General features: G+C 75.9%; 49 protein-coding genes and 1 riboswitch (1 of these 50 only partly in view). Of the genes, 15 read left to right on the forward strand and 34 right to left on the reverse strand.

Annotated features, from left to right (window positions below):
• The first annotated feature begins 171 nt into the window (after positions 1–171).
• On the forward strand, positions 172–1,101 hold the full coding sequence (locus AAHH18_RS03675) for a LysR family transcriptional regulator (protein ID WP_343300617.1): 930 nt from the start codon (positions 172–174) through the stop codon (positions 1,099–1,101).
• 96 nt (positions 1,102–1,197) lie between these two features.
• On the opposite strand, the gene AAHH18_RS03680 is transcribed toward AAHH18_RS03675, so the two are convergent.
• The 7 genes from AAHH18_RS03680 to AAHH18_RS03710 form a co-directional block, all read right to left on the reverse strand.
• Positions 1,198–1,437, reverse strand: coding sequence for a helix-turn-helix domain-containing protein (locus AAHH18_RS03680; RefSeq protein ID WP_283318670.1), 240 nt, complete (start codon positions 1,435–1,437; stop codon positions 1,198–1,200).
• 246 nt (positions 1,438–1,683) lie between these two features.
• Entirely contained in the window at positions 1,684–2,055 is a 372-nt protein-coding gene (gcvH, locus tag AAHH18_RS03685; protein WP_283318671.1) for a glycine cleavage system protein GcvH, read from the reverse strand.
• Between the two features lie 79 nt (positions 2,056–2,134).
• On the reverse strand, positions 2,135–3,265 hold the full coding sequence (gcvT, locus tag AAHH18_RS03690; protein ID WP_343300682.1) for a glycine cleavage system aminomethyltransferase GcvT: 1,131 nt from the start codon (positions 3,263–3,265) through the stop codon (positions 2,135–2,137).
• Between the two features lie 59 nt (positions 3,266–3,324).
• Positions 3,325–6,318 carry an aminomethyl-transferring glycine dehydrogenase gene (gene gcvP, locus AAHH18_RS03695; RefSeq protein ID WP_343300618.1) on the reverse strand — a complete coding sequence of 998 codons (2,994 nt, stop codon included), beginning with the start codon at positions 6,316–6,318 and terminating at the stop codon, positions 3,325–3,327.
• A 211-nt stretch (positions 6,319–6,529) separates the two neighbouring features.
• Positions 6,530–6,645, reverse strand: a riboswitch (glycine riboswitch).
• A gap of 76 nt (positions 6,646–6,721) precedes the next feature.
• Positions 6,722–8,218, reverse strand: coding sequence for a lactate/malate family dehydrogenase (locus AAHH18_RS03700; RefSeq protein ID WP_343300619.1), 1,497 nt, complete (start codon positions 8,216–8,218; stop codon positions 6,722–6,724).
• Positions 8,219–8,274: 56 nt separating this feature from the next.
• Positions 8,275–8,676 carry a TFIIB-type zinc ribbon-containing protein gene (locus AAHH18_RS03705; RefSeq protein ID WP_283318674.1) on the reverse strand — a complete coding sequence of 134 codons (402 nt, stop codon included), beginning with the start codon at positions 8,674–8,676 and terminating at the stop codon, positions 8,275–8,277.
• 84 nt (positions 8,677–8,760) lie between these two features.
• Positions 8,761–9,945 (reverse strand): aminotransferase class I/II-fold pyridoxal phosphate-dependent enzyme, encoded by a 1,185-nt coding sequence (locus AAHH18_RS03710; protein WP_343300620.1) that lies wholly within the window; start codon positions 9,943–9,945, stop codon positions 8,761–8,763.
• Between the two features lie 51 nt (positions 9,946–9,996).
• Between AAHH18_RS03710 and AAHH18_RS03715 the strand changes: the two genes are divergently transcribed.
• Positions 9,997–10,809 carry an alpha/beta fold hydrolase gene (locus tag AAHH18_RS03715; RefSeq protein WP_343300621.1) on the forward strand — a complete coding sequence of 271 codons (813 nt, stop codon included), beginning with the start codon at positions 9,997–9,999 and terminating at the stop codon, positions 10,807–10,809.
• An 83-nt stretch (positions 10,810–10,892) separates the two neighbouring features.
• On the opposite strand, the gene AAHH18_RS03720 is transcribed toward AAHH18_RS03715, so the two are convergent.
• Positions 10,893–11,405: a low molecular weight protein-tyrosine-phosphatase gene (locus AAHH18_RS03720; RefSeq protein ID WP_343300683.1), complete on the reverse strand. Its 513-nt coding sequence runs from the start codon at positions 11,403–11,405 to the stop codon at positions 10,893–10,895.
• Between the two features lie 23 nt (positions 11,406–11,428).
• The gene (locus AAHH18_RS03725; protein ID WP_343300622.1) at positions 11,429–11,947 is read right to left on the reverse strand and encodes a GNAT family N-acetyltransferase; all 519 of its coding nucleotides are present in this window, start codon (positions 11,945–11,947) and stop codon (positions 11,429–11,431) included.
• 58 nt (positions 11,948–12,005) lie between these two features.
• On the opposite strand from AAHH18_RS03725, the gene AAHH18_RS03730 reads away from it, so the two are divergent.
• The 3 genes from AAHH18_RS03730 (at position 12,006) to AAHH18_RS03740 (ending at position 14,078) form a co-directional block, all read left to right on the forward strand.
• Entirely contained in the window at positions 12,006–12,335 is a 330-nt protein-coding gene (locus AAHH18_RS03730) for an ArsR/SmtB family transcription factor (protein WP_343300623.1), read from the forward strand.
• Positions 12,332–13,069, forward strand: a complete 738-nt coding sequence (locus AAHH18_RS03735) for a cation transporter (protein ID WP_343300624.1) — start codon at positions 12,332–12,334, stop codon at positions 13,067–13,069. Before AAHH18_RS03730 ends, AAHH18_RS03735 begins: the two co-directional genes overlap by 4 nt.
• Positions 13,070–13,193: 124 nt before the next feature.
• On the forward strand, positions 13,194–14,078 hold the full coding sequence (locus tag AAHH18_RS03740) for an SDR family oxidoreductase (RefSeq protein WP_343300625.1): 885 nt from the start codon (positions 13,194–13,196) through the stop codon (positions 14,076–14,078).
• A 371-nt stretch (positions 14,079–14,449) separates the two neighbouring features.
• Here AAHH18_RS03740 and map read toward each other — a convergent pair whose 3' ends face one another.
• From map to AAHH18_RS03755, 3 genes are read right to left on the reverse strand one after another with little or no spacing between them, the layout of a single operon-like run.
• Positions 14,450–15,223: a type I methionyl aminopeptidase gene (map, locus tag AAHH18_RS03745; RefSeq protein WP_343300626.1), complete on the reverse strand. Its 774-nt coding sequence runs from the start codon at positions 15,221–15,223 to the stop codon at positions 14,450–14,452.
• Positions 15,224–15,232: 9 nt separating this feature from the next.
• Positions 15,233–15,820 (reverse strand): WHG domain-containing protein, encoded by a 588-nt coding sequence (locus AAHH18_RS03750; protein WP_283318681.1) that lies wholly within the window; start codon positions 15,818–15,820, stop codon positions 15,233–15,235.
• Complete coding sequence (locus tag AAHH18_RS03755; protein ID WP_343300627.1) at positions 15,813–16,682, reverse strand: alpha/beta fold hydrolase; 870 nt, start codon at positions 16,680–16,682, stop codon at positions 15,813–15,815. Before AAHH18_RS03755 ends, AAHH18_RS03750 begins: the two co-directional genes overlap by 8 nt.
• Positions 16,683–16,743: 61 nt before the next feature.
• Here AAHH18_RS03755 and AAHH18_RS03760 point away from each other — a divergent pair, with 61 nt between their 5' ends.
• Together AAHH18_RS03760 and AAHH18_RS03765 are read left to right on the forward strand one after the other, a co-directional pair.
• Positions 16,744–17,325: a GNAT family N-acetyltransferase gene (locus AAHH18_RS03760; protein ID WP_343300628.1), complete on the forward strand. Its 582-nt coding sequence runs from the start codon at positions 16,744–16,746 to the stop codon at positions 17,323–17,325.
• A gap of 410 nt (positions 17,326–17,735) precedes the next feature.
• A complete protein-coding gene (locus AAHH18_RS03765) occupies positions 17,736–18,371 on the forward strand; it encodes an NADPH-dependent F420 reductase (protein ID WP_343300629.1) in 636 nt (211 codons plus the stop codon).
• A 40-nt stretch (positions 18,372–18,411) separates the two neighbouring features.
• Here the strand turns inward: AAHH18_RS03765 and AAHH18_RS03770 are convergent, their stop codons facing one another.
• The gene (locus AAHH18_RS03770; RefSeq protein WP_283318685.1) at positions 18,412–18,807 is read right to left on the reverse strand and encodes a winged helix-turn-helix domain-containing protein; all 396 of its coding nucleotides are present in this window, start codon (positions 18,805–18,807) and stop codon (positions 18,412–18,414) included.
• A gap of 176 nt (positions 18,808–18,983) precedes the next feature.
• Here AAHH18_RS03770 and AAHH18_RS03775 point away from each other — a divergent pair, with 176 nt between their 5' ends.
• Positions 18,984–21,245, forward strand: coding sequence for an Ig-like domain repeat protein (locus tag AAHH18_RS03775; protein ID WP_343300630.1), 2,262 nt, complete (start codon positions 18,984–18,986; stop codon positions 21,243–21,245).
• Between the two features lie 69 nt (positions 21,246–21,314).
• Here AAHH18_RS03775 and AAHH18_RS03780 read toward each other — a convergent pair whose 3' ends face one another.
• Entirely contained in the window at positions 21,315–22,298 is a 984-nt protein-coding gene (locus tag AAHH18_RS03780) for an endo alpha-1,4 polygalactosaminidase (protein WP_343300631.1), read from the reverse strand.
• Positions 22,299–22,759: 461 nt separating this feature from the next.
• Here AAHH18_RS03780 and AAHH18_RS03785 point away from each other — a divergent pair, with 461 nt between their 5' ends.
• Complete coding sequence (locus AAHH18_RS03785; protein WP_343300632.1) at positions 22,760–23,248, forward strand: FBP domain-containing protein; 489 nt, start codon at positions 22,760–22,762, stop codon at positions 23,246–23,248.
• Between the two features lie 19 nt (positions 23,249–23,267).
• Here the strand turns inward: AAHH18_RS03785 and AAHH18_RS03790 are convergent, their stop codons facing one another.
• Positions 23,268–24,215, reverse strand: a complete 948-nt coding sequence (locus AAHH18_RS03790; protein ID WP_343300633.1) for an LLM class flavin-dependent oxidoreductase — start codon at positions 24,213–24,215, stop codon at positions 23,268–23,270.
• A 93-nt stretch (positions 24,216–24,308) separates the two neighbouring features.
• Between AAHH18_RS03790 and AAHH18_RS03795 the strand changes: the two genes are divergently transcribed.
• The gene (locus AAHH18_RS03795; protein ID WP_343300634.1) at positions 24,309–24,917 is read left to right on the forward strand and encodes a dihydrofolate reductase family protein; all 609 of its coding nucleotides are present in this window, start codon (positions 24,309–24,311) and stop codon (positions 24,915–24,917) included.
• Between the two features lie 117 nt (positions 24,918–25,034).
• Here AAHH18_RS03795 and AAHH18_RS03800 read toward each other — a convergent pair whose 3' ends face one another.
• The 4 genes from AAHH18_RS03800 to AAHH18_RS03815 all read right to left on the reverse strand — a co-directional run bounded on the left by AAHH18_RS03800 (position 25,035) and on the right by AAHH18_RS03815 (position 29,878).
• Entirely contained in the window at positions 25,035–25,808 is a 774-nt protein-coding gene (locus AAHH18_RS03800) for a DUF1206 domain-containing protein (RefSeq protein ID WP_283318691.1), read from the reverse strand.
• A 547-nt stretch (positions 25,809–26,355) separates the two neighbouring features.
• On the reverse strand, positions 26,356–26,973 hold the full coding sequence (nrdG, locus tag AAHH18_RS03805) for an anaerobic ribonucleoside-triphosphate reductase activating protein (RefSeq protein ID WP_343300635.1): 618 nt from the start codon (positions 26,971–26,973) through the stop codon (positions 26,356–26,358).
• On the reverse strand, positions 26,973–29,207 hold the full coding sequence (gene nrdD / locus AAHH18_RS03810; protein ID WP_283318693.1) for an anaerobic ribonucleoside-triphosphate reductase: 2,235 nt from the start codon (positions 29,205–29,207) through the stop codon (positions 26,973–26,975). Before nrdD ends, nrdG begins: the two co-directional genes overlap by 1 nt.
• 182 nt (positions 29,208–29,389) lie before the next feature.
• Complete coding sequence (locus tag AAHH18_RS03815; RefSeq protein WP_283318694.1) at positions 29,390–29,878, reverse strand: hypothetical protein; 489 nt, start codon at positions 29,876–29,878, stop codon at positions 29,390–29,392.
• A 342-nt stretch (positions 29,879–30,220) separates the two neighbouring features.
• Between AAHH18_RS03815 and AAHH18_RS03820 the strand changes: the two genes are divergently transcribed.
• Both AAHH18_RS03820 and AAHH18_RS03825 read left to right on the forward strand, forming a co-directional pair.
• Positions 30,221–31,189: a glycosyltransferase family 2 protein gene (locus AAHH18_RS03820; protein WP_343300636.1), complete on the forward strand. Its 969-nt coding sequence runs from the start codon at positions 30,221–30,223 to the stop codon at positions 31,187–31,189.
• A 41-nt stretch (positions 31,190–31,230) separates the two neighbouring features.
• Positions 31,231–32,220, forward strand: coding sequence for an SDR family oxidoreductase (locus AAHH18_RS03825; protein ID WP_343300637.1), 990 nt, complete (start codon positions 31,231–31,233; stop codon positions 32,218–32,220).
• Between the two features lie 28 nt (positions 32,221–32,248).
• Here the strand turns inward: AAHH18_RS03825 and mgtE are convergent, their stop codons facing one another.
• The 11 genes from mgtE to AAHH18_RS03880 form a co-directional block, all read right to left on the reverse strand.
• Positions 32,249–33,616, reverse strand: coding sequence for a magnesium transporter (gene mgtE / locus AAHH18_RS03830; protein ID WP_283318697.1), 1,368 nt, complete (start codon positions 33,614–33,616; stop codon positions 32,249–32,251).
• A gap of 399 nt (positions 33,617–34,015) precedes the next feature.
• Complete coding sequence (locus AAHH18_RS03835) at positions 34,016–37,033, reverse strand: LamG-like jellyroll fold domain-containing protein (protein ID WP_343300638.1); 3,018 nt, start codon at positions 37,031–37,033, stop codon at positions 34,016–34,018.
• A 301-nt stretch (positions 37,034–37,334) separates the two neighbouring features.
• On the reverse strand, positions 37,335–39,278 hold the full coding sequence (locus AAHH18_RS03840; RefSeq protein WP_343300639.1) for a glycoside hydrolase family 127 protein: 1,944 nt from the start codon (positions 39,276–39,278) through the stop codon (positions 37,335–37,337).
• Position 39,279: 1 nt separating this feature from the next.
• The gene (locus AAHH18_RS03845) at positions 39,280–40,101 is read right to left on the reverse strand and encodes a carbohydrate ABC transporter permease (RefSeq protein ID WP_343300640.1); all 822 of its coding nucleotides are present in this window, start codon (positions 40,099–40,101) and stop codon (positions 39,280–39,282) included.
• The gene (locus AAHH18_RS03850) at positions 40,101–41,087 is read right to left on the reverse strand and encodes a carbohydrate ABC transporter permease (RefSeq protein ID WP_343300641.1); all 987 of its coding nucleotides are present in this window, start codon (positions 41,085–41,087) and stop codon (positions 40,101–40,103) included. Before AAHH18_RS03850 ends, AAHH18_RS03845 begins: the two co-directional genes overlap by 1 nt.
• A 55-nt stretch (positions 41,088–41,142) precedes the next feature.
• The gene (locus tag AAHH18_RS03855; RefSeq protein ID WP_343300642.1) at positions 41,143–42,402 is read right to left on the reverse strand and encodes a sugar ABC transporter substrate-binding protein; all 1,260 of its coding nucleotides are present in this window, start codon (positions 42,400–42,402) and stop codon (positions 41,143–41,145) included.
• A gap of 160 nt (positions 42,403–42,562) precedes the next feature.
• Entirely contained in the window at positions 42,563–43,585 is a 1,023-nt protein-coding gene (locus AAHH18_RS03860; RefSeq protein ID WP_343300643.1) for a LacI family DNA-binding transcriptional regulator, read from the reverse strand.
• A gap of 243 nt (positions 43,586–43,828) precedes the next feature.
• Positions 43,829–45,526: a glycoside hydrolase family 13 protein gene (locus AAHH18_RS03865; RefSeq protein ID WP_343300644.1), complete on the reverse strand. Its 1,698-nt coding sequence runs from the start codon at positions 45,524–45,526 to the stop codon at positions 43,829–43,831.
• 46 nt (positions 45,527–45,572) lie between these two features.
• The gene (locus tag AAHH18_RS03870) at positions 45,573–46,478 is read right to left on the reverse strand and encodes a carbohydrate ABC transporter permease (RefSeq protein WP_283318699.1); all 906 of its coding nucleotides are present in this window, start codon (positions 46,476–46,478) and stop codon (positions 45,573–45,575) included.
• Positions 46,478–47,368: a carbohydrate ABC transporter permease gene (locus AAHH18_RS03875; protein ID WP_343300645.1), complete on the reverse strand. Its 891-nt coding sequence runs from the start codon at positions 47,366–47,368 to the stop codon at positions 46,478–46,480. The genes AAHH18_RS03870 and AAHH18_RS03875 overlap by 1 nt, the downstream gene beginning before the upstream one ends.
• Complete coding sequence (locus tag AAHH18_RS03880; RefSeq protein WP_343300646.1) at positions 47,365–48,639, reverse strand: ABC transporter substrate-binding protein; 1,275 nt, start codon at positions 48,637–48,639, stop codon at positions 47,365–47,367. The genes AAHH18_RS03875 and AAHH18_RS03880 overlap by 4 nt, the downstream gene beginning before the upstream one ends.
• Before the next feature lie 168 nt (positions 48,640–48,807).
• Between AAHH18_RS03880 and AAHH18_RS03885 the strand changes: the two genes are divergently transcribed.
• A complete protein-coding gene (locus AAHH18_RS03885; protein ID WP_343300647.1) occupies positions 48,808–50,031 on the forward strand; it encodes an ROK family protein in 1,224 nt (407 codons plus the stop codon).
• Between the two features lie 4 nt (positions 50,032–50,035).
• Here the strand turns inward: AAHH18_RS03885 and AAHH18_RS03890 are convergent, their stop codons facing one another.
• The 4 genes from AAHH18_RS03890 to AAHH18_RS03905 all read right to left on the reverse strand — a co-directional run bounded on the left by AAHH18_RS03890 (position 50,036) and on the right by AAHH18_RS03905 (position 53,769).
• A complete protein-coding gene (locus AAHH18_RS03890) occupies positions 50,036–50,665 on the reverse strand; it encodes a response regulator transcription factor (RefSeq protein WP_343300648.1) in 630 nt (209 codons plus the stop codon).
• Entirely contained in the window at positions 50,662–52,077 is a 1,416-nt protein-coding gene (locus tag AAHH18_RS03895; RefSeq protein ID WP_283318704.1) for a sensor histidine kinase, read from the reverse strand. The genes AAHH18_RS03890 and AAHH18_RS03895 overlap by 4 nt, the downstream gene beginning before the upstream one ends.
• An 85-nt stretch (positions 52,078–52,162) precedes the next feature.
• Entirely contained in the window at positions 52,163–52,834 is a 672-nt protein-coding gene (locus AAHH18_RS03900; protein WP_343300649.1) for a hypothetical protein, read from the reverse strand.
• Positions 52,835–52,914: 80 nt separating this feature from the next.
• Positions 52,915–53,769, reverse strand: coding sequence for a helix-turn-helix transcriptional regulator (locus tag AAHH18_RS03905; RefSeq protein WP_283318706.1), 855 nt, complete (start codon positions 53,767–53,769; stop codon positions 52,915–52,917).
• 123 nt (positions 53,770–53,892) lie between these two features.
• Here AAHH18_RS03905 and AAHH18_RS03910 point away from each other — a divergent pair, with 123 nt between their 5' ends.
• Both AAHH18_RS03910 and AAHH18_RS03915 read left to right on the forward strand, forming a co-directional pair.
• Complete coding sequence (locus tag AAHH18_RS03910; RefSeq protein WP_343300650.1) at positions 53,893–54,849, forward strand: SDR family oxidoreductase; 957 nt, start codon at positions 53,893–53,895, stop codon at positions 54,847–54,849.
• Between the two features lie 140 nt (positions 54,850–54,989).
• Positions 54,990–56,670, forward strand: partial view of a LuxR C-terminal-related transcriptional regulator gene (locus tag AAHH18_RS03915; RefSeq protein ID WP_343300651.1) — the 5' portion only. It continues 905 nt past the right edge of the window; only the first 1,681 of its 2,586 coding nucleotides appear in the window; its start codon is at positions 54,990–54,992; its stop codon lies off the right edge, out of view.

A 56,670-nucleotide genomic window follows, 5' to 3' on the forward strand; every position in this document is an offset into this window, starting at 1 on the left:
CGCGGGCGGCGCGGGCGGCGCGGGCACGGCAGCCCCCGCGGGCGTGGCGGCGTCCGGGCCGCCGGCGGGGGCGGGGTGGTCGTGGGGCTGCGTCGTGGTCACGTCTCCACGGTGCGCCGTGCGGTCGGCCGCCGGAACGCCGGGTTCGCTCGCGCCCTCTAGCCTGAGGCTATGGACGAGACCTCCCCGGCCGGTCGCCGCGTGCCGCTGGGCGCGCTCGAGCTGCTCGACGCGGTCGACGCGCACGGCTCGCTGTCCGCCGCCGCCCGCGCCCTGGGCCTCGCCCAGCCGTCCGTCAGCACGGGACTGCGCCGGCTCGAGCGGCAGACGGGCCTGACGCTGCTCACCCGCTCCGCGTCCGGCACCCGGCTGACGCCCGCGGGGGTGGCGCTGCTCGCGCGCGCCCGCGACGTGCTCGCCGCCTCGGACGCCCTCGAGCGCGAGGTGGTGGCCCTGCGGACCGCGCAGCAGGGTCGCGTGCGGGTGGCGGCGAGCCTGAGCGTCGCGGAGTACCTGGTGCCCGGCTGGCTCGCGTCGCGGCCCGCGGGCTCACCCGTCGTCGACCTCGTGGTGGCGAACTCGCGGGACGTCATGGACGCGGTGCTGCACGGCCGCGCGGACCTCGGGTTCGTGGAGGGGCCGGACGTCGAGGACGGCCTCGAGGCGCGGTCGCTGGGCGAGGACGAGCTGGTCGTCGTCGTCGCGCCGGGGCACTCGTGGGCCCGCCGTCGCCGGCCGCTGACCGCGGCGGAGCTCGCGACCGCCCCGCTGGCCGTGCGGGAGGCCGGATCCGGCACGCGCGCGGTGCTGGAGCGGGCGCTGACCGCCGCGGGTCACCCGCTCGCCGGGGCGCCCGCGCAGCTCGGGTCGACGTCGGCGGTGAAGAACGTCGTCCGCGGCGGCGGACCCGCGGCGGTGCTGTCCCGGCTGACCGTCGCCGACGAGATCGCGCGCGGCGACCTGCGGGCCGTCCCGGTCGAGGGGGTCGACCTGCGGCGGACGCTGCGCGTCGTGTGGGCGCGCAGCCGTCGGCCGTCGACCGCGGCCCGGGACCTCGCCGAGCACGTGCTCCGGGAGGCCCGCCGCGCCTCCGGCGCCTGAGCCGCCCGCGCGACGCCGCAGGGCCCCGGCCGCCGGCTCAGGCGGACGCGGCCCTGCGTCGCGAGGGTGCCGGCCCCGCGGGGCCCGGCCCGGAGGTCAGCGGATCCCGGCGGCGTGCGCCCAGGCGACCGCCTCGGCGCGCGTGGAGACGCCGATCTTGCGGTAGACCGACCGCACCTGGGACTTCACGGTGTTCCGGGTGACGAAGAGCCGGCGCGCGATGTCCTCGAGGGTCACGTCCTCGCTGAGCTCCGCGAGGACGACGCGCTCACGGGTGGTGAGCGGCTCGCCGAGGATGCTGGTCGCCGTGGTGGGGGCGAGCTCGAGAGTGGCCATGATGACCTCCGGGTGAGGGACGAGTACCGGCTGCTGGGGGTTCCCGGCTGCCGACTCCCGGTTGATCGGCAAGTGTGGCGGTCGCGATCGCAGTTCGGTTCTCACCCGACGGCCCGGCGCGTCGGCGAGGTACGTACGAACGGGTCATGTGATAGGACCGAAGTCCCAGGTCACTCGGCCGGGAAACGATTCCCACCCGGTCGGACCAGAACCACCCGAACGGCCTAGCGCCCCTCCGGGCCCGTCTCAGTCCGTGATCGAGGCGGCGTACTCCTCGGCCGACAGCAGCGCCCCGGTGCCCGTGACGTCCACCCGGAACAGCCACCCCTCACCGTACGGGTCGGCGTTGACGACCGAGGGCTCGTCCACCGCCGACTGGTTCACCTCCACCACGGTCCCGGACACGGGGGAGAACAGCTCCGACACCGACTTGGTGGACTCGACCTCGCCCACGACGGCGCCGGCCGCGATCTCGCTGCCGACCGTCGGCAGCTCCAGGTACACGATGTCGCCGAGGGCGTCCGCGGCGTTCTTCGTGATGCCGACGGTGGCCGGCGCCTCACCGTCGATCCACTCGTGCTCGGCGGTGTACTGCAGGTGGGCGGGGACGTCGCTCATGGGTGATCTCCGGGGGTCGTGGGGGTCGGGCGTCGGGGACGGGTCGGGACGTGCGGGCGGGCCGGGCGTGCTCCGCCGGTCAGGACCGACGGTAGAACGGCAGCTCCACCACGCGGACGGGCTCGCGGCGGCCGCGGACGTCGACCGCGAGCTCGGTGCCGGGCGCCGAGACCTCCGGGGTCACGTACGCCATCGCGATCGGCGTGCCGAGGGTCGGCGACGGCGCGCCGGACGTCACCCGGCCGACGGTCGCCGCGTCGGCGCCGGTCCCGGTGAGGACCTCGTGGCCGTGACGGGCGGCGCGGCGGCCGAGGCCGACCAGCCCGACGAGCACCCGGGACGGCGTCGCGTGCGCGCGGGCGGCGAGCGCCTCGCGCCCGACGAACGGCAGCGGCTCGCCGTCGGGCGTGGTCTTGTCGAGCCGCACCACGCGCCCCAGCCCGGCGTCGTGCGGGGCGGTCGTGCGGTCCAGCTCGTTGCCGTACAGGGGCATGCCGGCCTCGAGCCGCAGGCTGTCGCGGGCCGAGAGGCCGGCCGGCACCAGGCCGACGGGGCGCCCCGCCTCGAGCAGGTCCCGCCACAGACCGGGCGCGGCGTCCGCGGGGACGAACAGCTCGAACCCGTCCTCGCCGGTGTAGCCCGTGCGGGCGACCAGCGCAGGCACGCCGGCGACGGTGGCCCGGACCGCCGCGTAGTACCGCACGTCGCGCACCGCCGCGGCCTCGTCCGGGTCGGCCACCAGGCCGGTGACGACCTCCACCGCGCGCGGGCCCTGCACCGCGACCAGCGCGGTCTCGAGGGTGCGGTCCGTCAGCGAGGCGTCCGCCCCGGCGAGCCGCTCGGCCAGCGCGTCGCGCACGACGGCGACGTTGGCGGCGTTGGCGACGACGAGGAACGACGCGTCCGCGAGCCGGTAGACGATGAGGTCGTCGAGGATGCCGCCGTCCTCCGCCACGATCATCGTGTAGCGCGCCCGACCGACCGCGAGCCCGGAGATGTTCCCGACGAGCGCGCGGTCCAGCCCGGCGCCCGCCCCCGGGCCGTCGACGTGGAGCTCGCCCATGTGCGACAGGTCGAACAGCCCGGCCGCGGTGCGCACCGCCTGGTGCTCGGCCAGGTCGCCCGCGTAGCGCAGCGGCATCAGCCAGCCGGCGAACGGCGTCATGGTCGCGCCGAGGGCCTCGTGCTCCGCGTGCAGCGGCGACAGCACGACGTCGCCGGCGGCGTCCGTGGCCGGGGCGGCCGCGACGGGCGGGGTGGTCGGGTCGGTCACAGGGTCTCTCCCTCGGCGTAGGCCTCGACGGGCGGGCAGGAGCACACGAGGTTGCGGTCCCCGTGGGCGCCGTCGATCCGCCGGACCGGCGGCCAGTACTTGCCGCCGCGCAGGCTCGCGACCGGGTAGGCGGCGAGCTCGCGGCCGTACGGGTGCTCCCACTCGTCGGCGGTGACGGCCGCGGCGGTGTGCGGCGCGTTCCGCAGCGGGGAGTCCGCCACCGGCCAGCGCCCCGCGGCGACCGCGTCGATCTCGCCGCGGATCGCGACCAGGGCGTCGACGAACCGGTCGAGCTCGGCCAGGTCCTCGCTCTCGGTGGGCTCGACCATGAGGGTCCCCGCGACCGGGAACGACAGGGTCGGGGCGTGGAACCCGTAGTCCATGAGCCGCTTCGCGACGTCCTCGGCGGTCACGCCGGTCTGCTTCGTGATGCCGCGCAGGTCGAGGATGCACTCGTGCGCGACCAGGCCCGCGGGACCGGTGTAGAGCACGGGGAAGTGCGGGTCGAGGCGGGAGGCGAGGTAGTTCGCGGACAGCACCGCGGTCTCGGTCGCCCGGCGGAGGCCGTCGCCGCCCATCAGCGCGACGTACGCCCACGAGATCGGCAGGATGCCCGCCGACCCGAACGGGGCGGCCGACACCGCGGGCGCCGACCCGCCCGCGAGCGCCGCGCCCTCCCCCAGCACCACGTCGGTGGCCGGGAGGTACGGCACCAGGTGCGCCGCGACGCCGATCGGGCCGACGCCCGGGCCGCCGCCGCCGTGCGGGATGCAGAACGTCTTGTGCAGGTTGAGGTGCGACACGTCGCCGCCGAACTCGCCCGGCCGGGCCAGCCCGACGAGCGCGTTGAGGTTCGCCCCGTCGATGTAGACCTGGCCGCCGGCCTCGTGCACCAGGTCGCAGACCTCGCGCACGTCCTCCTCGTACACGCCGTGCGTCGAGGGGTACGTGATCATGATCGCGGCGACGCGCGGGCCGTGCTGCTCGAGCTTCGCCCGCAGGTCGTCGAGCTGCACCGAGCCGTCCTCGGCGGTCGCCACCACGACCACGCGCATGCCGGCCAGCGCGGCGGAGGCGGCGTTCGTGCCGTGCGCGGACGCCGGGATGAGGCAGACGTCGCGGACCGGGACGTCCTCGGGCGCGGCGCCGGCGGCCAGCGCCTCGCCGCGCCGGCCCTCGTGGTACCCGCGGATGGCCAGCAGCCCGGCGAACTCCCCCTGCGACCCGGCGTTCGGCTGCACGGACACCGCCGCGTACCCGGTGATCTCCGCGAGCCAGCCGGCCAGGTCCCCGATGAGCTCCGCGTAGCCGGCGGCCTGCTCGGCCGGGACGAACGGGTGCAGGCCCGCGAACCCGGGCCAGGAGATGGCCTCCATCTCGACCGTCGCGTTGAGCTTCATCGTGCAGGAGCCCAGCGGGATCATCGTCCGGTCCAGGGCCAGGTCCTTGTCGGACAGCGCGCGCAGGTACCGGAGCATCGCCGTCTCGGAGCGGTACCGGTGGAAGACCGGGTGCGTGAGGTAGGCGGAGGTGCGGCGCAGCGCCGCCGGGATCGCGGGGGCGGTGTCCGGGGCCGCGGGGGCGCCGGGCGCGAGCAGGCCCGCGTCGGCGAACGCCGCGAGCACCTCGGCGACGTGCCGCTCGGTCGTCACCTCGTCGCAGGCCACCTGCACGTGGTCGTCGTCCGCTGCCCACACGTTGATGCCGCGCGCGGCGGCGGCCGCGACGACGGCGCGGGCGCGGCCCGGGACGACGGCGCGCACCGTGTCGAAGAACGCGGCGTGCGTCACCTCGACGCCGCCCGCGCGCAGGCCCGCGGCCAGCGACGAGGCGCGGGCGTGCACCCGCTCCGCGATCTCCCGCAGCCCGTCCGGGCCGTGGTGGACGGCGTACATCGACGCGACGATCGCCAGCAGCGCCTGCGCGGTGCAGATGTTGCTCGTCGCCTTCTCGCGGCGGATGTGCTGCTCGCGGGTCTGGAGCGCGAGCCGGTAGGCGGGCGCACCGTCGGCGTCGACCGACACCCCCACCAGGCGGCCCGGCAGCGACCGCTCCAGGCCGGTGCGCACCGCCATGTACGCCGCGTGCGGCCCGCCGTAGAACAGCGGGACGCCGAACCGCTGCGCCGACCCGACCGCGATGTCCGCGCCGAGCTCCCCGGGCGGCGTCAGCAGGGTCAGGGACAGCAGGTCCGCGGCGACGGTCACGAGCGCGCCCGCGTCCTTGGCGGCGGCGACCAGCGGGGCGAGGTCGCGCACGGCGCCCGACGCGCCCGGGGCCTGCAGCACCAGGCCGACCAGCGCCTCGTCGCCCAGGTCCGGCAGGCCCGCGGTCAGGTCGGCGACCCGCACCGCCAGCCCGGCGGCCTGCGCCCGGCCCAGCGTCACGGCGAGCGTCTGCGGCAGGCAGTCGGCGTCCAGGAGGACGACGCCCGCGCGGCCCCTCGCCGCGCGGTGCATGAGCGCGACGGCCTCGGCCACCGCCGTCGCCTCGTCCAGCAGCGACGCGTTCGCGACCGGCAGCGCGGTGAGGTCCGAGACGACCGTCTGGAAGTTCAGCAGCGCCTCCAGCCGGCCCTGGGAGATCTCCGGCTGGTACGGCGTGTACGCGGTGTACCAGGCGGGGGACTCCAGCACGTTCCGGCGGATCACGGGCGGCGTCACCGTGTCGTGGTAGCCGAGCCCGATCATCTGCGTCAGCACGGTGTTCTTGTCCGCGATCGTCCGCAGGGCGGCCAGCACCTCGGACTCGCCGCGGGCCTCCGGCAGCGCGAGCGGCCGCCCGGTGCGGATGCTCGCCGGGACCGCGGCGTCGACCAGCGCGTCGAGGCTCGGCCACCCGTCGCCGACGTGCCGGAGCATGGCGTCGGTGTCGGTGGGGCGCGGGCCGACGTGCCGGTCCGCGAAGCCGCGGGCGGCGTCGGTGACGGCGGGCGCCGCGTCCCGGGGGGCGGTGCGGACGTCGGTCGGGAGGGACTCGAGAGGGGTCACGCGGCTGCTCCGGGTCGGCGGGCGGGGACGGACGTGCGGGTGGCGCGGCCTCCCCGCTCTGTCATCCGCCGTCCCGCGCGCGGCGGGGTCGGGCGACCTGAGAGTTTTGCCGGTCCGCCGTGCCCGTGAGGGCCGGGGCGCGCCGACTTGCACCGTCGGTGGACCGGTCGCGCGTCGGGGACGGGCGGGGGCGGTCGCTTTCCAGAGTTGCCTCGCCACGGCGGTACGGGGGCCTGAGAGATTCCCGGGGAGGGTTGCTCCTTCGGCGCCTCGCGCGGCACCCGGGCGGACCCGGTGCCTGCGGGAGGGCTCTCCCGCCGCGGTTCGAGCAGCGTGTTGAGTTGTGGGGTCAGCCTAACCGCGTGGCGCGCCGGCGTCGCCCCCCCTGGTCCGACGACCGGGGTCAGCGCGGCTCGTCACCGGCCGGGGCCACGCCGACCGACCGCACCACCGCGAGGCGGGCGATCGCACGCTCCAGGGCCCGGCACCGGCGCGCGTCCGCCCGGAACCGGATCACGACGGTGCCGGCGTCCCCGGCCGAGTACGTCGTGCTGAGCGCGTCGAAGTTCACCCCCCGCGTCGCGAACACCGCCGACAGGGCGGCGATCGTCCCGGTGCGGTGGTCGGCGACGACGTGGGCGGTCCACGGCGTCTCGTCCGGGTCGGAGGCGTCGGCTGCCACACCGGCGGGCGTGGTGCCGGGGACGACGTCCGCGGCACCGGGCTCGGGGACGGTCCCGGCGGGAGCGGCCGGGGCGGTCGCGCCGGGAGCGGCCCCGGTCTCCGCCGGCCCGGCGCCGTCCGGTCCCGCTGACGTCGCGGCGCGCGCCGCCTCCGCCTGCCAGCCCGCCACCGCCGCACCGATCCGCCCGGCGACGGCCGCGAGCCGCCGCTCCTCGTCGGGCGGGAGCTCGTCCAGCAGCACCCGCGTCCAGCCCTCCGGACCGAGCACCACCGGCACGCCCAGCACGCCGTGCACCGGCCTGCCGGCCACGCTCACCTCGCCCGCCAGGTCCACCTGCCCGGCCACCACCGTCTCGCGGCCGTCGAGGATCGTGTCGACCAGGTCGACGGTCGCCGCCGCGGTGGCCGAGGCCGTCTTCGCCCCGCTCTGGTGCGTCAGCCACGGCCGGGCGACGACGCGCAGGTCGGCCGGCCAGGTGTCCACCAGGGCGAACGCGCGCCCCGCGTCGTGCGCGCCGACCTCCGCGAGCTCCTGCTTCGCCGCCTCGATCTCGGCGCCGAACCCGTCGAGCGTGCGCCCGCCTCGCAACCGCGCCACCGCCCGGCGGCGCTCCTCGACGTCGAGGCCGCTGATCCGCACGGTCGACCACAGCGGCACCAGGTCGTCCCCGTGCTGCCCGGCCACGAACCCGCCGACGCGGTGCCGCCGCACGCCCAGCGACACGGCCGTCTCCCGCCGGAACCGCAGGGTGTCCAGCCACGCACCCATGCCGATGACGCGGTGGCGCCCGAGCTCGCGCGCGACGACGGCGACCGCGAGCTCGACCGGGTTCGACACCACCACGACGACCTCGTGACCGGACCCGTACCGCGCGATGGCGCGCGCGTACGACTCGAAGACCGCGAGGTTCCCGGCCGCGAGCGCCGCCCGGTCGGTGCTCGCCCCCGCGCGCGCCGGCGCGGTGCGGCCCGCCGTGAGCACGACGACGTCCGCGACCACGTCCTGCGGGTCGAGCGCCACGTCGATCAGCGGGGCGTGCTCGTCGTACGCGTCCACGAGGTCGGCGCGCAGCCCGTACGTCGCGCGCCCGGAGGCTCCGCCGTGACGGCCCACGAGCTGCAGCCGCGAGGTCGTCGGCAGCACCCGCCGCTCGATGAGCTGGGCGCAGACCTGCCGCCCCACGTCCCCCGTCGCCCCCAGCACCGCCACGTCCACGCGGCCGAGGGTAGGTCAGCCACGTGTCCGGCGCGTTGCGCGGCCCGGGCGGCCGGTCAGTCGAAGTCGAGCAGGTCGCCCAGCCACGACTCGCGGCGCTTCTTGCGGCCGTACGGGTAGCGGGGGTCGCGGGGGTCGCGCCGGTCGTCGTCGCGCGCGCCGCGCCGGTCGTCGCCGTACCGGTCGCCGTACCGCCGGTCCCCGCGGTCGTCGTACCGCCGGTCGTCGCCGTGGCCCGGCGCCGCGGGGGCGGGCGGGTACCCGCCGTAGCCCGGCTCGGGCGGCAGCGGGACGGCAGGGGCCGGCGGGGCACCGGCGGGGACGCCGGCGGCGCGGTCGAGGATCTTGTCGAGCTCGCCGCGGTCCAGCCAGATGCCGCGGCACGACGGGCAGTAGTCGATCTCGACCCCCTGCCGCTCCGCCATCACCAGCTCGGCCCCGTCGGTGGGACACCTCATGCCGACCTCCTCGTCCGCGCCCGTGGGCGCACGTCCTGCCGGGGCAACGAGCGGCGCCCGCGGCCGGTTCCGGCGGTGGCCCCCCTACAGCCGGGCCTGCCAGGCGACGACCCGGTCCACCGCCTCCGCGACGACCTCGGGCGCGGACGCGAACGACAGCCGCACCCAGTCGTGGCCGTCGACGCGGTCGAAGTCGGTGCCGGGCGTGAGCGCCACGCCCGCCTCGTCGAGCAGCCGCCGGCACCACTCGCGGGAGTCGAGCCCCGACGGGGAGATGTCGGCGTACACGTAGAACGCGCCGTCCGCCGGGGCGACGCGGGCCCAGCCGAGCTCGGGCAGGCGGTCCAGGACGGTGCGGCGGGACGCGGCGTACTGCGCGACGTTCGCGGTCGCCGCGGCGTACCCCTCGGGCGTGAACGCGGCGACGCCCGCGTGCTGCGCCAGCGCCGGCGGGCACAGCGCGACGTTGCCCGCGAGCGCGTCGACCGGCTGCACCAGGTCGTCCGGGAGCAGCAGCCACCCGAGCCGCCAGCCCGTCATCGCCCAGAACTTCGAGAACGAGTTGACCACCACCGCGCCGGACCCCAGGGCGGTGGCCGCCGTCGGGGCGCCCGCGGGCCCGGGCTCGGCGGCCGCCGCGTCCGGGTAGGTGATGCCGTGGTAGATCTCGTCGGACACCAGCCGGACGCCGTGGTCCGCGCACCAGCCGGCCAGCGCGTCGAGCGCCGCCCGGTCGACCAGGGTGCCGGTGGGGTTCGCGGGCCCGGCGACCACGAGGCCGTCGACCGGCTGCGGCAGCGCCTCGAGCTGCTCGACCGTCGGCTGGTACCGGGTCTCCGGCCCGCACGGCAGCTCGACCACCTCGCAGCCCAGCGAGGCGAGGATGTTGCTGTACGCCGGGTAGCCCGGGCGCGCGAGGGCCACGCGGTCGCCGACGTCGAACGCGGCGAGGAAGGCCAGCAGGAACCCGCCGGACGAGCCGGTCGTGACGGCCACGCGCGCCGGGTCGACCTCGACGTCGTACCAGGAGCGGTAGTGGCCGGCGATCGCCGCGCGCAGAGCGGGCGAGCCCAGGGCCTCCGTGTAGCCGAGGTCCCCGCCGGCGAGCAGCTGCACGGCCCGCTCCCGCACCACGTCCGAGGCGCCCGCCGACGGCTCGCCCACGCAGAGGTTCAGCACGGACTGGCCGGCGGCTCGGCGGGCGTTCGCGGCCGCGACGATGTCCATCACGGCGAACGGGGGCACGTGGGAGCGGGACGAGACCTTCACCCCGCCATCCTGCCCCGGGCGCGTGTCGGTGCGCCCGTCTAGCGTGAGGGCGTGACGGACCAGCACCCCGACCTGCACCTGGACCTGCCCGGCGCCCGGCTGGCGTACGACGTGACCGGCAGGGAGGGGCGCGCCGTCGTCGTCGCCCACGGGCTCACCGCCAGCCGTGCCGCCGACGCCGCGCACGGCGCGCTCGACCGGTCGGCGCTCGCCGCCGCGCTGCCCGGCCGCCGCCTCGTGCGGTACGACGCCCGCGGGCACGGAGCCTCGACCGGCGAGGCGGACCCGGCGTCGTACACCTGGCCGGCGCTCGCCGGGGACCTGCTGGCGCTGCTCGACGCGGTGTCGCCCGGCGAGCCCGTCGACGCCGTGGGCGCCTCGATGGGCACCGCGGCCGTCCTGTGGGCCGCGACCCGGCGCCCGGAGCGGTTCCGGCGGCTCGTCCTGACGATCCCGCCGACGGCCTGGGAGACCCGGGCCCCGCACACCGCCGGGTACGAGGCCGCGGCGCAGGCGATCGAGCGGCACGGCCTGGCGCCCTGGCTGCGGGCCGTCGCCGCGGAGCCGCCCGTGCCCGTGCTGGCGGCGGGCGGCTGGCCCTCCGACGGCGAGCCGGCCGTCCCCGAGCACCTGCTGCCGTCCGCGATGCGGGGCGCGGTGCTGTCCGACCTGCCCGGCCCGGACGCGCTGGCCGCCCTGCCGCACCCCACGCTGCTGCTCCCCTGGGCGACCGACCCCGGGCACCCGGTCAGCACGGCCGAGCGGCTCGCGGAGCTGCTGCCCGCCGCGACCCTGGAGGTCGCGGAGACGCCCGAGGCGATCCGGGGGTGGGACGCCCGGATCGCGCGGTTCCTGGCGGGCTGACGCCGCGGGGCGGGCGCGGGGCGGGCCGGCGCCCCGGGGGGCCGCCCGGACGGCACCGGGACGCCGGCCGGGTCGGCCGCACGTCAGGCCCGGGTCGCGTCCCGCTCGTCCAGCGCCGCCCGGACCGCCTCCACCACGCCGTCGGCCGCCGCCTCGATCTCGTCGAGGCAGACCTCGAACTCCTGCGGCCCGCCGTACCAGGGGTCGTCGACGTCCAGGACGTGCTCGTCGCGCACGTCCCGGACCGCCGGGGCCGCCGGGTCGAACGTCCGGAACATCACCACGCGCGACGCGGCCTCGTCGTCCGGGGCGAGCCGCCGCAGCGCCCGCGCGTGCGACGCCGTCATGGCGAGCACCAGGTCGCGCTCGGCCAGGTCGGAGCCGCGCACCTGCCGCGCCTGCCGCGCCGGGACCGGGTACCCCCGGGCCGCGAGCGCGGCGCGTGCTCGGCGGTCGATCGGGTTGCCGTGCTCCTCGTCGCTCACGCCCGTGGAGTCGACCACCACCCGGTCGCCCAGCCCGGCGGACCCGAGCCGGTCGCGCAGCACCACCTCGGCCATCGGCGACCGGCAGATGTTGCCGGTGCACACGGTCATCACGCGGTAGCGCCCGCCGTCCGTCACGTCACGTCCTCCTGTCGTCGCCGGTGCAGCAGCACGCCCGTGCCGCCCTCGAACTCGATGCCCGCGTACGTCGCGGCCCGGCCCGCCTCGGTGAACCCGTGCCGGGCGTGCAGTGCCAGCGACGGGGTGTTGCGCGCGTTCACCACGCTGCGGACGTCGCCGTCGGCGCGCTCGAGCAGCGCCGCGAGCAGCCGGGTGCCCGCGCCGGTGCGCCGGCGGTCCGGGTGCACGGTGAGCGCCGAGACGTAGAGGCCGTCCGGGACGTCGTCGTGCCCGTCCCAGCGTGCCAGCATCGCCCAGCCCACGACCGCTCCCTCCCGCTCGGCGACGAGCAGGTGCCGCGCCGGGTCGACGGACCAGCCGGCGACCCGCGCCGCGAAGCCGTCGGGCAGCGGCCCGCGGGTGGCGGCCACGAGGGCGATCCCCCGGGCGTCGGCGGCCCGGGCGCCGCGCACGGCGACGGCCGGGTCCGGGCGGCCGTGGGCGTCGGGCGCGGCGACGGCGAACAGGGGCACGCCGTCATCGTCGCACCCCCGGCGTCGACGGTACAGCGATCCTTGTACTGTCGGCCCCGTGGAGACGGTCACCCTCACGCACACCGCGGCGCTCGCCCGGCTGGGGCACGCCCTGTCGGACGAGACCCGGACGCGCGTCCTGCTCGCCCTGCGGGAGGCGCCCGCCTGCCCGTCGGACCTCGCGGAGGCCCTCGGCGTCTCCCGGCAGGTCATGTCCAACCAGCTCGCCTGCCTGCGGGGGTGCGGCCTCGTCGACGCCGTCCGCGACGGCCGCCGCACCTGGTACCGGCTCGCGGACGCCGGCCTGGGGCCCGCGCTCGGCGACCTGCTCACGCTGGTGCTCGCCGTGGACCCGACCTGCTGCGGCCCCGACTGCGCGTGCGCATGAGCACCGCACCCCTCCCCGACGACGCCGCCCGGCCGGCCGCACCCGGCGCGCCCGACGCACCCGCCGCGCACGGCCGCGCCCCCGGGCCCGCCCGCGCGGCCGTGCTGCGCCGCCGGATCCGCCTCGTCGTCGCCGTGACCATCGCCTACAACGTCGTCGAGGCGGTCGTCGCGCTGACCGCGGGCAGCGTCGCGTCGTCGTCCGCCCTCGTGGCTTTCGGGCTCGACTCCGTCGTCGAGGTGCTGTCGGCCGCCGCGGTGGCCTGGCAGTTCGCCGCACCCGACCCGGAGGTGCGCGAACGGACCGCGATGCGGCTCATCGCCCTGTCGTTCCTCGGGCTGGCCGCGTTCGTGACGGTCGACGCCCTGCGGACGCTGCTCGGCGGCGCGGAGCCGGAGCGCTCCGCCGTCGGCCTGGCGCTCGCCGCGGTCAGCCTCGCCGTGATGCCGGGCCTGTCCTGGTTCGAGCGCCGCACGGGCCGGGAGCTCGGCTCGGCGTCCGCGGTCGCCGACTCCCACCAGACGCTCATCTGCTCGTACCTCTCGGCCGCCCTGCTCGCCGGGCTGCTGCTGCACACCGCGCTCGGCTGGTGGTGGGCCGACCCGGTCGCGGCGCTGGTCATCGCGGCGTTCGCGGTCCGGGAGGGGGTCGAGGCCTGGCACGGCGACGCGTGCGGGACGCCGCTCGCGGAGCTCGTCGGCGGGGAACGGGCACCCGGCGCCCCCGGTCGCTGACGACCCCGCGGACGGCCGTGGCTCCCCGGTGCCGCCGGGTCGCCCTGCCGACGTCGGTGGCGACGGCTACCGTCGCTGCCAGCCGGCGGACGCCGGCGCACCGGCCGGCACCAGGGAGCGGGGCATGGACGACGGGCTGATCGTGGTGACGGGCGCCTCCGGGAGGATCGGCCGGCGGCTCGCCGTCCGGCTGGCGGCGGAGGGCGCGCAGCAGCGCCTGGTGGTCCGGTCGCCCGACCGCGCGCCGCACCTGCCGGGGACCGAGACGGAGATCGCGCTGAGCCCCGGCTACCTGGACGTCGGGTCCATGCGGGCCGCGTTCGCCGGCGCCCGCACCGTGTTCCTCGTCTCGGGCCGCGAGTCCGCCGACCGGGTCACCGAGCACCGCGCGGCCGTGGACGCCGCGGTCGACGCCGGCGTCGAGCGGGTGGTCTACCTGTCGTTCATGGGCGCCGCGCCGGACGCGACGTTCACGTTCGCCCGCGACCACTGGGCGACCGAGGAGCACATCCGGGCGTCCGGCCTGCGGTACACGTTCCTGCGCGACTGCCTGTACCACGACGCGATCGTCCGGTTCGTCGGCGAGGACGGCGTGATCCGCGGGCCGGCCGGGCAGGGGCGGGTGACCGCCGTGGCGCACGACGACGTGGCGGACGTCGCGACGGCCGTGCTGCTCGACGAGCGCGACCACGCGCACGACGGCCAGGCGTACGACGTCACCGGCCCCACGGCGTACCCGCTGGCGGAGGCGGCCCAGTCGCTGAGCTCCGCGACCGGCCGCGCGATCCGGTACGAGCCCGAGACCGTGGAGCAGGCGTACGCCTCGCGCGCCGGGTACGGGGCGGAGCCGTGGGAGGTCGAGGGCTGGGTGACGTCCTACGAGGCGATCGCGACCGGCGAGCTGGAGCCGACGTCCCCCACCGTGAGGCGCCTGGCGGGCCGGCCGGCTCAGTCGTTCTCCGAGTGGCTGACCCTCAACCCGGCCGCCTGGGAGCACCTGCGCGCCTGACCGCCGCGACCCGAGGGGTGGGGGCGGCGCGCGACCTCCCCCGAGCGCCCGCCGCCCCCACCGGTCCGGCCGGGGCCGGGTCCCAGCATCGGGGCCGCGGGTGTCGTCCGCGCGACCGGCGCGTGAACGGCGCCCGTCCGCCGCGCGTCGGCGCCGCGCCCCATCGCGACGCGCCGGCCGCGAGCGGCCACTCGCCGGGGCTCCGGACGCACCACGACCCCCACGTGCTGGCCTCTCGACGCGAGGCGCGGGCGGGTAGGCGCGCGGCGCGGGCGGCTCGGCGCGGGCGGGGCGGCGCGAGGCGCGGGCGAGTCGACGCGGGCGGGTCGCAGCGAGGCGCGGGCGCCCCGGCGCGGGGCGGGCGGCGGGCGTCAGCCGGGGCGGCGCGCCGTCAGCACGAGCGGCCCGTCCGGCGTGATCGCGACCGTGTGCTCGGCGTGCGCGGCCCGTGAGCCGTCGGCCGTGCGGATCGTCCAGCCGTCGTCGTCGATGACGTACCCGTCCCCGCCGGCCATGAACCAGGGCTCGATCGCGATGACGAGCCCGGCGCGCAGCTTGAGCCCGGACCGGCGCCGGCCGAGGTTCGGCACGTGCGGGTCCTCGTGCATCGTCCGCCCGACCCCGTGCCCGCCGAAGTCGGCGTTGATGCCGAACCCCGCGGCGCGCCCGATCTCCCCGATGGCGGCGGAGATGTCCCCCATCCGGTTGCCGGGCCGCGCCTGCGCGATGCCGGCCGCGAGCGCCTGCTCGGTGACTTCGATGAGCCGCTGCGCGTCCGGGTCGGGCGTGCCGAGCTGGAACGTCACCGCGGAGTCGGCCACCCAGCCCTGGACCTGCGCGGCGAAGTCGATGCTCAGCACGTCGCCGTCGGCGAGCACCTGGTCGGACGGCAGCCCGTGCAGGGCCGCGTCGTTGACGCTCGTGCACAGCACGCCCGGGTAGGGCATGGCGCCGAACGACGGGTGGTACCCGAGGTAGACGGAGTGCGCGCCCGCCTCGTCGATCAGGCGGTGCGCGTGCGCGTCGAGCTCCCGGAGGGTCATGCCGACGCGGGCCACGTCCTGCAGGCTGCTCAGCACGCGCGCGACGAACGCGCCCGCGGGCCGCATGGCCTCGATCTCCCGGGGTGTCTTCAGCTGGACCACTCCCCCACCCTAGGCGGCGGCGAGGGCCTCGATCCCCGCGACCACGAGGTCGACCAGCACGGCGAAGCTGCGGTCCAGGTCCTGCGGCAGCCGGAACCCGCCGCCGAGCTCGAGCGTGACGTAGCCGTGCACCGCGGCGCGGACGGCGCGCACCGCGTCGACCGCACGCTCCTCGGGCAGCTCGAACCCGCGCAGCACGGCGGTGATCACGCCGACGACCTCGGCCCCGGCGGCGGCGAGCCCGGCGTCGTCGGGGTCCGCGGGGTCGGCCGCCACCTGCACGGCGGCGTACCGCCCGGGGTGCGCGTGGGCGTAGTCCCGCATGGCGTGGCAGAGCGCGCGCACGGCGTCCGGCCCGGAGCGGCCGAGCGTGGCCCGGACGAGCTGCTCGGTCAGGTCGCGCACCGCGAGCACGGCCACCTCCCGGCGCAGCGCGGCCAGCGAGCCGACGTGCTTGTAGAGGCTGGGGGTCGCGACGCCGGCCTCGGCGGCCACCCGGGCGAGCGTGAGGTCGGCGAAACCGCCCGGCCCGCCCGCGTCGACGACCCCGAGGGCGACCCTGCTGACCGCGGCCGCGGAGAGCCCGGCCCTAGGCACCCGGCACCTCCGGCACAGGTGCGGCGTCGCGCAGCAGGTCGAGCACGGCGGCCGCGACGACGTCGGGCGCCTGGTGCTGGGGGTAGTGGCCGGCGTCGGGGACGAGGAGCGTGCGGGCGCCGGGCACCGCGGTGCCGATCCACGCGAGCTCGGCGGCCGGGTCCCGCCAGTCCGGGTCGAGCGCGCCGACGACCGCGAGCGCCGGCGCCTGCACACGCGGCAGCCGGGGCTCGACGACGGCGTGCGTGAGCACGAGCGTGAGGCGCCGGAACGCCGCGAGGTACCCGGGCCGGCGCAGGCTCGCGCGGATGGCGGCGGTGTGCGCGGCGAGCCGGTCCGACCGCCGCCCGCGGTTCAGCGTGCGGTAGTACCGGGCCCACGCGGCCGCGCCCCAGGGACGGGCGAGCAGGACCCGGTAGACGACGCCGAGCATCGCCCGGGCCGCGCGGCCGGACGCCGGGTCCCGGAGGAACGGGCCGAGCAGGACGAGCGCCCGCACGAGCTCCGGCCGGTCCGCGGCGAGCACCGCGGCGGCGGACGCACCCATCGAGCTGCCGACGACGACGGCGGGGCCGGCGCCCAGGTGCTCGACGAGGGCGGCGACGTCGGCGGCCGTGGCCTCGTCGCCGAGCTCGGTGACGTCGGGCGAGGAGTCGCCGTGGCCGCGCAGGTCGGTGGTGACCACGCGGTAGCCGGCGGCGAGCAGGGCGGTGCGCAGCTCGTCGTACGTCCGGCGCAGGTCGCCCATCCCGGGCACGGCCACGACGAGCGGGCCGGCGCCGGTGTCGTCGTACGCGACGGTGCACGTCCGGCTCGCGCCGTCGGGGCGGTCGAGGAACCGGGTCTCGCGGGTGCTGTCCATAGCGTGGAGGCTAATGCCATTAGCCTGGCGGTGGCAAGCACGTCCCTGGGATGCTCCTCCCGTGCAGCACGACCTCACGCTCGCCGGCCACGGCGTCCACCTCGTCCCGCTGGCCCCGGAGCACGCACCCGGGCTGGCCGCGTTCGTCGACGACCGGGTGTGGGCCGGGATGTCCTCACCGCTGCCGGTCGGCGTCGCGGGCTGGGAGGCGGAGGTCGAGCAGGCCCGCCGCGCGCCCGGCCGGATCGCCCTCGCCGTGCTCGACGCGGGCACCGGCGAGGTCCGCGGCAGCACGTCGTTCTACGACCTCGACCTGCGCGTCGGGCGGGTCGAGGTCGGGCACACGTTCTACGCGCCGCGCTGGTGGGGCGGCGCGACCAACCCCGCGTGCAAGCACCTCATGCTGCGGCACGCGTTCGAGGAGTGGGGGTGCGTCCGCGTCGCGCTGCGCGCCGACACCCGCAACACCCGGTCGGTCGGCGCGATCACGCGCCTCGGCGCCGTGCCGGAGGGCGTGCTCCGCGCGCACCGGCTCGCCCCGGACGGCAGCCGCGGCGACACCGCGTACTTCTCGGTGCTGGCCGACGAGTGGCCCGGGGTGCGCGACGGGCTGCTGGCGCGCCTGGCGGGGCCCGCGGGCTGACCCCGCCCGGGCCGCCCCGCCCGTCCGGGCCCCTCGAAGGGCCCCCGCGCCGGCCCGTCGGCCGGTGCCGTCCGGTCCCGGGCAGGGAACAGCCCGTGGGCCGGGCCTCGGTGCGAGGCCCTGCCGCGAAGGACGAGGTCGCGGCTCCCACGGGCTGCGGTGACTGCCGGAGATTCGCTCGTCGCCCTGCCGGCTCGGGCCGGCGGAGCAGCGAACGGATCGAGCAATCCGTCCGATGTGCTCGGGCGACTAGCGGACAGCCACCTCACGCGTCCTGGAAGACTTCATGTCTCGGACCACCTCCTTCCCGTGTGCCTCGACCGTACGTCCGCCCTCCGACGACTGCCAGGGTTTTTCGCCCACGGCGTGCGGCGCGGAACATCGCCGGGGCCTGCCGGGTTGCGGCGGTCATGACCACGATCGGATTCATCGGCTCCGGCAACATCGGCGGCACGCTCGCACGCCTCGCCGTCGAGCACGGCCACGCGGCCGTCGTCAGCAACTCCCGCGGACCGCACACGCTCGTCGACCTGGTGGCGGACCTCGGGGACGGGGCGCGCGCCGGCACCGCCGAGGAGGCCGCCACGGACGGCGAGGTCGTCGTCGTGTCGGTCCCGTTCCACGCCTACCGCTCCGTGCCGGCCGCCGCGCTCGCCGGCAAGGTCGTCATCGACACGAACAACTACTACTGGGAGCGGGACGGCCACGTCGCCGAGCTCGACGACGGCACCACCACGAGCTCCGAGCTGCTCGCCGGGCACCTGGGGGGCGCCCGCGTCGTCAAGGCGTTCAACCACATCACCTCGGCCGACCTCGGGTCGCGCGGCACGCCCTCCGGGACGCCCGGACGGCGCGCGCTGGCGATCGCGGGCGACGACGCGGACGCCAAGGCGCTCGTCACGTCGCTCGTCGACCGGTGGGGCTTCGACGTCGTGGACGCGGGCCCGCTCGCGGAGGGCTGGCGGTACCAGCGCGACACGCCCGCCTACGGTCCGGACCTGGACGCGGACGGCCTGCGCGCCGCGCTGGCGGCCGCGCAGCGCTGACCGCCGGGTCGCGCCGCCGGGAGGGGACGGCGCCGCCGGGTCAGCCGGTGGTGCCGTCCCGCTGCTCCGGCACCCGCACCTCGGGCGCGAGCCGGTAGCCGAGCCCGCGGACCGTCCCGATCACCGACCGGTCGCCGGTCCGCTCCGCCAGCTTGCGGCGCAGGTTCGCCATGTGGACCTCGATGCTGCGGCGGTCCGCGTCCGTCGGCACGGGCACCGCGTGCGGGCCGTGGACGGCGACCGCGTGCACCAGCTCGTCCTTCGACACCGGGGTGCCCGCGCGCTCGGCGAGGGCCACGAGGATCTCGAACTCGCTCCGGGTCAGCGGGACCGTGCGGTCCCCGACGCGCACGCACCGGGAGGGCACCTCGACCACGAGGTCCCCACGGCGCAGGACCCGGTCGTCGACCGGCCGGGTCGGGTCAGGGCTCGACACCTTCACCACGGTACGTCCGGCGTCCGGAGGCTGCCAGGGATGCGCCCACGGGGGTGGTAGGACCTACGTCCTGGATCTCGTGGCTCAGTTTCCCTGACACATCCGGCGTCCGCGTCGATCAGGCCCCCGTTCACACATCGGACCGGGGACTCCCCGGCGACACCCGGGGGAGACCCGTGCACACAGCTCGAGAGAGGCGGGGCCGCGTCCGGCGCTCCGCAGCGGCCGCAGCAGTCCTCGCCATCCTGGGGACGCTCGTCCCCGTCGGCCAGGCCCTGGCGGCGACGTCCGGCGTGACGCCCACGACCGGCCCGGAGAAGGCCGGCGAGACCACCAGCTACGACTACGAGTGCACGTACGACTCGTGGGAGCACGCGGAGTGGGCGCTGCGCGAGAACATCGGCTACACGACCGTCGCCAACGGTCCCATCACCGACGTGCAGGCGGCCGACGGGCTGCTCACCGGCTCGTTCGACGTCTCCTACCCCGCCGGGTGGTCCGGCCCGTACTCCCTGTACCTCTACTGCGGCGAGAACCAGCCGGTCCTGCACGACTTCACCCTCGCGTCCGCCCAGGTCGAGACCTCCACGTCGCTCGGCGTGTCCGCCACCACCGTCGTCACCGGCGACACGGTCACGCTGACCGCCACGGTCGACGGCGCCGAGTCCGGTGACGTCACGTTCCTGTCCGGCGGCTCGCCCATCGGCACGCGGGCGCTGCAGGGCGGCACCGCGTCGCTGACGTACCAGGTCGACGAGGAGCAGACGTTCACCGCCCGGTTCGAGGGCACCGAGACCGCCGCGACGTCGACCTCCGCCCCGACGTCGGTCGAGGTGGTCTCCGCGATCACGCCCGGCACCGTCGCCATCGCCACGAACCCCGCCGTGGGCGTCCCGCAGTCGGCCAGCGTCGGCACCTGGGCCCCCGAGGGCGTCACGCTGTCGTACTCGTGGACCGTCGACGGCCACCAGGTCGGCACCCAGCCCACGTACACGCCGACCGCCGCCGACCAGGGCAAGGCGCTGCGCGTCGTCGTCACCGGCACCCGCGCCCCGCTGACCGCCGTGCCGCAGACCAGCGCGCCGAAGACCGTCGAGCTCGGCACGATCGAGAACGGCTACCTCGAGCTCGACGGCCGGGACGGCAACAACGCGGTGCTCGGGCGGACGCTCACGCCGCGCCCGGTCGGCTACGGCCCCGACGCGCAGTTCTCCTACGAGTGGGTCATCGGGGACCACGAGCGCACCGTCACCGCCCCGACGTACACGCCGACCGCCGCCGACCTGGGCAAGCTGATCCAGGTGCAGATGACCGTCACCGCCCCCGGCAAGCAGCCGACCGGCGACTGGGCGTACGCCTGGCCCGCCGTCACCACGCCGACCGTCGCCGTCGGCTCGCAGACCGTCACCGTCGGCCGCGACGTGGTCGTCCCCGTGACCGTCGCCGGTCCGCAGGGCGGGCCGACGCCGAAGGGCTCGGTCGAGGTCACGCTGACGCCGAAGGGCTCGGCCACGGGCCAGCCGCTCGACGCGGTCGCCCTGGACGGCAAGGGCCGCGCGTCCGTCCCGCTGACCGGCCTCGCCGTCGGCAGCTACACGGTCTCCGTGACGTACGTGCCGACCCCGGGCTCCATGCCGGTGTTCGCCGTCGCCTCGATCGCGGTCGAGACCAACCCGTACACCGGCGCGACCGGCTCCGGCACGGTCACCGTCACGAAGGTCACCCCGACCGTCACGGTGCCGGCGACGGTCGCCGTCCCGGTCGCCACCGAGGTGACGCTCGAGGCGCGCGTCGGCGGGGCGGTGCTGCCGAGCACCTTCGTGTTCCGCGAGGGCGCGACCGTGATCGGCCAGGGCCAGCTCGCGACGGACGGGGTCATCCCGGCGTCGCTGGGCGTGCTCGCGCCGGGCACGCACACCGTGGTGCTCGAGCTCCCGGAGACCGCGAGCACCCGCGCCGCCAGCGCCACGTTCACCGTGACCGTCGGCGGCGAGCCGGCCCGCGTCGGGGCGCTCCCGACGGCCGTGCTGGACACGCCGGAGGCCGCCACCGCTCCCGGGCAGCAGATGGAGCTGGTCGCCGAGGGCTTCGAGCCCGGTGAGACCGTCGCGTTCTACCTGCACTCCGACCCGGTGTTCCTCGGCACCGCCGTCGCGGACGAGAACGGCGTCGCCCGCCTGCTGGCCGACATCCCCGCGGACGTCCCGGCCGGCGCGCACACCGTGATCGCCACCGGCGGCACCTCGGGCCGCTGGGCCACCCTCGCGGTGGAGCTGGCCGTCCCGGCGGCCGCCACCCCGGCGGCCGCTGCCGCCCCGAGCGGGGACCTGGCCGCCACCGGCGCCCAGGCCGGCCTGCTCATGGCGGGCGCCTGGACGCTGCTGCTGGCCGGCGGCGCCCTGGTGGTCGTCGCCCGTCGGGTGCGCACCGCGCGCTGACACCGCACCACGACGGCCCCCCGACCCGCACCGGGTCGGGGGGCCGTCCCGCGTCCGCAGGAGCGGGCGTCAGCAGGTCGCGAACACGTAGCCCTCGTCGTCCGGGGTGCGCAGGTCGACGTCGCGCAGCACCGTGCTCACCGGGCGCTGCGGGTCGGCGCACGCCCCGTCCCAGTCCGCCGCGGGGTCGGACCCCGCGTACTCGACGTCGACCACCGCGTCGCCGTAGACGTCCGTGTACGCGGCGCACTCGTCGTACTGCAGGCACTGCTCCGCGACCGCGAAGTCGAACCCGGCCTCGTCACGCCCGCGCGTCCCGAGGTCCGGGGTGTTCTTCTGCCCCGCCGCGAGGCCCGCCTCGTGCGCCACCGCGACCAGCCGCGCCGCCAGGTCCACGGCCGCGTCCTCGGTCAGCAGCCCGCCCGATCGCGTCCACGAGTCGAGGTTGTCGAGCTCGACGGCGACGAAGCCGCGCTCCGCGCACCGGCGCACCTGCTCCCCGACCACCTCCGTGATCGCCGCGCGCTGCTGCGCGGTGCGGGTGTCGAGCAGCAGCTCGTCCGGCCACCCCGGGTCGACGACCGGGTCCCCGGCGGCGTCGCGCAGCACGAGGTCCGGGTGGTCGGCGAGCCAGGCGTCCCGCTCGGCGGGCTGCGTCTGGAACCCGTTGACGTAGCAGCCGGACCACAGCCCCGGCTCAGGCACGTCCGTGACGTCCCGCACCACACCGCCGACGCCGGCCGCGGGCGGGTAGCCGCCGCCCAGCTGGTAGTCGACGACGACGCCCGCGGGAGGCAGGCCCGCCGGGGAGCCGGTGGCGCTCGCGCCCGGGACGCCGGACGCGGGCGGGCCGTCGTCCCCGGCGGGACCGCAGCCGGCCAGCGCGAGCCCGACCGCGACGGCCCCGGCCGCCCGGCGGGGTCCCCGCGCGCCGCGCGGTCCCTGCGTCCCGCGCGGTCCCTGCGTCCGGTGCAGTCCCTGCGTCCGGCGCGGTCCCTGCGTCCGGCGCGCCGCCCACGCCCCCGGACCGTCCGGCACCCGCCCGTGCTCCACACCCGCTCCTGTCGCCCTGTCCCCGCCGTGCGACCGGCGCCGCACCCGACGTCGATGGTCGCACCCGACGCGACGTCGCCGCGCCGCCGGGGCCGCGCCGCCGGACCGCGGCCCGGGTCCGCACCCGGGGTGCGCCCGCGTGACGCGGCGCACGGCGGAATCGACGTGACGCCGGCCCGTCCGGAGGTGCAAGATGGCGGGCGACCGGTGCCGCCCGGAGATCCGGCGGCCGTCACCACCACGGGAGAGCAGCGGATGTCCGCAGGGAGCGGGGTCGGCCGACACGGCCACCTTGCGTGACCGGGCACAGCCCGTCACGCCGCACCACCGTCCCTGAGCCCGGCCCACGCGCCGCGGCCGGGACGGGTCGTCGTCGCCCCGTGACGGGAGTCCGTCCCCTGCGCCCGCGCGCCGCCGATGTGCGCGCCGGCGCGCCCCACTCCCGTGAGAGCGAGCCCGTCATGCGTCCCGTCACCGACTCCCAGATCCACGCGTCCTTCGTCAACTGCTCCCGCCGCGAGGCCGCCCAGGCCACGATGCCGCCGGGCCTCGCCGGCCTCGACTGGGAGCGCCTCGACTACCTCGGGTGGAACGACCCGAAGAACCCCCGGCGCGCCTACGTCGTGACCTGGCTGGACGACCGGCCCGTCGGCATCGTCCTGCGCGCGTCCGACGGAGCGGCCACCCGCAGCGCCGTGTGCGCGTGGTGCGAGGACGTCATCGCCACCAACGACGTCAGCCTGTTCGTCGCTAAGCGTGCGGGCGCCGCCGGGCGCAACGGCAACACGCTCGGCACGCTGATCTGCGCGGACTTCGCGTGCTCGCAGAACGCCCGCCGCCGCCCGACGATCGTCGAGGCCGGGGACGACGCGGCCGCCGTGGTGGCGCGCCGGATCGCCGGGCTGCAGGAGCGCAGCGCGCGGTTCGTCGCGTCCGTCGCGCAGGGCTGACCGCGCCCGGCGGGCGCCGTCAGAGCACCGTCGCCAGCGCGTCGAGCGCCGCGAGCGGGTCGGCGCCGGCCGGGGCCAGGACCACCGCGTCCGCCCCGGCCGCGCCGATCTCGTCGATGCGGGCCCGCGCCTGCTCGGGCGTCCCGCACACGGCCAGCCGGTCGACCCAGGCGTCCGGCAGGGCGGCGGCGAACGCGGCGCGGTCGTGCGTGCGGGCGCGCAGGACCCGGAGCTCGTCGGCGAAGGGCAGCGGCGCGACGTGCACGTCCCAGTCGGGGTCCCCGATCCACGCGAGCGCCGGGCGCACGGACGCCCGCGCCACCGCGGGGTCGGGGTCCACCGCAGCGACGTCGTAGACCGCCACGCGGTGGCCAGGTCCTGCGCCGATCTGCTCCCGCGCCGCGCGCACGTACTCGGGGCCGGCCGGCTCGGCGAGCACCGTGCCGTCCGCGCAGCGGCCCGCGGCGGCGAGCGACCGCGGGCCGCGGACGCCCGCGAGGACCGGCGGGACCACCGACGGCGGGGACTCCAGGCGCACGCCGTCCAGGCGCACGAACCTGCCCTCCGTCGTGACCGTCTCCCCGCGCAGCAGCGCCCGCAGCGCCGTCACGTGCTCCTCGAACGCGGTCAGCGGGCTCGCCGGCCACGCGCCCGCCTGCCGCATCCACCCCGGCATGCCGTGCCCGACGCCCAGGTGCAGCCGGCCGGGGAACAGCTCCGCGACGGTCGCGGCCTCCATCGCGGCGAACGCCACGTTGCGCGCTCCGACCGGCAGGATGCCGACGCACACCCGGATCCGCTCCGTCGACGCGAGCACCGCCGCGGCCTGGGCGATGCCGCCGCGGAAGCCCAGGTCCTCCACCACCCAGAGCTCCGAGAACCCCAGCTCGTCCGCCCGCCTCGCGTACGGCAGCAGCCGGTCGGCGGGCAGGTCACGGGGCAGCAGGACACCGGTGTCGGGACGCATGACCCGACTCTAGGGGCGACGCAGGACACCTGGATGTGCTGTGCTGGCCCCCTGACCCGCGACGACGCGGGACCCACCCCGGGGGAGGTCGGCATGGCCACGCTCGTGCACGCCGCGATCACGTCGCTCGACGGCTACGTCGCCGACCGGGACGGCCGGTTCGACTGGAGCGCCCCCGACGAGGAGGTGCACCTGGCGGTGAACGCCCTGCACCGCGGCGTCGGCACGCTGCTGTACGGGAGGCGCGTCTACGACGTGATGACCGCCTGGGAGGACATGGAGACCGCGGACGAGCCCCCGGCCGTGCAGGAGTTCGCGGACCTGTGGCGCGCGGCGCACAAGGTCGTGTACTCCCGGACGCTCACCGAGCCGCGCAGCGCCCGCACGCAGATCGAGCGGGACTTCGACGCGGAGGCCGTCCGGCGGTTGCTGCGGTCGTCCCCGCACGACGTGCTGATCGGCGGGGCCGACCTCACCGGGCAGGCGCTGCGCGCGGGCCTCGTGGGCGAGCTGCACCTGTTCGTGACGCCGGTGCTCGTCGGGGGCGGGACGCGGGCGCTGCCGCACGACGTCCGGCTGGACCTGGAGCTCGTGGACGTGCGGCGGTTCGCCGGCGGGGTCGTCCACCTGCACCACCGGGTGCGGGACGGCGGCCCCGCGACGGGCTCGGGCGGCGGGGCGGGAGCGACGTCCGCCCGCTGACGCGGGGTCGCTGCGGAGACCACTGGGGCGCGGGCACCTCGACGTCGGGCCGGCGCGGGCCGTGCTCCGCCGGCGGGGCGGGCGCGGGGGCGGGCGCGGGCCCGCGCGGGCGCCGGGTCAGACGCGCGCGTACCGGGCGCGTCCGAACGCGTACACCCCGTAGGCGGCGAACCCGATCGCGACCAGCGTCAGCAGCACCGCACCGAACGGCAGGCTCGCGAGCGCGTGCAGCGCGGCGTCGAGGCCCTGCGCCTTCTCCGGGTCGGCCTGCACCGCGGCGACCACCAGCAGCACCCCGACGGCCGCGAGCGCGGCACCCTTGCCGACGTAGCCGGCGCGACCGGCCCGCACGACCCACGGCGGCGGGCTGCCGGCCAGGTCCTCGAGGAACCTCTCGCGCCAGCCCTTGACCACGTGGTAGCCGGCGACACCGACCACCCCGAGGCCCACGGCCCCGACGAGAGCGCGGCCCGCACCGCTGCCCAGCAGCCCGGCCGTCGCGCCCTGCGACCCGCCGCCCGACCCCCCGCCGGCCAGCACCGACACGGTCGAGGCGGCGAGCACCCCGTAGGTCACGGCCTTCGCGGCGGCCTTCGCCCGGTCGGAGGGCTCACCCCACGCGATCGCCTCGGTGGCCTGCCACAGCGCCAGCAGCACGAACCCCACGAGCAGCACCCAGAGCAGCGCCGTACCGGCACCGTTCCCCGCGAGCTGCGCGAGGGCGCCCTGCTGGTCGGCCTGCTCACCGCCGGACGTCCACGCGAGCTGCACCGTCACCCACGCGAGCAGCAGGTGGAGCACGCCGCTGGCCGCGTACCCGAGGCGGGCCCCCGTCTCGAGGGCGGGGTGGTCGCCGGCGCGCGAGGCGGCGGACTGCACGTTCCCGGTCATGGAGCGAGGGTGGCACCCGACGCCACCCGCCGCACCCGCACCACCCCCGCACCCGCACCCGCCCGCACCCGCACCGCCCCCCGCGCCTCGCCCACTCCTGCACCCGGCCCCCTCCCTCCGTTCGGAGGCTCCGACGGGCGTCGGAGGTACGCGCGCGGCATCGGAGGTGTCCGCGGACCACCACGAGAGCACGCGCCGCCCTCCGAGCACCGTGGGAGCCTCCGACGGGACCGTCATCGGCGGTGGGGACGACGCGCGTCCAGCACGCTCCTCGCCCGGGCGGGCACCCGGCGCCGGCGCGTTCGGAGGCTCCGACAGGTGTCGGAGGTACACGCGCGGCATCGGAGGTGTCCGCGGACCACCACGAGTGCGCGCCGACACCTCCGGTTCCCGTGGGAGCCTCCGACGGGGCCAAGGGACGGTGAGGCGGGGACGGTCGGACCGGGGGACGGTCGGACCGGGGGGCGGTCGGGGCGGGGGGACAGTGAGGCCGGGCGGACCGTGAGGCAGGCGGCGGTCGGGCGGGTTGATGTGTGGGGCGGGCGGGTCAGATCAGGGGGCGGCGGTCGAGCTGCTCCGCCTCGTCCGACGTCCGCAGGGTGCCGTGCCACAGGACCGCGCGGCCGGCGGCGAGGGACGCCGGCACGTCGAGCACGCGCTGGTTCGCCGAGCCCCGGAACGCCAGGGTGAGGTCCCGCTGGGCGAGCTCGAACCGGCCGTCCACCAGGACGTCCAGCGCGCCCAGCAGCTCCGCCTTGTCGTCCTGGCCCGCGGCCGTCTCCGCCAGCAGCTCCTCGAAGGTGTAGCCCGTCCAGCACCACACGTCCTTGGCACGCCCGTGCTCGGCGCGCAGCCGGCGCACGACGCGCAGGCACACGCCGGTGTTGAGGAACGGCTCCCCGCCGAGCAGCGACAGCCCCTGGACGGCCTCGTGCGCGAGGTCGGCGGCGATGCGGTCGGCGAGCGCGGAGTCGAACGGCGTGCCGTACCGGAACGACCAGGCGGCCTCGTTGAAGCAGCCGGCGCAGGCGAACGGGCAGCCCGAGACGTACAGGCTGCACCGCACGCCCTCGCCGTCGACCATGACGAACGGCTTGTAGTCCGCGACGTGGTCCTGGCTGAGCGCCCCCGCACGCCACTGCCCGGGGCGCGGGTCCCGCGCCATCAGCCCGCGTCGGCGGCGGGCGGCATCGACCCCGTGCTGCCCGCCAGGTGCTTGACCCGCGAGGAGATCTCCACGTGCCGCCCGTGCACCATCGGCCGCTGCTGCGGGTTGCCGAGGTAGCCGCAGGTCCGCTTCACGACGTCGCACGTGCGGGGGTCGGCGTTGCCGCAGCCGGGGCAGGCGAACCCGCGCTCGGTGGGCGTGAAGTCGCCGGAGAACCCGCACTCCAGGCACCGGTCGATCGGGGTGTTGGTGCCGAGGTAGCCGACCCGGTCGTACGCGTAGTCCCACACGGCCTCGAGCGCCTTCGGGTTCTGCTGCAGCACGGGGTACTCGCAGTAGTGGATGAACCCGCCGGACGCGTACTGCGGGTAGTCCTGCTCGAAGTCGAGCTTCTCGAACGGCGTGGGCGCCTTGCGGACGTCGTAGTGGAACGAGTTCGTGTAGTAGTCCTTGTCGGTGATGTCCGGCACGGACCCGAACTTCTTCTTGTCGAGCCGGCAGAACCGGTCGGTGAGCGACTCGGACGGCGTGGAGTACACCGAGAACTGGTAGCCGTGCCGGGCGGTCCACTGCTTCGCGCGGGTGCTGAGGGTCCGCAGCACGCGGAGCGTGAACTCCTTGGCCTCCGGGTCGGACTCCCAGGCGCCGCCGTAGAACGCGGCGGCCGCCTCGTACAGGCCGATGTACCCGAGCGAGACGGTGGCCCGCCCGCCGCGGAACAGGGCGTCGACGTCGTCGTCCGGCGCGAGCCGCTGCCCGAACGCGCCGTGCACGTAGAGGATCGGCGCGTTGGCCGGCACGGCCTCCTTGCAGCGCTCGACGCGGTACAGCATCGCGTCGTGGACGATCTCGAGCCGCTCCTCGAGCAGCGCCCAGAACGCGTCCTGGTCGCCGCGGGTCTCGAGCGCGATGCGGGGGATGTTGAGCGTGACGACGCCGAGGTTCATCCGGCCCTCGACGACGTCGTTCCCGTCCTCGTCGCTCCAGCCCTGCAGGAACGACCGGCAGCCCATCGGGACCTTGAACGAGCCGGTGATCTCGACGATCTTGTCGTAGCTGAGGATGTCGGGGTACATGCGCTTGGTGGCGCACTCCACGGCGAGCTGCTTGATGTCGTAGTTCGGGTCCTCGGCGCCCAGGTTCACACCGCGGCGCAGCGTGAAGATGAGCTTCGGGAAGATCGCGGTGCGCCGCTCCTTGCCCAGCCCGAGGATGCGGATCTGCAGGATGGCGCGCTGGATCTCCCGCTCGAACCAGCCGGTGCCGAGCCCGAAGCCGACGGACGTGAACGGCGTCTGCCCGTTGGACGTGAAGAGGGTGTTGATCTCGTACTCGAGGCTCTGCATCGCGTCGTAGATGTCCTTGCGGGTCTTCTCCTCCGCGTAGGCGCGGCGCCGCTCGGGCTCGGAGACCCACTGCTCGGCGTCGGCCAGGTGCTTGGCGAAGTTCCGCTCGGCGTACGGGGCCAGCAGCTCGTCGATGCGGTTGACCGAGCAGCCGCCGTACTGGCTGGACGACACGTTGGCGATGATCTGGGAGATCTGCGCGGTCGCGGTCTGGATGGAGCGCGGCGGGTCGACCTGCGCGTTCCCGATCCGGAAGCCCTGGGACAGCATCGTCCGGAAGTCGATGAGGCAGCAGTTCGTCATCGGGGCGTACGGGTGGTAGTCGAGGTCGTGGTAGTGGATGTCGCCCTTGGCGTGCGCGTTCGCGACGTGCGGCGGGAGCATCCGCAGGCCGATGGCCTTGCCCACGGCGCCGGCGGTGAGGTCGCGCTGCGTGTTGAAGACGTCGGCGTCCTTGTTGGCGTTCTCGTGGACGACCGTGGAGTCCTTGCCGACGAGCTGGCCGATGGAGTGGTTGACGTCGAGCGCCCGGGAGCGCGCCAGGTCCCGCTGCACGCGGTAGTCGATGTAGACCCGGGCCACGTCGTACTGGTGCGACTCCAGCAGGGTGTGCTCGACGACGTTCTGGATCTCGTAGATCTTCACCTCGCCGTCGAACCGGGCGGTGAGCTCGCCGACGACCTGCTCGGTGATGTCGTCGAGCACCAGCTCGTGGAGCGCCCCGAGCTCGCCGTGCACCTCGACGAACGCCTTCGCGACGGCGGCGCGGATGCGCGACGGGTCGAACGGGAGGGCCCGGCCGTCGCGCTTGCGGACGGTGAGCGCGGCTTCCTGGAGGGTGAGCTCCACCGGTCGTCCGGCCCCGTCCAGCTCGATCGTCGTCATCGTCGCCGCTCCCCTCCACACCCCTCTGCCGCACTACATCTAGTGCGAACTACAGCGGTGTCACACTAGATCTGGTGGTGCCGGCCGCCTGGGCCGAAGGTCCCGGCGAGCCCCGACGGCCCTGGTCGCGAGCGGGCAGATCCACCCGCGACCGCGGGGCGCACCGGCGTGTCGCGGTGCGCTCAGCGCAGCGGCGTCCCCGGGCGCCGGATGCCGGGGCGGAGCCGCGTCGCGGGTACGGCGCGCGCCTGCGCCGCGAGCCGGTCCCGCAGCCGGGCGTTCTCCTCCTCGAGCCGGGTGACCGAGGCCTGGAGCGCCGCGGCCCGCCGCTCGGCCCGCACGAGCCGGGCCCGCAGCGCACGGCACCGGTCGTCCTCGGGGTCCTGCGGCACGGTGGCCTGCAGCGCGCGGATCCTGGTCGCGAACTCCCGGTGCTGGCGCAGGTACGCGACCGAGCAGTGCGCGGCGGTCGCGAGCGACAGGAAGTCGAAGGGGCCGCCCTGCTGCTCGGCGAGCGTCAGGGCGTGCTCGACGTGGTCGCGCACCAGCTCCGCACGCCGGCGCGCCTGCTCGATCACGTCGTCCTGCTCGTCGCCGGTCCGCGGGGACCCGTCGTGCGCGGGTGCGTCCCGCGGGACCCCGGCGCGCGGGGTCGGCTCGTCCAGAAGCACGACCCCCACCATGCTCCGGCGGGCGGGTCCCGGTCGAACCCCCGTCCCGCCCGCGGGGGCCCGGTCACCCGGGCGGGGGCGTCGCTGGCACGCCCCGCGCCCGCCCGCGCGGGACGTACGGCCCGACCTCGGCGTCGCGCTCGCCACTGCCCGGCGCCGCCCGTCCCGCCGGTGCCGCGCCGCGCGGGGCGTCCGGATCACGGACCGCGGGGTCTCGGCGGGCGGAACCCGGCCCGACCACCTAGCATCCTGGGCAAACCACCGCATAACGGACTCGGATCGGAGCAGCGGGCGAGCGGCGGCCGCGGTGGCACCCCCAGCGACGGATCGAGAGGTCCCGCCATGCCCCGAGCCCGCACCCGCACCCGCACCGCACCCGCCCCCCAGGTCTCCGTCGGCGTCCCCGTCTACAACGGCGCGCTCTACCTCGACCAGGCGCTCGCCGCCCTGCGCGACCAGGACCTCCGCGACATCGAGGTGGTCGTCGCCGACAACGGCTCCACGGACGACACCCCGCACATCGCCCGGGAGTACGCCGCCTCCGACCCGCGGTTCCGCTACGTCCGGTCCCCCCGGAACCTCGGCGTGGCCCGGAACTTCAACCGCACGCTCGCGCTCGCCCGCGCGCCGCTGTTCATGTGGCACGCCGCGGACGACGTCGCCGCGCCGGGCCACCTCGCGGCCTGCCACGCGGCGCTCGCCGCGCAACCGCGGGCCGACATCGCGTTCCCCCGCGTGACGCTCGTCGACGCCGAGGGCGAGGTGGTCGGCCACATGGACGACGAGGACCTGACGTTCGCCGGCCTGACGCCCGCCGCCCGCGTCGACCTGCTGCTGCGGCGCTCCGTGTACCAGTCGATCGCCTGGGGCGGCGTGCACCGCACGGACGCCCTGCGCGCCCTGGGCGGGCACCCGCTGTTCTTCGGCGGGGACATCGTGCTGGCCATGCGCTCCGCGCTGCGGGGCGAGTGGGCCGTCGTCCCCGAGCGGCTGTTCGCCTGCCGCCGGCACGTGCACCAGAACAGCAAGGCCGTCGGGGCGGACCCCCTCGTCCAGGTGCGCAGCTACGACCCCGGGTTCAGCCGGCCCGTCGCGTTCCCGCAGTGGTACCTGACCGGCCGGATGCTCACCGAGGCGGCGGCGGCCCCCCTGCCGCCCGCCGAGCGCGCCCGGGCGGTGGCCGCGGTCGTCCGCCGGTGGGGCGTGCCGGAGTGGCGGATGCTGCCCTACGACGTGAAGCGCAACCTCATCCGGCTGCGCTCGGGCACGTACCGCGGCGCGTACTCGTCCTCGTCCGGGTACTGGGTGTAGCCCCCGCTGCGCACCACCCGCCCGCGGCGCTACCGTGCGGCATGGCCCTTCGCGTCCTCGTCATCGGCGGCACCGGCATCATCAGCTCCGCCGTCACCCGCCTCGCCGTCGAGCGCGGTCTCGACGTCACCGTCCTGCACCGCGGCTCCGCGTCCGCCCGCCCCCTGCCCGAGGGCGTCGAGGCGGTCCACGGCGACATCCGCGACCCCGCGTCCGTGCGCGACGCGCTCGGCGACCGCGAGTTCGACGCCGTCGTCGACTGGGTCGCGTTCACGCCCCAGCACGTCACCACCGACGTCGAGCTCTTCACCGGCCGCACCGGGCAGTACGTGTTCATCAGCTCGGCCTCCGCCTACCAGACGCCGCCGGAGCGGCTGCCCGTCACGGAGTCCACGCCGCTGCGCAACCCGTTCTGGCAGTACTCGCGCGACAAGATCGCGTGCGAGGACCTGCTCCAGCGCGCGTACCGCGACTCCGGGTTCCCCGTCACGGTCGTGCGCCCCTCCCACACGTACGACCGCACGTCCGTGCCGCTGGACGGCGGCTGGACCGCGGTGGAGCGGATGCGCCAGGGCAAGGAGGTCGTCGTGCACGGCGACGGGACCTCGCTGTGGACGCTCACCCACCACGAGGACTTCGCGCGCGGGTTCGTCCCGCTGCTCGGGCACCCCCGGGCGCTCGGGGACGCGTTCCACATCACGTCGGACGACGTGCTCACCTGGAACCAGGTGGTGCGCGCGCTCGCCGCGGCAGCCGGCGTGGAGCCCCGCATCGTCCACGTGCCCTCCGACGCCATCGCGGCGGCCGACCCGGACTGGGGCGCCGGCCTGCTGGGGGACAAGGCGCACTCGATGGTGTTCGACACCGGCAAGCTGCGCGCCCTCGTGCCGGACTTCCGGACGACGGTGACGTTCGAGGAGGGCGCGCGCCAGATCGTGGCCTGGCACGACGCCGACCCCGCACGGCGCCGGGTGGACGCGCGGCTCGACGCGGTCATGGACGACCTGGTGGCGCGGTTCCGCGTGCGCTGAGGGCCGACCCCGCGCGCCCGCGACCCCGTCAGATCCCCAGCACCGCCCGGGCGACGAGGAAGTACACGACCAGCCCGCTCGCGTCGACGAACGTGGTGATGAACGGGTTCGAGAACACCGCCGGGTCCACCCGGATCATCCGGCCGACGAGCGGCATGACCCCGCCCACGGACGCCGCCATCGTGCACACCGCCAGCAGCGTCAGCCCGATCACGCCCCCGATGCGCAGGTCGAACGCCAGCGACGCCGCGGCGAACCCCACCGACCCGAGCAGCAGGCCGAGGACGAACCCCACCCGCACCTCCCGGGCGAGGACCCGGGTGAGGTCGCGGGGGCGCACGTCGCCGAGGGCGAGCGCGCGCGTGACGGTCGTCGCCGCCTGGTTGCCGGTGTTGCCGCCGGTGCCGATCAGGAGCGGGATGAACAGCGAGAGGACCACCATCCGGTCCAGGGTCGCCTCGAACGCGCCGAGCACCTGGACGGTGAGCGTCGCCCCGACGGCCAGCACGAGCAGCCACACCACCCGCGAGCGCACGATCGACCGGACGGGGGTCGACAGGTACGGGCGCCGCAGCGGCTCGGCGCCGCCGATGCGCGCCTGGTCCTCCGACTCCTCGACCTCGAGCACCGCGAGCGCGTCGTCCACGGTGAGGATGCCGACCAGCCGGTCCTCGGCGTCCACGACCGGCAGGGCCAGCAGCGCGAGGTCGGCGCACCGGCGCGCGGCGACCTCCGCCTCCTCGTTCGCCTGCGCCGAGTGGGGCTCGTGCATGAGCGTGCCGATCGCCGCGTCCGGCTCGGCACCGAGCAGGTCGCGCAGGCTGACGATCCCCACCAGCCGGCGCTGCTCGTCGGTCACCGGCAGCGTGTAGACGGTCTCGGCGTCCCCGAGGCGCAGGCGGACCCGGTCCATCGTCTGGTCGACGGTGACCCACGGGTGCGTGACGACGTACTCCGGGCTCATCCGCCGGCCGATCGACTCCGCCGGGTAGCCGAGCACGGCCGCCGTGAGGGCGCGCTCCCGCGGCGGCAGCCCGTGCAGCAGGCGGGTCGCGACGGTCGCGGGCAGCTCGTCGAGCAGCGCCACCCGGTCGTCCGGGTCGAGCTGCTCGAACACCGCGGCGACGTCCTCGTCCTGGAGCGCCCCCACGAGGTCGCCCTGGAGCGTGGCGTCCAGCCCCTCGAAGACGTCCAGGGCGGTGGTCTTGGGCAGCAGCCGGAAGACCAGCGCACGGTCGGTGGCGTCCAGCCGTTCCAGCACGGCGACGGCCTGCGGGCCGGTCAGCGTCCCGACGGCGGTGGCGACGGCCGTCAGGTCCGCGAGGTTCTTGTCGTCCAGCAGCCGCTGCACGACGGCGGACACCTGGTCCGGGCTGATGAGGGTGGCGTTCTCCATGGGGCACCTCGGGTTCGGCGACGTCGCCCACCGCGGGCACGGCGACGTCAGGGAGGGCCGGCTCGGGCCGGCGGGGGTCGGTCGACGCAGGCCGCGCGGACGTCGCGACCCGGCCGGGCCCGACCCTCCGGGGTCACCGGACGGGTGCGAGGGCGCTGCCGGTCACGAGGGATCCGCGCGGCGCCGAACTCGGGACGTCGTCCATGCGGCACCATCCCTTCGCGCTCGAGCAGACCGTGGCGCGGGGCGTCGGGGACGACGCGGCTCGCGCACCGTGGCGGAACCTACGCCTCCGACCCCGGTCGGGGCAACGCCGAGGCGGCCCGGCGCGGCCCGGCACCGACCACGGTGGGCGCGGGGTCGTCCCCGCGCCCACCGTGTCGGGCGGTGCCGGTGCCGTCAGCGCGTGAGCGTGAAGACCACCGTCGTCGCGTTGCCGAGCGAGTCGAGCACGACCAGCGTGTTCTCGCCCTCGACGGCGCCGAACGCCCCCGGGACCACGTGGTTCAGGTCGGACCACGCGTTGTCCGTGAGGTCCTTGACCACGCCGTTGAGCGTGAGCCGGTCGACCTTCGCGGGGTCGTGGAGCTTGTACGAGACCCGCGAGTAGGTCCCGTCGGCGCCGACCGTGAAGCTCTCCCCGTCCTTGACGGTGACCTGCGGGCCCGTGGTGTCGAGGACGAACGTGACGGTGGTCGTGTTGCCGGCGACGTCCCGCACCACCAGCGTGTTGCGGCCCTCCACCGCCCCGAACACCCCGGGCACCACGCCGTTGAGGTCGGACCACACGTCGTCCGTGAGGTCCTTCTCGACGCCGTTGAGGGTGAGCCGGTCGACCTTGCCCTCGTCGTGGAGCTTGAACGAGACCTTCGCGTAGCGGCCGTCGGCGCCGCGCGTGAGCTGCTCGCCCTCCTTGACGGTGACCTGCGGCGCCGTGGTGTCGGGGGCCTGCGCCGGGGTCAGCGTCCAGAACCGGTCCGGCGTCTGCTCGTCGGTCGCCGTGGTGGTGCCCGACGACGTCGTGCCGGCGGTCACCCGGCCGGTGCGGCCGTTGCCCGACGAGTCCACGACCCGCGCGAGGTCCGTGGTCTCGTCGAACGCGTAGCTCACGACGTCACCCGCGGCGGGCTGCCCCGACGCCAGCTCCGCGACCTCCGCAGCGCTCAGGGCGCGCCCGTAGACGGCGAAGTCGTCGATCGCGCCGTCGAGGGGCGGGTCGCTGCTGTACTGCGACTTGCCCAGGTAGTTCCGGTTCGTCAGGCCGAGGTCCGCCGGGGACGTCGTGATGGTGCCCGTCGCGACCGGCCGGCCGTCGAGGTACATCGTGCCGGTGGTGCCCTCGACCACGACCGTGACCAGCGACCACTGCCCGAGCGGCAGGTGCTGGCCGTTGTAGCTGAGGCGCTGCTCGCCGCCCGCGCCGCCGGCGGTGATGGCGAACCGGGGCCCGCTGCCGGCGTTGACGGTGAGGAACATGTTCGCGGACTGGCCCCGGCCGAAGTCGAACACCCGGGTCCAGGTGGTGACGGCGGCCGGCTTCACCCACGTCGAGACCGACCAGTCGCCGTCCAGGCCGCTCACGACGCCGTCCGGCAGCTGCACGTACGAGTCGCTGCGGCAGAAGTCGATCGCCGTCCCGATCCGCCCCGGCTGGCGCGGGCCGTCCGCGCGGCACCCGGAGGTGGGCGACCCGTCGGTCCACTGCACGACCGCGGCGCCGGGCTCGGTGCTGGTGTCCGTGACGGCGAGCGTCAGCCCGGTGCCCGCGTTGGCCAGCCGCACCCGGCCGTGGCCGTCCGGGACCGCCTGCCAGAGCTGGTCCTCGGCCCCGGTGTCCTCGCGGGCGACCGCGGCCGCACCGTTGCTGCGGGCCGCGTCCGCGACCCCGAGGGCGAGCCCGCTCGCCGTGTTGACGACGCGGTACAGGCCGCGGCCCGCGTCGACCAGCTCCCAGGTCTGGGTCGGGTCGCCGTCCGCGGCGGCCTGCACGGCCGGGGTGCCGGCGGGCGTCGCCTCGTCCGCCACGTCGAGCGCCAGCCCGCTGTTGCCGTTCGTGATCGTGTAGCGGCCCGCGAGGCTCTCGGCCTCCCCGGCGGCCTGCACCACCACGCGGTAGCCGTAGGCCGGGTTCATGACGACGGGCACCGTGATCGACCCGTCGTCACCGACCTCGTAGGTGGTGCGCGAGACCGTGATCGGCGCCGGCGTCGCGACGGTGCGGCCGTAGGACGGCGACACCTCCAGCGTCACGTCCACGTCCTCGCCCAGGTCGAGCGCGTCGAGGCCGTTGACGACGACCGACGTCGGGCCGGTGCCGCCACCGGCGATGACGTGCACCTCGTCCTTCCCGGCCGTCACCGCGGCGGCGCCGTCGAGCGGGCTCTCGTTGGACGGCGGCGTGGTGGTGACCATGTCGCCGCTCATCGCCGCGTACCAGGTGTACAGCCAGTAGGCGCCGTTCGGGTCGCCCCCGCGGTGGGTGAGCAGGTCGCCGAGCGTGCCGGACTGGTTCCAGAACGCGAGCTCGGCCCGGTCCACGCCGTGCCGCTCGAGCTTGGCGATGTAGTTCGCCATGACGCCGGGCAGGCCGACCTCCTGGGGGCTGCCGTACTCGGCGATGTCGATGGGCCGCGGGCTGATGCCCAGGTCGGCGAGGATGCCCTCGACGGTCTCGATGTCGCCCTTGATCTTCGAGGGGCGGATGAGCTCGTGCCACTCCAGGACGTCCGGGACGGTGTCGGTCTCGACGGCGAACTCGAGGAACTGCCGCATGTCGGCGATGTTGTCCGAGAAGCTCGGGCCCTGGATCGGCACGTCGGGGGCGATCTCCCGCAGCAGCTCGTAGGTGAACTGCCACAGCTCCTCGAAGGACCCGTTCTGCTCGAGCCACGTCTGGTCGGACTCGTTCCACGGGGCGTAGGCGACGATGTTGGTCGCCCCGGACGCCTCGACGTCGGCGACGATCTGCCGGACGGCGTTCTCCCAGCCGAGGCGGTCGCCCGTGTCCTCCCAGGTGAACCGGTACGGCCAGCCGGGGTAGTAGTCGCACAGCCGGACGACGACGCCGGCGCCGTGCCGGGCGGCCGTCTCCCAGACGTCGAGCGTGTCGCCCGTGGGCTGCTGGGTGCCGCGGGGCGGCATCTGCATGAACGTGTTCGGCTTGATCGGCGCGATGAGGTCGTCCGACGGGACTCCCGCGTCGGCGATCCCGTAGAGCGAGCCGGTCGCGACGTGCGACACGGGCCGGAACGGCTGGTCGGCCTCGACGACGAGCGTCGCCTCCGGCCCGGGCGCGGCGCCGGCGACGGCCGCCGTGGTCAGCACGCCGGTGGCGGCGAGGGCCGCGGCCGCGAGCGCGGCGACGGAGGACTGCCTCCGCCGGGCGCCCCGGGCGCGGCGTGTGGTCGTGTGGGACACGATCGATCTCCTGTCTCGTGACGGCGCCCGCGCCGGAGCAGCGGTGCGGGGCCGGGCGGAACCCGGGGAGCGTCGGTGCGACGACGTCCGTGCCGGGCGACGGTGCCCGGTCGGGTGGTGGTGCGTCGTAGCTCCCGGCCGCGCGCTCGTCCGTGAGCGGGGCCGGGATGAACCGGTTCGATCTCGTGCTCGGCTCGGCCCGGGCGCCCTCGCGGGGCCGGGGCCGACGGGGTCCACCGCACCGGCGAGCCGGTCCGGCGGTGGTGGTGGCCTCCTCTCTCGGGTGGCGGGACGGCGGACGTCAGGGGGTGGCGGCGGGCAGGAAGACGCGCATCGTCGCGGGACCGCGCTCCGCCCACCGGTGGTACGGCGCGAGGCGCACCTCGACGGGTCCGCCCGCGGCGCCGGGCGCCGGGGCCGTCGCGCCGTACGGGAACGGGGCGGGGTCGGCCGGCGCTGGCAGCACCCGCACGCGCGCACCGTCCTCCTCGTCGACCGGCGGGGCGGTCGCGTCCACGCGCACGTCGGCGAGCGCGACGCCGGCGGGCAGGTCCGTGTCCTCCAGGCACAGCACCACCGGGCCGCGCTCCACCGCCACGCAGCCGCGGACGGCGTCGATGCGCGGGTCGGGCCAGGTCCAGCGCGGCGCGACGGGCAGCCGCAGCTCGATCTCCGCGGTGCCGAGCGGCACCTCCGCCCAGCCCGGCTCCACCGGCCGGGACCGCCCGGCGACCCGGAGCTCCGCCCCGGTCGCCCAGGCGGGCACGCGCAGCCGCAGCGTGACGGGCCCGGCGGGCGCGTCCACCGCCCGGACCCGCACGGTGCCGTCGACGGGGTAGCCGGTGCGGACCTCCAGGCGGACGGTGTCCCCGTCGGGCAGGCGCAGGTCGTAGCGGCCCGGGGCGTACTGCAGCAGCGCGACCCCGCGCCCCTCCGCGTCCACGGACGCGGCGTAGGTGTGCCACGACGCGAGCGTGCGGGCGACGTTGGTGGGGCAGCACGACACGTCGAACCAGGGCGCGCGCACGCCGCCCTCGGCCCGCGGGTTCTCGGCGTCCTCGCGCACGTCGGTGCCGGCCACGCGCTGGTGCAGCGGGTTCGCGTAGAAGAACGCCCGCCCGTCGGCGCGCGGCGACGTCGCGACGACGTTGTAGAACGTGCGCTCCATCAGGTCGACGTACCGCACCTCGCCGGTGGCGAGGTACAGCCGCCACGCCACCATCGACGACGCGACGCCCGCGCAGGTCTCGCAGTACGCGCGGTCCGGCGGCAGCTCCCAGTCGTCCCCGAAGCCCTCGTCCTGGTGCCGCGACCCCATGCCGCCCGTGAGGTAGGTGCGCCGGGCGACCGACCGCTCCCACTGGCGGCTCACGGCGGCCAGCAGGTCGTCGTCCGCCGTCTCCGCCGCGACGTCGACCGCCGCCGCCGCCAGGTAGAGCTGCCGCACGGCGTGCCCGCGCCAGACGTCGGACTCGCGCACCGGCACGTCGTCCTGGAAGTACGCGGGCCCGAGCAGCCGGACCGGGCCGAGCAGCCCGCGACCACGGCGCTCCACGAACAGCGCCGCCTGCTCCAGGTACCGGGGCTCGTCGAGCGCGCGGCCCAGCTCCACCAGGCCGAGCTCGACCTCGGGGTGGCCGCAGACGGCCTCCCGCCCGCCGGGACCGAACGTGCGGCACACCTCGTCGGCGGCCCGCCGGGCGACGTCCACCAGCAGGTCCGGGCCGGACGTGCGCAGCCGGGCGACGGCCGCCTGGAGCAGGTGGCCCGTGCAGTACAGCTCGTGGCCCTCCTCCAGGTCGCTGTACCGGGGCGCCTGGCCGGCGTGCCCGAAGGCGGTGTTGAGGTAGCCGTCGTCGTCCTGCGCGCGGGCCACCCGCTCGGTGAGCGCCACGAGCGCCCGCTCGTGCGCCGGGTCGCCGGTGCGGCCGTGCTCCCAGGCGAGCGCCTCCAGCAGCTTGTAGACCTCGGAGTCGGCGAACGGCCAGCCGGCGTGCCGGCCGTCGGGCCCGGCGGTGCGGCCCTGCGCGACGTGGTCGAAGTTCGCGAGCCAGCCGAGGCGCTCCATCCAGCCCTCGCAGTGCGCGAGCGTCGCCGAGCCGTTGACCTGCTGGAGACGGCCCCAGAACCCGCCGTCCAGGGTGACGTCCGCCAGTCCGGCGCCCCGGGAGCGGTGGGCGCCGGCACGCCGGGGGCGCACGGGGGCGGCGCCGGGACCGGCGTGCGTGAGCAGGTGGTCCGTCATGTCAGTCCTTCACCGCCCCGGCGGTGACGCCGGCGGCCACGTAGCGCTGCGCCACCACCAGCAGCACCGACGCGGGGATCGACGCGACGACGGCGGTCGCCATGATCGCGTTCCACTGCGTCGTGTTGTTGCCGATGTAGTGGTAGATGCCGAGCGTGATGGGGATGAGGTCGCCGTTGCGGTTCAGCGTGGACGCGAAGATGAAGTCCGACCACGCCCACAGGAACGCGAACAGCGACACCGTCAGCACCGAGTTCCGGCTCATCGGCAGCACGATCGACCGGAACACCCGCCACACGCCCGCGCCGTCGATGCGCGCCGCCTGGACGAGCTCGCGCGGGATGCCCGACATGAAGGCCGTGAACAGCAGCACCGCGAACGGCACGGCGACGGTCGAGTCGGCGACGATCAGGCCGGGCAGCGTGTTGAGCACGCCGAGGCGCACGTAGATCGCGTAGAACCCCATCGCCATCACGACCGCCGGGATCATCTGGGCGACCAGCAGCACGAAGTTCAGGCCCCGCTGCCCGCGCAGCCGCAGCAGCGCCATCGCGTACCCGGCGGGAGCGGCGATCACCAGGGTGAGGGCGACGCAGCCCAGACCCAGCAGCAGGCTGGTCCCGAGGTTCGGGAGCTGCTGGCGCAGCACCGCCTCGAACCCCTCGAGCGTGGGGTTCACGGGGAAGACGTGCGGCGGGTCGAGCCGCAGGTCCTGCGTCCGGGTCAGGGACACGTTGAGCATCCAGTAGACCGGGAACAGCATGAGGGCGGTGAAGACGACCCCGAGGGCGGTCTTCCACCAGGTGCGGGAGGTGCGGGTCATCACGAGTTCTCCTGCCGGCGCTGCAGCTGCACGTACACCAGGCCGATGGCGAGGGCGACGAGGATGAGGACGTTGCCGACGGCCGCGGCCGGGGAGAACGCGGGCTGGCCGGTGCCGAACGCCTCCCGGTAGGACCAGACCGCGAGGGTCGTGGACGCGTTCGCGGGGCCGCCGGACGTCATCACCCAGATCACGTCGACGACCTTGAGCGTGTAGATGAAGCCGAGCAGCAGCGTGATCGCGGACACCGGCCGCAGCAGCGGGAACGTCACGCGCCAGAACTGCTGCCAGGCGTTCGCGCCGTCCAGCGAGGCGGCCTCGTAGACGTCGCCCGGGATGTTCTGCAGCCCGGAGTACAGGATGACGAGGTTGAACGGGATGCCGAGCCAGATGTTCGCGATCGTCACCGACCAGATGGCCAGGGACGGGTCCGTGAGCCAGTTGATCTGGCCGATGCCGAACGCCCCGAGGACGGAGTTCACGATGCCGTTGTCGCCGTTGAGCATCCACGACCAGGTGGAGGCCGACACGATGAGCGGCAGCAGCCACGGCACGAGGAACAGCCCGCGCAGCACCGCCGACAGCCGGAACGACGTCCGGAAGAACACCGCGAGCGCCAGGCCGATGGCGTACTGGAACAGCAGGGAGACGACCACGAAGATCGCGGTGTTGCGCAGCGCGACCGGGAAGGTCGAGGAGCCGACGACGTCCCGGAAGATGTCGAGGCCCACGAACTCCGCGTCGCCCTGCACGAACGCGCGCACGTTGTAGTCGTGCAGGCTCAGCTCGATGTTGCGGTACAGCGGGAACGCGTAGAACACCACCAGGTAGGCCAGCAGCGGCGCCGCGAACGCCAGCGCGGCCCACTGCGTCGAGCGCAGCCGGCGCCGGCCCGTGCGCCGCGGGTCGTCGCCGCCCGGGGTCCCGGGGGCCCTGCGCGCGGCGCCCGCGTTCCCGACCGGGGTCGAGATCGTGGTCATCGTCATCCCTCGTCTTCGTCGGCTGGGGAGCCGGGGCCCCGGTCGGGGCCCCGGCCCGTGGTCAGGAGGTCGCGGACTCGGCCGCGGCCTGCGCGTCGGACAGGGCCTGCTCCGGCGTCGCGGACCCGGACAGCGCCTCCTGCACGGCGGTCCACAGCTGCTCGGAGATCAGCGGGTAGTCCGTGCCGAGGTCGTCGCTGGTCCGGCCCTTGGCGTCCCGCACCGCGTCGACCCAGGTCTCGAGCTCGGGGTGCTCGCCGAGCAGCGCCTCCTGCCCGGCCTCCGTGGACGGGATGTAGTACGCGAAGGTGTTCGCCGTCTCCACCAGGCCGTCCGTGGTGGTCATGCAGGCGATGATCTGGCTGGTCACGTCGTACCGGGAGGTGTCCTCCTGCACCGGGGCGACGATGAACTCGCCACCCGTCGGGGCGGGGGCACCGCCGCCGTCACGGGCCGGGAGCTGGATGTAGCCGGTCTCGAAGTCGGCCTCCGCGGCGCTGTTCACCTGCCAGGTGCCGTTCTCCCCGAACGCGAACGTGCCGGTGAGGAACTGCTCCCAGGTGGTGTTCTGCGAGTTCGTGATGACCGACTGCTGGGCGTAGCCCTTGTCCAGCCAGTCCGTCCACAGCTGCAACGCCTCGACGGCCTGCGGCGAGTCGAGCTCGCGCAGGTCGGCGCCGGCGCCCCAGAACCACGGCAGGAACTGGAACGAGCCCTCCTCGGTGTTGATCCCGGCGAACGTGATGCCGGTGTAGCCGGCCGCCGCGACCTTCGCGAGCGCGTCGTCGAGCGTCGCCCAGTCGGTGACGGACGCCGGGTCGACGCCCGCCGCGTCGAGGATCTCCTTGTTGTAGTAGAGCGCCAGGGTGTTGGCGCCGATCGGGATGCCGTAGGTCTCGCCGTCCAGCACGCCCGCGGCCAGCAGGTTCTCGTCGAAGTCCGAGGTGTCGAACCCGAGCTCGTCCATCGTCGTGAGCATGCCGGTGTCCGCGAGGGTCGAGACGGCGGGGTTGTCGATGAGGATGATGTCCGGGGACGTCCCCTCCTGGGCGGACAGCAGGGCCTGGTTGGTCAGCGCCGTGGTGTCGTACGGGGTGCGGGCGATGGTGACGCCGGCGTCCTCGCCGCAGGCCTGGACGCGCTGGTCCCAGTCGGAGCCGGCCTGGTGCTGGGGGTACGGGTCCCACCAGGTGTAGGTCTGGTCGCCGCCGGCGCTCGCGTCGTCGGAGCCGCCGCCGGAGCCGGACGAGCAGGCCGTCAGGGCCAGCGACGCGGCGCCGACGAGTCCGAGGACGCGGACGGGCACGGGGATTCGCTTCACTGCATTCCTCCTTGAATCGGTGAACGGTGCGCGCAGGGCGCGGCAGGACCGCCGGGGGTGGTCCGTGAGGGCGTGCGGGATCGCCCGAGCACCGGCGGGGCCGGCTCGGTCGGGTGGGGTGTGCGGGGGTGGGGTGCGGGAGGTCGGGTGCGGGGCGGGGTCAGCCGGGGGTGCGGGGTGGTGCGGTGCTGCCGCGGGAGACGATCTCCGGGGAGATGAACCGCACGACGTGCGGCCCTGCGTGCTCGGGTCGCTCGATGCGCTCGACGAGCGAGCGGACGGCCATCCGGCCGAGCCGGTCGGGGGCGCTGTCGACCGCCGAGTACGGCAGGGAGAACGTCCGGGCGAACTCGTCGGAGTACCGGCCGACCACGGACAGGTCGCGCGGGACCTCGAGCCGCCGGGCGGAGACCACCGTGGGCAGCGCCGCGGCGGCGGCCTCGTTGTTCAGCACGAGCCCGGTGACGCCGGGGTGCGCGTCGAGCAGGGCGTGCAGCTGCTCCCCGATCTCCGGCTGCCGGGAGGCGCCGAAGCAGGTGTGCAGCGTGATGCCGAGCCGGCGGGCCCGCTCGGCGGCGGCGTTCTGCAGCCGCCACACGTACGCGCCGCCGCGCTGCACGACGTGCTCGGGCTGCGACACGAGGGCGATCTCCCGGTGACCGAGCCGGTGGAGGTGGTCCACCATGACGCGCCCGGTCTCCTCGAAGTCGAGGTCGAAGACGTCCACGCCGGTGCAGTCGGCCGGGAGCCCGACGAGCGCACCGGGTTGCGGCGCGCTGCGCAGGATCGGCAGCCGGTCGTCGTGCTCGGCGACGTTGAGCAGGACCACGCCGTCGACCATGCGCGAGTCCGTGATGCGGCGCAGGGCCCCGGTGCCGTCCTCGTCGCTGACCAGGAGGATGTCGTAGCCGTGCTCCCGGGCGGTGTCGGAGACGCCCAGGATGTACTGCAGCATCGCCGGGGCGAACTCGTCCTGGAGGAACTGCGCGAGCAGCGCGATGACCATGGTCTGGGAGGTCGCCAGCGCGCGGGCGCCCGCGTTCGGGGTGTAGTCGAGCTCCCGCACGGCGGCGGCGACACGGTCACGGACCTCGGGCGAGATGGAGCGCTTGCCCGACAGCGCGTACGACGCGGTGCTGCGGGACACGCCCGCGAGCCGCGCCACGTCACCGATTGTGGCCACATCGCCTCCTGGATCCTGCGTCGTCGTGGTCCGTGCTGAGCGTACTCGGCAGCGAACCGGTTCGATCATAGCGTCGACACACCGCGTGATGACAAGGCGCACACGGTCACGAACTGGTCTCGATGACGCGAATCGGTTCGACAGCGGACGTGCGACGACCCGCGCCGGCCGTCCTGCGCCGACGCGGGTCGCCCCGCGGGATCAGCCCACCGCGGTCAGGCCACCGCGGTCAGGCCACCGCGGTCAGCCCCCCGCCCCCCGGAACCACACCGTCGACCGCCCCGGCACGTCCGGGCCGTCGCCGGGCGCGCTCCCGAGCAGCCGCTCGAGGTCGCCGGCCGGCCGGTAGGGCTCGGTGCCGGTGTTCGTCACGACGTGCCAGCCGTTCGGCCGCACGTAGTGCACGACGTCCTCGCGGCCCGTCGCGACCCACTCCAGGCGCTCGGCGGTCTGCAGCGTGCGGCGCAGCGCGAGCGCCCGCCGGTACAGCGTGAGCGTGGACGCCGGGTCGCCGTCCTGCGCGTCCGCGGCGTGCCGGGCGAACCAGGCCGGCTGCGGCAGGTGCGCGCCGGCCGCGCCGAAGCCGAACGACCCGCCCTCCGCCGTCCACGGCAGGGGCACGCGGCAGCCGTCCCGGCCCACCTGCTCGCCGGCGGTCCGGAAGAACGTCGGGTCCTGCCGCTGGTCCGCGGGGATGTCCGCGACCTCGTGCAGGCCGAGCTCCTCCCCCTGGTACAGGTACGTCGACCCGGGCAGGCCGAGCAGGAACAGCGTCGCGGCGCGGGCGAGCCGCAGCCCGAGCTCCCGGTCGAGCTCCTCCTCCGGCCCGCCGCGCAGCAGCCAGTCCGCACCGCGCTCGCGCGGGTCGCGGCTGCCGTCCCCGCGCGGCAGGCCGTACCGGGTGGCGTGCCGCACGACGTCGTGGTTCGACAGCACCCAGGTGCTGGACGAGCCGGAGCGGGACGCGAGCTCCAGGTTCTCGGTGACGACCCGGCGGAACTCCGCGGCGTCCGGCTCGGCGAGCAGCAGGTCGAAGTTGAACGACTGCCCCAGGCTCTCGGGGCGCGCGTAGAGCGGCACGCGGGCGGAGTCGACCCACGCCTCGGCGACGGCCGCGCGCGGCGGGTCGTAGGAGTTGAGCACGGTGCGCCACTCGGCGTAGACCTCGTGCACGTCGTCCCGGTCGTGCAGCGGGTGGTTCCCGTCCCGGGGCAGCGCCTTCAGCTCGGCCGCCGACGGCAGGGGCTCGCTCAGGTCCTTGGTGAGCATGTGCGCGACGTCGATCCGGAACCCGTCGACCCCGCGGTCCGACCAGAACCGCAGCGTGGTGAGGAAGTCGTCCCGCACCTCCCGGTGGTCCCAGTTGAGGTCGGGCTGCTCGGCGGCGAAGTTGTGCAGGTACCACTGGCCGTCCGCGACCCGCGTCCACGCCGGCCCGCCGAACGTCGACTCCCAGTCCGTGGGCGGCAGCGAGCCGTCCGGCCCGGTGCCCTCGCGGAAGATGTACCGCTCCCGCGCCGCCGACCCGCGCCCGGCCGCGAGCGCCTCCTGGAACCACGGGTGCTGGTCGGAGGTGTGGTTCGGGACGATGTCCACGACCACCTTGATCCCCCGGGTGTGCAGGGCGGTGATGAGCGCGTCGACGTCCTCCAGGGTGCCGAGCCGCGGGTCGACGTCGCGGTAGTCCGCCACGTCGTAGCCGCCGTCGGCGAGCGCGGACGGGTAGAACGGGCTGAGCCACACCGCGTCGACGCCGAGCTCCGCGAGGTAGTCCGCGCGGGAGACGATGCCGGCGATGTCGCCCAGGCCGTCCCCGTCGGCGTCCGCGAAGCTGCGCGGGTAGACCTGGTAGACGACCGCCTGGCGCCACCACGGCGGCACCACGGCGTGGTCGTCGGGCACGAGGTCGGGCTCGGTGGCGGTGGGGTGCGGTGCGGTCATGCTGGCGGCTCCTCCTGGGGGTGGGATCGGGTCTCGGGGTCGGGGGTCAGCCCTTGACGGCGCCCTGCGTGACGCCCGCCATCACCCAGCGCTGCGTGAACAGGTACGCGAGGATCGCGGGCGCCATGGCCATGAGGTAGGACGCGAAGGCCACGTGGTAGTTGTTGCTGAACTGCGTCTGGAACAGGTTCTGCCGCACGGGCAGGGTCTGCAGGTCGGGGTCGGCGATGATCAGCGACGGCATCATGAAGTCGTTCCAGGCGTACAGGAACGCGAAGATGCCGACGGTCGCGCTCATCGGCGCCAGCAGCGGGAAGACCAGCCGCCAGAACGTCTGCCACGTGGTCGCGCCGTCCAGGCGGGCGCTCTCCTCGAGCTCGTCGGGGATCGAGCGCAGGAACGCCGTGAACAGCAGGACGCTGAAGCTGAGCTGGAACATCGTGGCCAGCAGCACGACGCCGAACGGGTTGTCGAGGCCCACGCGCCCGGTGAGCTGGATCTGCGGCAGCGCGACCACCGGGAACGGGATGAACATCGCGGCGAGCAGGTAGTAGAAGCAGTACCGGAAGAGCCGGCGGTCCCAGTTCCGGACGATGGCGTAGGACGCGAACGCGGCGAGCAGGATCGTCGCGGCGACGGTGCCGGCGGTGACGAACAGCGAGATGCCGGCGCCGACCGGGAAGTCGGTGAGCTCCCACGCCTGGACGAACCCGTCGGTGCTGAACGGCGACGGCAGCGAGAACGCCTGGCCGTCGACCGCCTGGCCCTGCGTCTTGAACGCCATCGCCACGGTCACGTACAGCGGCAGCAGCACGGTCACGGCGCACAGCACGAGCACGACGGTCCCGGACCAGCTCACGCGCTCGGCGCGGTCGCCGCGGGCGGGCCGCCCGCCGGGGGTGGTGCCGGCGGTGGGCGTGCGGCCTCCGGCCGCCAGGGTCTGCGTCGCCATCACGAGGCCTTCCGGTTGTTCCGCATCAGCGAGAGCTGCAGGAGGGAGATGAGCACCGCGACGACGAAGAAGATCGTGGCGTTGGCCATCTGGTAGGCGTAGTCGCCGCCGTTGAAGCCGGCGATGATCGTCATCGCGACGCTGCGGGTGGCCGTGCCCGGCCCGCCGTTGGTGAGGCCGACGATGATGTCGTAGGCGTTGAGGAAGCCCTTGAAGCCGAGGATGACGTTGATGACCACGTACCCGGCCACGAGCGGCACCGTGATGCGCAGCAGCTGCTGGACCTTGGACGCGCCGTCCAGGTCCGCCGCCTCGTAGACGTCCGACGGCACGGACAGCAGGCCCGCGATGTAGATGAGCATCGTGCCCGGGACCGCCTGCCAGGCCGTCACCGCGACGATGGCGACCCAGGCGAGGTCGGGGTTCGCCAGCAGGCTCGTCTCCAGCCACGGGATGCCGAGCGCCGAGCCGGCCGCGGGCAGGGAGTTGGAGAACAGGAAGTTGAAGACGTAGGCGATGATGATCCCGGAGATCACCATCGGGACCACGAACACGGTCCGCAGCGCGGTCCTGAGGCGGATGCGCGACGTGAGGCCCACCGCCAGCAGGAACGCCACCAGGTTCACCACGACGACCGTCGCGACCGAGAACCCGAACGTGAACAGGTAGCTCTGCACGACGGCCGGGTCGCTGAACATGGCGATGTAGTTGGTGAGGCCGACGAAGCTCCAGTCCCCGATGCCGATCGAGTCGGTGAAGCTGAAGAAGATGCCGACGAGGCCCGGCACCGTGATCGCGAGCGTGAACAGCACGACCGTCGGCAGCAGGAACAGGTAGTAGATCGGCTCGACGCGGCGGCGGTGCGGCCGGGTGGTGGCGGTGGCGCTCATCGCGAGGACTCCTTCGTCTCGGCGGCCGGCGCGGGCTGGCGGAACGCGAGGCGCGCCCAGTCCGCGTCGAGCGTGCGCAGCGTGGCGGCGGTGTCCTGGCCGAGGATCATCGCCTGGGCGTAGCTGTTGACCGGGATGGTCTTGGGGATGAGCACGGACGGCCCCTGGTACACCCGGCCCGTCTCGTAGTACTCGGCCATGCCGGCGACCCGCGGGTCCTCGACCGGCGCGGCGTCGGTGGTCGGCGCGAAGCCGAGCTGGGACGCGTTGTACGCCTCGACGACCTCCGGCTGGAACAGGTACTCCAGGAAGTCGCGCGCGGCCTCCGGGTGCTCCGCCTCGACGGGGATCCAGGCCGCGAGGTCCATGTTGACCCGCACCTTCAGGTCGTCCGGGTCGTCGGTCATCGGCAGCGGGAACGTGCCGAGGTCGAGGTCCGGGTCCGTCTTCGCGATCTCGCTGAACGCCCACGGCCCCTGCAGGTACATCGCCGCCTGGCCGGTGGCGAACGCGAGGTTCCCGTCGCCGTAGGCGCGGCTCGCCGCGTCCGGGTTGGTGTAGGGCAGCAGCTCGGCGACCTGCTCCAGCGGCGGGGCGAAGTCCTGCGAGAACGACGCCGGCGAGCCGGGGCCGACGTCGGTGCCCTGCGCCGCGAGGTCCTCGAAGAACCCGATGACGTCGAGCTGCCCGCCCACCGCGTAGTCGAACCAGCCCTGCGCGACGGTCCAGTCGTCCTTGAACGTCCCGTAGATCGGCGTGACCCCGGCGTCCTGGAACGTCGCGCAGGCCTCGAGCAGCTCGCTCCAGGTCTGCGGGACCTCGACGCCGTGCTCCGCGAAGAGCTGCTTGTTGTAGATGACCGACGCCGCCATGACCGAGTACGGCAGCGCGCTGACCCGGCCCGGGTAGGAGCCGTACTGGTCCATGAGCGGCTGCAGGTCCTCGCGGATGCGCCCGGCCGCCTCGGTGTCCGACAGGTCGCTGAGCGCCCCGCGCTGCACGAACCGGGACGTCTCCATGTTGTAGTTCGACAGGGCGATGTCGGGCGGGTTGCCCCGGACGAAGCTCGCGGACACCACGTCGACCCCGGAGGTGTCGAGCTCGATCCGGACGTCGTCCTGGGAGGCGTTGTACTCGTCGACCAGCTCGGTCATGAAGCCGATCGCCTCGCGCTTGCTGAACGCGAACCGCACCTCCTCGCGGCCGTCGCCGGCGCAGCCCGCCAGGGCCAGCGTCCCGCCGGCCACGGCCACCAGCGTCGCCGCCAGCACGCGTCGCCGTCGCGGTGCGCGTCGTGCTCGTCGTGAGATCTCGGACACCCTCGTCCCCCTCGTCGCGGACACCGGTCGGAGCACGTCATCGTGCACCGAGTAGATCTACTTGCCGAATCAAATCGGTTCCGGCAGTGTGGCACCCCTCAGGAAGGACGGTCAAGACCCGTGACGACGACGCACGCCGGCCCGCCGGCCCCGCCCCGCGCAGCCGCGCGGCCGGCCAGCCTGGACGCCGTGCTCGGCTACGCGTGGGACGCTGGCGAGCTCACCGCGAGCGACGCGCTCGCCGCGACCGGGCTGACCCGCTCCACCACCATCGAGGCGCTCGACGCCCTCACCGCCCTGGGCCTGCTGCGCGAGCTGCCCAACGCCCGCCAGGCCGGGACCTACCGCAAGGGCCGGCCCGCCCGGCGCTTCGAGCTGCGGGCCGACGGCGCGGTGCTCGTCGGCGTCGACAGCGGCCAGGTGCACGTGACGGCCACCGTGACCGACCTGCGTTCCCGGCCGCTCGGGACGGCGCGCGCCGTGCTGGACCCCGAGGACGACGCGGCGACCCGCCGGACCGCGGTGCTCGGGACCGTCGACGACGCCCTCGACGCCGCCGGCCGGTCGCGCGCCGACGTGCTCGCGCTGTGCGCCGGGGTCCCCGCGCCCGTCAACACCCGCGGCGAGTCGCCCCGGCACCCCGACGGGTTCTGGGACCGCATGAACCCCGGGCTGCAGGACGCGTTCGCCGCGTGGGCGCCGCTCGTGCGGATCGAGAACGACGCCTCGCTCGCCGCCGTGGCGGAGGGCGCCGTGGGCGCCGCGTCCGGCAGCCGCAACTACGTCGCGCTGCTCGCGGGCGGCCGGCTCGGCGCCGGCGTCGTGGTCGACGGCCGGGTGCTGCACGGCGCGCACGGCGGCGTCGGGGAGATGGTGGCGTTCGACCTCGTCGAGGGCGTGGGCGCGGCGTCGGGCCTCGGCGCCCGCGCGGCGGAGTGGGCGGCGGAGGCGGTCGCCCGCGGGGAGGCCGACCCCCGCGGGGCGCTCGCCGCCCTCGCGCCCGGGGAGCTCGACGGCCAGCGGGTGCTCGAGCTCGCCGCCGCGGGGGACCCCGACGCCCTGCGCGTGGTGCAGCGGGTCGGGGGGATGCTCGCGCGGGTCGTCAACGTGCTGGCCAGCATGTTCGACCCGGAGCGCATCGTGGTGTCGGGGGCCGTGTCCGGCGGGGTGCAGCAGGTCGTCGAGGCCGCGCGCGCGGCGCTCCCCACCGGGCGGCACCTGCCCGCGCCCGTGCTCGCGATCTCCCCGCTCGGGGCCGACGTCGTGGTCACCGGCGCGGTCGCCGAGGCCGCCGCCGCCGCGCGGCGGCACGTGCTCGACCTGTGGGGGACGCGCACCGGCTGAGCCGTCAGTCCGGCGGCAGGTGCTCGCGCGCCCACAGCGCGGCGCTCGTGCGGTCCTGCACCTCCAGCGCGCGGAACACGTGCCCGACGTGCACCTTGACCGTCCGCTCCGCGATGCCGAGCTCCCGGGCGATCTGCTTGTTCGCCAGCCCGCGCGCCAGGAGCCGGAGCACGTCCCGCTCGCGGGCGCTCAGGCGGTCCGCCGGCCGCGGGGTCGCCGACGGCAGCAGCGCACCCGCCACGCGCGGGTCCAGCGGCGCGTACCCCCGGGCGGCGGCGCGCACCGCGGCCAGCAGCTCGGCCGGCTCGCAGTCCTTGAGCAGGTAGCCGACGGCGCCCGCCTCGAGCGCCGCGGCCACCCGCTCCTGGTCGGAGAACGAGGTCAGCACCACCACCCGCGTGCCCGGGCGCCGGGCGAGCGCCTCCCGCGTCGCGGCCACGCCGTCCGTGCCGGGCATCGACAGGTCCATGAGCACCACGTCGGGGGCCAGCTCCGCCACGAGCTCCACCGCCGCCGCGCCGTCCGCCGCCTGACCCACCACCTCCAGGTCCGGGGCCGCGTCGACCAGGCCCGCCAGGCCGGTGCGCACCAGGTGGTGGTCGTCGGCCAGCACCACCCGGACCGGCGCCGTCACGACGACGCCCCCGGGACCGCCGGCGCGCCCGCCGGGGCGTCGGCGTCCGCCACCAGGCGCCACCGCGTGCCGGCGCCCGCGCGCGACGTGACCTCCAGGTCGGCGCCCGCCGCCGCGGCCAGGTCCCCCAGCACGCGCAGCCCGAAGTGCCCCGGCGCCGGGTCCGCGAGCGCCGCCGCGACGTCGAACCCGGCGCCGTCGTCCTCGACCTCCAGCACGACGCGGTCCCCGTCGCGCGCGACCCGCACCCGCACCTCGGCCGAGCCGGAGTGCGCGACCGCGTTCCGGACCGTCTCCTGCGCCACCCGGTACAGCAGCTCGCGCGTCCCGTCCCCGAGCCCCGCGACCGCCGCCTCCGGCGCGTCCACCACCACGCGCACGCCGCGCGACGCGAGGCCGCCGGCCAGGTCCGCGAGCGCCGCGCCGAGCCCCGCGCTGCGCAGCGAGGGCGGGTAGATCTCCACCAGCAGCGACCGCAGGCCGCGGATGCTCGTGCGCACGGTCGCGCTCGCCGCCCGCACGTCCTGGGCCACGACGTGCGCACCGGCCGCGTCCGCCCGGTCGGCGGCACCCGCGAGCGCGAACGACGACGCCGCGAGCTCCTGCACCACGCCGTCGTGCAGGGTCGCCGCGATCCGCCGCCGCTCCGCGTCCGAGGCGTCGACCGCCTGCCGCAGCAGCTCCTCGCGCTGACCCTGCCCGCGCCGCAACCGGTCCAGCAGCGCCCACAGCACCGGCAGCAGCAGCGCGACCAGCAGCAGCAGGCTCGTCAGCGTGATGCCCGCGAACCCGCGCCACACCGCGCCGGCCCGCTCCGTCACCACGTCGTACCGGCTGTACGTCTCGAACAGCAGCACCGTGCCGTCGGGCGTCCACACCGGGCGGTAGACCTCCAGCAGCTGGTCCTCGTCGCGCTCGTACCGGTTCTCCGGCTCGTCGAGGTCGCTGATCTCCGCCTGGGTCGCCGGGTCGCGCAGCACCGCCTGCTCCTCGTCGCCCAGCGGGAACCGCTGCCCGACCAGCCGGGGCTCGTCCGAGTACACGATGCGGCCGTCGGCGTCCCAGAGCTTCACGCGCACGACGGCCGTGCCGAGCACGCGCTCCCGGACCACCGCGTCGAGCGACGCGAGCGCCTCCGGGTCGCCCGCCGTGAGCCCGTCCTCGAGGGCCGGCTGCACGACCGCGTCCGCGAGCAGGTCCGTGCTGCGTGCGGCGTCGTTGACCGACTCCTGCTCCGCGATCCGGCGGCTCGCGGCGAGCCCCAGCACCGCGACCAGCGCGAGCACCAGCACCGCCGCCGCGCCGACCTGCGTGAACACGCGCCACGGGGTCAGCGGGCGCTGGGCCGCCGCCGCGGTGCGGCCCCTGCTGAGGACGACGCGGCCGTCGTCCGGACCCGGCGCGGTGGGCACAGGCGCCACCCTACGGTCGGGCCCGGACGGCGGGGAGGGTGCCGGGGCGGGTGAAGCCGCGGCGGCACGGGAGCGCACGGCCGGGTCAGTCGTCGGAGCCGTGGCCGCCGGAGCCGTGGTCGTCGGCGCCCCGGTCGTCCGAGCCGTGGCCGCCGTCGTCGTCACCCCCGCGGTCGTCCGAGCCGTGACCGGAGTCGTCGACGCGGGCGTCGTCGGTCCCGCCGCCGTGGTGGCCGGAGTCGTCGGCCGTCGACGCGGCGTGGTGGCCCGAGTCGTCGGGCACGGCGGGGGCCGCGGGGGCCGCGGGGGCCGCGGGCGCGGCGGGTGCGGCGGGGGCCGCCGGGGCGGCGCCGTTCTCCCGGCGGTCGTCGCCGGGCTCGGTGCGGTCGTCGCGGTCGACGCGACCGCCGTGGTCGTCCCCGGGCTCGGTGCGGTCGTCCCGGTCGACGCGACCGCCGTGGTCGTCCCCGGGCTCGGTGCGGTCGTCCCGGTCGACGCGACCGCCGTGGTCGTCCGGCACCGCGGAGGGCGAGGCCGAGGGCGCGGTGGGCGAGGCGGACGGCTCGGCGTCCCGGTCGTCTCCCGGCTCCGTGCGGTCGTCGCGGTCGGTGCGGCCGCCGTGGTCGTCGAGGACGGGCGCCTGCGTCGGCACCGTCACCGGCACCTCGCGGCTCAGGCTGGGGTTGGCGGCGAGCCCGATGATCGCCGGGGCGATCGCGACGGCCGCGGCGGTGGTGAAGACCAGCGTGCGCTTCATGACGAGCTCCTGACGGGGGTGCGGATCTGACCCGTCCTGTGTCCCGCGCCGCCGGTCGGCACCACCATCGGACGTTGGTACTAGTACCCCGCCGGGGACGCCGCCTGCGCGCCGAGCACGGCCAGCAGCCGCAGCTTGTCGTGGCTCTCCGACCCGGGCGCCGCCGTGTACACCAGCAGCGCGTGGGAGCCGGCCGGGTCGACGAGCGTCTGGCACGTGAGGTCCAGCGCGCCGACCTGGGGGTGGACGAAGTGCTTGACCTCCTGGGGCCGCAGGCCCACCTCGTGGCGGTCCCACACCTCCCGGAACTCGGCGCTCCGCTCGAGCAGCAGCGAGGCGAGCTCGGCCGCCCGCGACCGGGGCCCGCGGCGACCCACCACCTCCCGGAGGCCCGACGCGTACAGCCGGGACATGGAGTCGTGGTCCTCCGGCGCGTACAGCCGCCGGCACTCCGGGTCGGTGAACCAGCGGTAGCCGAGGCTGCGCGCCGGGCCCGTGCGGCGCGTGGCGTCCCCCGTCAGCGCCACGGCGAGCGGGGTCTGCCGCAGCGTCTCCCCGAGCTCGGTCACCACCTCCGCGGGCGTGTCGCCCAGCCGGTCGAGGATCCGCAGCATGCCGGGGCTCACGTGGTCGCCGGAGGCGCCGCCGGCGGGCGGGTGCTGCCCGGCCAGGCGGAACAGGTGGTCACGCTCCGCGACCGTGAGGTGCAGGCCCTGCGCGATGGACGCGAGCATCTGCTCCGAGGGGGCCGGGCCGTTCCCCCGCTCGAGGCGCGCGTAGTAGTCGGGCGACATGTGGCACAGCACCGCGACCTCCTCCCGGCGCAGGCCGCGCGTGCGCCGGCGCTCGCCGCGGGGCAGGCCGACGTCCTCGGGCTGGAGCGCCTCGCGGCGCCGGCGCAGGAGCTCCGCGAGCGCGGGCCGGTCGATGGGCATGCGACGTTCCTACCGCGCCGGCGCCCGCGCATCCACTGACTGCCGGTCAGCGGCTCGGCGGGCCCTGGTCCGCAGGCGCGGCCGCCCGCAGGCTCGGAGGACCACCAGCCCCGAGGAGTCCCGATGCCCCGCACCACCGCCACCCGCACCGCCCCCGCGCTCGCCGTCCCCGACCTGACCGGGCGGCGCGCCGTCGTCACCGGCGGCAGCGACGGCATCGGCCTGCGGATCGCCACCCGCCTCGCCGCCGCGGGCGCCGAGGTCGTGCTCCCCGTCCGCGACGCGGCCAAGGGCGAGCGTGCCGCCGCCGCGATCCGCGAGCAGGTCCCGTCCGCCGCGCTCGTGCTGCGCGAGCTCGACCTGTCGTCGCTCGCGTCGGTGGCCGCGTTCGGCGCCGGCCTGCGGGAGGAGGGCCGTGGGGTCCACCTGCTCGTCAACAACGCCGGTGTCATGAGCCCGCCGGAGCGCCGCACCACCGCCGACGGGTTCGAGCTGCAGCTCGGCACCAACCACCTCGGCCACGTCGCGCTGGTCGGCCACCTCCTGCCCCTGCTGCGGGACGGGCACGCGCGCGTGACGTCGCAGGTCAGCATCGCCGCGGACCGCAACGCGATCCACTGGGAGGACCTCAACTGGGAGCGCGGGTACCACCCCATGCGCGCGTACTCGCAGTCGAAGATCGCGTTCGGGCTGTTCGCGCTGGAGCTCGACCGCCGCAGCCGGGCGGAGGGCTGGGGGATCACGAGCAACCTCTCCCACCCGGGCGTCGCCCCGACCAGCCTGCTGGCCGCCCGGCCCGAGCTGGGGCGCGCGGGCGACACGCGCGACGTCCGCATGATCCGCTGGCTGTCCGCGCGCGGCCTGGTCGGGACCCCGGAGTCCGCGGCGCTGCCCGCGGTGTACGCGGCCACGTCCCCCGACGCCCGGGGCGGCCGGCTGTACGGGCCGGGCGGCCTCCTGCACCTCAGCGGGGCGCCGGCCGAGCAGGCGGTGTACTCCCGGCTGCGCAGCGAGGACGAGGCCGCCCGCGTGTGGCGCGTGTCGCAGGAGCTGACCGGGGTGGCCGTGGCCGCCGCCTGAGCGGGCCCGCGCGCCGCACCCCCTACCGGTCCGGCCCCGACCTGGTTACGGTCTCAGGGTCCGTGCGGCACCGCGCGGTCCCCCACCAGGAGAGCGATGACGCGACACGGCTCCGACCCCGACCGGGCGGAGGACCACCGGTGACCGCTCGCTCCCCGGAGCCGGCCGGCGTGCACGGCGCGCCCGGGCTCCCGTCCTGGCTGGTGCCGCGGCCACGGCTCGTGGAGCGGCTCGACGCGCCCGTCCCGCTCACGGTGCTGCGGGCGCCCGGGGGCGGCGGCAAGACGACGCTGGTCACCGAGTGGGCGCGCACCCGCGGCGCCTCGGCCCGCGGCGTCTGGGTGGACGCCGGCGCCCGGCAGTCCGGCTCGCGGGCGCTGTGGGCGGCCGTCGTGCAGGCGGTGGCCGACGCGGGCGTGCCCGACGGCCACCCGTTCGCCGGGGGCAGGGCGACGCTGCCCGGTGGCGACCTCACGGGGCACCTCGTCCGCGGGTTCCGGCTGCTCGGCCCGTTCGTGCTGGTGGTCGACGGCGCGGACGCCCTGGACGAGCGGGGCGCCGCCGCGCTCGTGCACCTGGTGGCCGCGGTGCCGACCACACGAGTGATCGCGACCGTGCGGTCCGCCGGCCCGCTGGAGTCGCCGCAGGCGCGGGCCCGGGTGGACGTCCAGGTGCTCGGCCCCCGGGACCTCGCGCTCGACCTCGCCGAGACCGCGGCGCTGCTGGGCGTCGAGCCGGTGCCCGCCCGGACCGCCCTGCGCGCCACCGACGGCTCCCCGCTCGCGACGCGGCTGCTGGCGCTGACCGGGGCCGCCCCGGCCGGCGCCGTGCCCGCCCTCGAGGGCGTGGCCGACCGGGTGGTGCAGGGCCTCGACCCGGCGACGGCGGCGTTCGTCACCGCGACCGCGACCGCCGACCTGCTCTCCCCCGGCCTGGCGGCCACGCTCGCGGACGTCACCGCCGAGGACGCGCTGCGCGCGCTCGAGGAGGTCGAGGCGCTCGGGCTCGGCACCTGGGCCGACGTCTCCCGGTTCGCGTACACGCCCGTCGTGCGCAGCGGGGTCCGGGCGGGGATGCGCCGCGACGAGCCCGAGCGGTTCCGCCGGCTGCGGCGCACCGTCGCCGCGTGGAGCGACGAGCACGGCCACGGGGTCGAGGCGCTGCGGGCGGCCGTCGACGCGGACGACCTGGACCTCGCCACCGGCATCGCGCGGCGGGCGTGGCGCGAGCTGCTGCTGGAGCGCACGGGCAGCATCCGCTCGGCCCTGCACGGCGTCCCGCTGCGCCGGCTGCGCCGTCACCCCGTGCTGCTGTTCCTGCTCGGCCTGGGGTACAACGCCGACCCGGACACGCGGCTGCGCGCCGTCGCGGTGCTCGGGTACGCCGCCACGGCCTCGCGGGTCCGGTCCTCCCACGTCGCGCCGCACGACCGGCTGCTGCTCCGGCTCATCGAGATGGTGGCGCTGCGGCTCACGGGCCGCGGGTCGGCGGCCGCGCGCGCCGCCGCCGACGTGGTGCGGCGGGCGGACGAGCTCGTGCCCGAGCACCGCGAGCAGCTGGCCGACGTGCTGCCCGTGCTCTACTCGCAGGCCGGCACCACGCTGCTGTACGACGGCCGGTGGCAGGCCGCCGTCGAGGCGTTCGAGCGCGGGCTCGCGGCGGCCGTGCGCCCCGCGGCCCAGCTGCCCAGCCTGGCGCTGCTGGCCGGCACGCTGGCGGTGGACGGCGCGATGGACCGCGTCGAGCCGCTGACCCGGCGCGTGCGGTCCGGAACGTGGCCCCCGGGGCTGGTCGACGGCTACTCCGGCGCGCTCTACCAGG

The sequence above is a fragment of the Cellulomonas olei genome (genome assembly GCF_039548315.1).
Classification (GTDB): Bacteria; Actinomycetota; Actinomycetes; order Actinomycetales; family Cellulomonadaceae; genus Cellulomonas.

What these genes read in the sequence shown, in the direction of transcription:
- AAHH18_RS03675 (WP_343300617.1), top strand. Translation starts at nt 172, where the DNA reads ATGGACGAGACCTCCCCGGCCGGTCGCCGCGTGCCGCTGGGCGCGCTC.
- AAHH18_RS03800 (WP_283318691.1), bottom strand. Translation starts at nt 25,808, where the DNA reads ATGACCGGGAACGTGCAGTCCGCCGCCTCGCGCGCCGGCGACCACCCC.
- AAHH18_RS03755 (WP_343300627.1), bottom strand. Translation starts at nt 16,682, where the DNA reads ATGGACAGCACCCGCGAGACCCGGTTCCTCGACCGCCCCGACGGCGCG.
- AAHH18_RS03840 (WP_343300639.1), bottom strand. Translation starts at nt 39,278, where the DNA reads ATGACGGACCACCTGCTCACGCACGCCGGTCCCGGCGCCGCCCCCGTG.
- nrdD (WP_283318693.1), bottom strand. Translation starts at nt 29,207, where the DNA reads ATGACGACGATCGAGCTGGACGGGGCCGGACGACCGGTGGAGCTCACC.
- mgtE (WP_283318697.1), bottom strand. Translation starts at nt 33,616, where the DNA reads ATGGAGAACGCCACCCTCATCAGCCCGGACCAGGTGTCCGCCGTCGTG.
- nrdG (WP_343300635.1), bottom strand. Translation starts at nt 26,973, where the DNA reads ATGGCGCGGGACCCGCGCCCCGGGCAGTGGCGTGCGGGGGCGCTCAGC.
- AAHH18_RS03735 (WP_343300624.1), top strand. Translation starts at nt 12,332, where the DNA reads ATGAGCACCGCACCCCTCCCCGACGACGCCGCCCGGCCGGCCGCACCC.
- AAHH18_RS03865 (WP_343300644.1), bottom strand. Translation starts at nt 45,526, where the DNA reads ATGACCGCACCGCACCCCACCGCCACCGAGCCCGACCTCGTGCCCGAC.
- AAHH18_RS03850 (WP_343300641.1), bottom strand. Translation starts at nt 41,087, where the DNA reads ATGACGATGACCACGATCTCGACCCCGGTCGGGAACGCGGGCGCCGCG.
- AAHH18_RS03845 (WP_343300640.1), bottom strand. Translation starts at nt 40,101, where the DNA reads ATGACCCGCACCTCCCGCACCTGGTGGAAGACCGCCCTCGGGGTCGTC.
- AAHH18_RS03720 (WP_343300683.1), bottom strand. Translation starts at nt 11,405, where the DNA reads ATGACCGTGTGCACCGGCAACATCTGCCGGTCGCCGATGGCCGAGGTG.
- AAHH18_RS03820 (WP_343300636.1), top strand. Translation starts at nt 30,221, where the DNA reads ATGCCCCGAGCCCGCACCCGCACCCGCACCGCACCCGCCCCCCAGGTC.
- gcvH (WP_283318671.1), bottom strand. Translation starts at nt 2,055, where the DNA reads ATGAGCGACGTCCCCGCCCACCTGCAGTACACCGCCGAGCACGAGTGG.
- AAHH18_RS03900 (WP_343300649.1), bottom strand. Translation starts at nt 52,834, where the DNA reads ATGAAGCGCACGCTGGTCTTCACCACCGCCGCGGCCGTCGCGATCGCC.
- AAHH18_RS03705 (WP_283318674.1), bottom strand. Translation starts at nt 8,676, where the DNA reads ATGAGGTGTCCCACCGACGGGGCCGAGCTGGTGATGGCGGAGCGGCAG.
- AAHH18_RS03680 (WP_283318670.1), bottom strand. Translation starts at nt 1,437, where the DNA reads ATGGCCACTCTCGAGCTCGCCCCCACCACGGCGACCAGCATCCTCGGC.
- AAHH18_RS03905 (WP_283318706.1), bottom strand. Translation starts at nt 53,769, where the DNA reads ATGCCCATCGACCGGCCCGCGCTCGCGGAGCTCCTGCGCCGGCGCCGC.
- AAHH18_RS03785 (WP_343300632.1), top strand. Translation starts at nt 22,760, where the DNA reads ATGCGTCCCGTCACCGACTCCCAGATCCACGCGTCCTTCGTCAACTGC.
- AAHH18_RS03825 (WP_343300637.1), top strand. Translation starts at nt 31,231, where the DNA reads ATGGCCCTTCGCGTCCTCGTCATCGGCGGCACCGGCATCATCAGCTCC.
- AAHH18_RS03740 (WP_343300625.1), top strand. Translation starts at nt 13,194, where the DNA reads ATGGACGACGGGCTGATCGTGGTGACGGGCGCCTCCGGGAGGATCGGC.
- AAHH18_RS03790 (WP_343300633.1), bottom strand. Translation starts at nt 24,215, where the DNA reads ATGCGTCCCGACACCGGTGTCCTGCTGCCCCGTGACCTGCCCGCCGAC.
- AAHH18_RS03795 (WP_343300634.1), top strand. Translation starts at nt 24,309, where the DNA reads ATGGCCACGCTCGTGCACGCCGCGATCACGTCGCTCGACGGCTACGTC.
- AAHH18_RS03765 (WP_343300629.1), top strand. Translation starts at nt 17,736, where the DNA reads ATGACCACGATCGGATTCATCGGCTCCGGCAACATCGGCGGCACGCTC.
- AAHH18_RS03870 (WP_283318699.1), bottom strand. Translation starts at nt 46,478, where the DNA reads ATGGCGACGCAGACCCTGGCGGCCGGAGGCCGCACGCCCACCGCCGGC.
- AAHH18_RS03875 (WP_343300645.1), bottom strand. Translation starts at nt 47,368, where the DNA reads ATGAGCGCCACCGCCACCACCCGGCCGCACCGCCGCCGCGTCGAGCCG.
- AAHH18_RS03910 (WP_343300650.1), top strand. Translation starts at nt 53,893, where the DNA reads ATGCCCCGCACCACCGCCACCCGCACCGCCCCCGCGCTCGCCGTCCCC.